The sequence below is a fragment of the Hyphomicrobium sp. genome, assembly GCF_035548195.1.
Lineage (GTDB): Bacteria > Pseudomonadota > Alphaproteobacteria > Rhizobiales > Hyphomicrobiaceae > Hyphomicrobium_B.
The window spans coordinates 172,125-228,359 of sequence record NZ_DASZTY010000007.1 but is presented as its reverse complement, the minus strand read 5'-3'; the positions used below and the strand labels follow the sequence as shown (position 1 = coordinate 228,359).

At 59.5% G+C, this 56,235-nt stretch carries 58 protein-coding genes and 1 pseudogene (2 of these 59 running past the window's edge); 30 read left to right on the top strand and 29 right to left on the bottom strand.

The features are described 5' to 3' along the window. Positions 1-913, top strand: partial view of a ribose-phosphate pyrophosphokinase gene (locus VHB22_RS02275; protein WP_325455329.1) — the 3' portion only. The gene continues 23 nt to the left of window position 1, outside the view; 913 of the gene's 936 nt are visible here — the last part of the coding sequence; its start codon lies off the left edge, out of view; it ends in the stop codon at positions 911-913. A 2-nt stretch (positions 914-915) separates the two neighbouring features. On the opposite strand, the gene VHB22_RS02270 is transcribed toward VHB22_RS02275, so the two are convergent. Next, entirely contained in the window at positions 916-1,329 is a 414-nt protein-coding gene (locus tag VHB22_RS02270; protein WP_325455328.1) for a Fur family transcriptional regulator, read from the bottom strand. A 283-nt stretch (positions 1,330-1,612) separates the two neighbouring features. On the opposite strand from VHB22_RS02270, the gene VHB22_RS02265 reads away from it, so the two are divergent. The 5 genes and pseudogenes from VHB22_RS02265 (at position 1,613) to VHB22_RS02245 (ending at position 5,424) form a co-directional block, all read left to right on the top strand. Further along, the gene (locus VHB22_RS02265; protein WP_325455327.1) at positions 1,613-2,347 is read left to right on the top strand and encodes a 50S ribosomal protein L25/general stress protein Ctc; all 735 of its coding nucleotides are present in this window, start codon (positions 1,613-1,615) and stop codon (positions 2,345-2,347) included. A gap of 115 nt (positions 2,348-2,462) precedes the next feature. Continuing rightward, positions 2,463-3,011: pseudogene (gene pth, locus VHB22_RS02260) on the top strand (aminoacyl-tRNA hydrolase); the annotation flags it as partial. Between the two features lie 238 nt (positions 3,012-3,249). Beyond that, a complete protein-coding gene (locus VHB22_RS02255; RefSeq protein ID WP_325455325.1) occupies positions 3,250-3,984 on the top strand; it encodes a hypothetical protein in 735 nt (244 codons plus the stop codon). Between the two features lie 94 nt (positions 3,985-4,078). Next, positions 4,079-5,176, top strand: a complete 1,098-nt coding sequence (gene ychF / locus VHB22_RS02250) for a redox-regulated ATPase YchF (protein WP_325455324.1) — start codon at positions 4,079-4,081, stop codon at positions 5,174-5,176. Positions 5,177-5,187: 11 nt separating this feature from the next. Continuing rightward, complete coding sequence (locus VHB22_RS02245; protein WP_325455323.1) at positions 5,188-5,424, top strand: DUF3297 family protein; 237 nt, start codon at positions 5,188-5,190, stop codon at positions 5,422-5,424. Here VHB22_RS02245 and VHB22_RS02240 read toward each other — a convergent pair. From VHB22_RS02240 to VHB22_RS02210, 7 genes are all read right to left on the bottom strand, one after another. After that, positions 5,421-5,723 (bottom strand): plasmid stabilization protein, encoded by a 303-nt coding sequence (locus tag VHB22_RS02240; RefSeq protein ID WP_325455322.1) that lies wholly within the window; start codon positions 5,721-5,723, stop codon positions 5,421-5,423. The genes VHB22_RS02245 and VHB22_RS02240 overlap by 4 nt on opposite strands. Before the next feature lie 221 nt (positions 5,724-5,944). After that, positions 5,945-7,453, bottom strand: a complete 1,509-nt coding sequence (locus VHB22_RS02235) for a catalase (protein ID WP_325455321.1) — start codon at positions 7,451-7,453, stop codon at positions 5,945-5,947. 150 nt (positions 7,454-7,603) lie between these two features. Further along, a complete protein-coding gene (locus tag VHB22_RS02230; protein WP_325455320.1) occupies positions 7,604-8,269 on the bottom strand; it encodes a class II aldolase/adducin family protein in 666 nt (221 codons plus the stop codon). Beyond that, positions 8,266-9,366, bottom strand: a complete 1,101-nt coding sequence (mtnA, locus tag VHB22_RS02225) for an S-methyl-5-thioribose-1-phosphate isomerase (protein WP_325455319.1) — start codon at positions 9,364-9,366, stop codon at positions 8,266-8,268. The genes VHB22_RS02230 and mtnA overlap by 4 nt, the downstream gene beginning before the upstream one ends. Next, the gene (locus VHB22_RS02220; protein WP_325455318.1) at positions 9,356-10,072 is read right to left on the bottom strand and encodes an alpha/beta hydrolase; all 717 of its coding nucleotides are present in this window, start codon (positions 10,070-10,072) and stop codon (positions 9,356-9,358) included. Before VHB22_RS02220 ends, mtnA begins: the two co-directional genes overlap by 11 nt. A 2-nt stretch (positions 10,073-10,074) precedes the next feature. After that, complete coding sequence (locus VHB22_RS02215; protein WP_325455317.1) at positions 10,075-10,296, bottom strand: hypothetical protein; 222 nt, start codon at positions 10,294-10,296, stop codon at positions 10,075-10,077. Between the two features lie 8 nt (positions 10,297-10,304). Beyond that, positions 10,305-10,886, bottom strand: coding sequence for an adenine phosphoribosyltransferase (locus VHB22_RS02210; protein WP_325455355.1), 582 nt, complete (start codon positions 10,884-10,886; stop codon positions 10,305-10,307). Positions 10,887-10,965: 79 nt separating this feature from the next. On the opposite strand from VHB22_RS02210, the gene VHB22_RS02205 reads away from it, so the two are divergent. After that, positions 10,966-11,400: a hypothetical protein gene (locus VHB22_RS02205; RefSeq protein WP_325455316.1), complete on the top strand. Its 435-nt coding sequence runs from the start codon at positions 10,966-10,968 to the stop codon at positions 11,398-11,400. 679 nt (positions 11,401-12,079) lie between these two features. Here VHB22_RS02205 and VHB22_RS02200 read toward each other — a convergent pair. From VHB22_RS02200 to petA, 4 genes are all read right to left on the bottom strand, one after another. Then, positions 12,080-12,952, bottom strand: coding sequence for an S-methyl-5'-thioadenosine phosphorylase (locus tag VHB22_RS02200; protein WP_325455315.1), 873 nt, complete (start codon positions 12,950-12,952; stop codon positions 12,080-12,082). Between the two features lie 94 nt (positions 12,953-13,046). After that, a complete protein-coding gene (locus tag VHB22_RS02195) occupies positions 13,047-13,907 on the bottom strand; it encodes a cytochrome c1 (protein ID WP_325455314.1) in 861 nt (286 codons plus the stop codon). Positions 13,908-13,921: 14 nt separating this feature from the next. Continuing rightward, positions 13,922-15,238, bottom strand: a complete 1,317-nt coding sequence (locus VHB22_RS02190; protein WP_325455313.1) for a cytochrome b — start codon at positions 15,236-15,238, stop codon at positions 13,922-13,924. A 14-nt stretch (positions 15,239-15,252) separates the two neighbouring features. Next, the gene (gene petA, locus VHB22_RS02185; RefSeq protein ID WP_325455312.1) at positions 15,253-15,825 is read right to left on the bottom strand and encodes a ubiquinol-cytochrome c reductase iron-sulfur subunit; all 573 of its coding nucleotides are present in this window, start codon (positions 15,823-15,825) and stop codon (positions 15,253-15,255) included. A gap of 246 nt (positions 15,826-16,071) precedes the next feature. Here petA and VHB22_RS02180 point away from each other — a divergent pair, with 246 nt between their 5' ends. Together VHB22_RS02180 and VHB22_RS02175 are read left to right on the top strand one after the other, a co-directional pair. After that, positions 16,072-16,563 (top strand): tRNA (cytidine(34)-2'-O)-methyltransferase, encoded by a 492-nt coding sequence (locus tag VHB22_RS02180; protein ID WP_325455311.1) that lies wholly within the window; start codon positions 16,072-16,074, stop codon positions 16,561-16,563. Between the two features lie 81 nt (positions 16,564-16,644). Beyond that, positions 16,645-17,271: a PEMT/PEM2 methyltransferase family protein gene (locus VHB22_RS02175; RefSeq protein WP_325455310.1), complete on the top strand. Its 627-nt coding sequence runs from the start codon at positions 16,645-16,647 to the stop codon at positions 17,269-17,271. A gap of 29 nt (positions 17,272-17,300) precedes the next feature. Here the strand turns inward: VHB22_RS02175 and VHB22_RS02170 are convergent, their stop codons facing one another. Beyond that, a complete protein-coding gene (locus VHB22_RS02170; RefSeq protein WP_325455309.1) occupies positions 17,301-19,178 on the bottom strand; it encodes an ABC transporter ATP-binding protein in 1,878 nt (625 codons plus the stop codon). A 142-nt stretch (positions 19,179-19,320) separates the two neighbouring features. Between VHB22_RS02170 and hemF the strand changes: the two genes are divergently transcribed. The 3 genes from hemF (at position 19,321) to VHB22_RS02155 (ending at position 22,810) form a co-directional block, all read left to right on the top strand. Then, on the top strand, positions 19,321-20,229 hold the full coding sequence (gene hemF, locus VHB22_RS02165) for an oxygen-dependent coproporphyrinogen oxidase (RefSeq protein WP_325455308.1): 909 nt from the start codon (positions 19,321-19,323) through the stop codon (positions 20,227-20,229). A 198-nt stretch (positions 20,230-20,427) separates the two neighbouring features. Further along, on the top strand, positions 20,428-21,585 hold the full coding sequence (locus tag VHB22_RS02160; RefSeq protein WP_325455307.1) for a DUF2235 domain-containing protein: 1,158 nt from the start codon (positions 20,428-20,430) through the stop codon (positions 21,583-21,585). Positions 21,586-21,739: 154 nt separating this feature from the next. Beyond that, the gene (locus VHB22_RS02155) at positions 21,740-22,810 is read left to right on the top strand and encodes an alkene reductase (protein ID WP_325455306.1); all 1,071 of its coding nucleotides are present in this window, start codon (positions 21,740-21,742) and stop codon (positions 22,808-22,810) included. A 19-nt stretch (positions 22,811-22,829) separates the two neighbouring features. Here VHB22_RS02155 and VHB22_RS02150 read toward each other — a convergent pair whose 3' ends face one another. Continuing rightward, the gene (locus tag VHB22_RS02150; protein WP_325455305.1) at positions 22,830-24,047 is read right to left on the bottom strand and encodes a hypothetical protein; all 1,218 of its coding nucleotides are present in this window, start codon (positions 24,045-24,047) and stop codon (positions 22,830-22,832) included. A 135-nt stretch (positions 24,048-24,182) separates the two neighbouring features. Here VHB22_RS02150 and VHB22_RS02145 point away from each other — a divergent pair, with 135 nt between their 5' ends. The 7 genes from VHB22_RS02145 to VHB22_RS02115 all read left to right on the top strand — a co-directional run bounded on the left by VHB22_RS02145 (position 24,183) and on the right by VHB22_RS02115 (position 29,668). Then, on the top strand, positions 24,183-24,839 hold the full coding sequence (locus tag VHB22_RS02145) for a CoA pyrophosphatase (RefSeq protein WP_325455304.1): 657 nt from the start codon (positions 24,183-24,185) through the stop codon (positions 24,837-24,839). Next, a complete protein-coding gene (locus tag VHB22_RS02140; RefSeq protein ID WP_325455303.1) occupies positions 24,836-25,132 on the top strand; it encodes a DUF6111 family protein in 297 nt (98 codons plus the stop codon). Before VHB22_RS02145 ends, VHB22_RS02140 begins: the two co-directional genes overlap by 4 nt. Positions 25,133-25,136: 4 nt before the next feature. Then, entirely contained in the window at positions 25,137-26,393 is a 1,257-nt protein-coding gene (locus VHB22_RS02135) for a CCA tRNA nucleotidyltransferase (RefSeq protein ID WP_325455302.1), read from the top strand. A 93-nt stretch (positions 26,394-26,486) separates the two neighbouring features. Further along, the gene (locus VHB22_RS02130; protein WP_325455301.1) at positions 26,487-26,720 is read left to right on the top strand and encodes a hypothetical protein; all 234 of its coding nucleotides are present in this window, start codon (positions 26,487-26,489) and stop codon (positions 26,718-26,720) included. Between the two features lie 179 nt (positions 26,721-26,899). Beyond that, the gene (locus tag VHB22_RS02125) at positions 26,900-27,712 is read left to right on the top strand and encodes a UDP-2,3-diacylglucosamine diphosphatase (protein ID WP_325455300.1); all 813 of its coding nucleotides are present in this window, start codon (positions 26,900-26,902) and stop codon (positions 27,710-27,712) included. 47 nt (positions 27,713-27,759) lie between these two features. Next, complete coding sequence (locus VHB22_RS02120) at positions 27,760-29,004, top strand: DUF3419 family protein (RefSeq protein ID WP_325455299.1); 1,245 nt, start codon at positions 27,760-27,762, stop codon at positions 29,002-29,004. A gap of 10 nt (positions 29,005-29,014) precedes the next feature. Further along, positions 29,015-29,668, top strand: a complete 654-nt coding sequence (locus tag VHB22_RS02115; RefSeq protein WP_325455298.1) for a class I SAM-dependent methyltransferase — start codon at positions 29,015-29,017, stop codon at positions 29,666-29,668. Between the two features lie 49 nt (positions 29,669-29,717). Here the strand turns inward: VHB22_RS02115 and VHB22_RS02110 are convergent, their stop codons facing one another. Continuing rightward, complete coding sequence (locus VHB22_RS02110; RefSeq protein ID WP_325455297.1) at positions 29,718-29,900, bottom strand: hypothetical protein; 183 nt, start codon at positions 29,898-29,900, stop codon at positions 29,718-29,720. Between the two features lie 171 nt (positions 29,901-30,071). Then, complete coding sequence (locus tag VHB22_RS02105) at positions 30,072-30,800, bottom strand: hypothetical protein (RefSeq protein WP_325455296.1); 729 nt, start codon at positions 30,798-30,800, stop codon at positions 30,072-30,074. 317 nt (positions 30,801-31,117) lie between these two features. On the opposite strand from VHB22_RS02105, the gene VHB22_RS02100 reads away from it, so the two are divergent. Continuing rightward, on the top strand, positions 31,118-31,567 hold the full coding sequence (locus VHB22_RS02100) for a DUF7282 domain-containing protein (protein ID WP_325455295.1): 450 nt from the start codon (positions 31,118-31,120) through the stop codon (positions 31,565-31,567). 84 nt (positions 31,568-31,651) lie between these two features. On the opposite strand, the gene groL is transcribed toward VHB22_RS02100, so the two are convergent. From groL to VHB22_RS02085, 3 genes are all read right to left on the bottom strand, one after another. After that, a complete protein-coding gene (gene groL / locus VHB22_RS02095) occupies positions 31,652-33,295 on the bottom strand; it encodes a chaperonin GroEL (protein ID WP_325455294.1) in 1,644 nt (547 codons plus the stop codon). A 45-nt stretch (positions 33,296-33,340) separates the two neighbouring features. Then, entirely contained in the window at positions 33,341-33,655 is a 315-nt protein-coding gene (gene groES / locus VHB22_RS02090; RefSeq protein ID WP_325455293.1) for a co-chaperone GroES, read from the bottom strand. A gap of 367 nt (positions 33,656-34,022) precedes the next feature. Further along, the gene (locus VHB22_RS02085) at positions 34,023-34,352 is read right to left on the bottom strand and encodes an H-NS histone family protein (RefSeq protein WP_325455292.1); all 330 of its coding nucleotides are present in this window, start codon (positions 34,350-34,352) and stop codon (positions 34,023-34,025) included. On the opposite strand from VHB22_RS02085, the gene VHB22_RS02080 reads away from it, so the two are divergent. The 4 genes from VHB22_RS02080 to VHB22_RS02065 all read left to right on the top strand — a co-directional run bounded on the left by VHB22_RS02080 (position 34,330) and on the right by VHB22_RS02065 (position 38,961). After that, on the top strand, positions 34,330-34,740 hold the full coding sequence (locus tag VHB22_RS02080; RefSeq protein WP_325455291.1) for a hypothetical protein: 411 nt from the start codon (positions 34,330-34,332) through the stop codon (positions 34,738-34,740). The genes VHB22_RS02085 and VHB22_RS02080 overlap by 23 nt on opposite strands. Positions 34,741-34,959: 219 nt before the next feature. After that, a complete protein-coding gene (locus VHB22_RS02075) occupies positions 34,960-35,550 on the top strand; it encodes a superoxide dismutase (protein WP_325455290.1) in 591 nt (196 codons plus the stop codon). 88 nt (positions 35,551-35,638) lie between these two features. Further along, on the top strand, positions 35,639-37,468 hold the full coding sequence (locus tag VHB22_RS02070) for a cyclic nucleotide-binding and patatin-like phospholipase domain-containing protein (RefSeq protein ID WP_325455289.1): 1,830 nt from the start codon (positions 35,639-35,641) through the stop codon (positions 37,466-37,468). A 140-nt stretch (positions 37,469-37,608) separates the two neighbouring features. Then, positions 37,609-38,961: a patatin-like phospholipase family protein gene (locus VHB22_RS02065; RefSeq protein ID WP_325455288.1), complete on the top strand. Its 1,353-nt coding sequence runs from the start codon at positions 37,609-37,611 to the stop codon at positions 38,959-38,961. A 12-nt stretch (positions 38,962-38,973) separates the two neighbouring features. Here VHB22_RS02065 and VHB22_RS02060 read toward each other — a convergent pair whose 3' ends face one another. Beyond that, a complete protein-coding gene (locus VHB22_RS02060) occupies positions 38,974-39,270 on the bottom strand; it encodes a DUF4236 domain-containing protein (RefSeq protein WP_325455287.1) in 297 nt (98 codons plus the stop codon). A 124-nt stretch (positions 39,271-39,394) separates the two neighbouring features. Then, complete coding sequence (locus VHB22_RS02055) at positions 39,395-40,831, bottom strand: helicase HerA-like domain-containing protein (protein ID WP_325455286.1); 1,437 nt, start codon at positions 40,829-40,831, stop codon at positions 39,395-39,397. A 247-nt stretch (positions 40,832-41,078) separates the two neighbouring features. Here VHB22_RS02055 and VHB22_RS02050 point away from each other — a divergent pair, with 247 nt between their 5' ends. Further along, positions 41,079-42,953, top strand: a complete 1,875-nt coding sequence (locus VHB22_RS02050; protein ID WP_325455285.1) for a methylmalonyl-CoA mutase family protein — start codon at positions 41,079-41,081, stop codon at positions 42,951-42,953. A gap of 161 nt (positions 42,954-43,114) precedes the next feature. Beyond that, positions 43,115-44,392 carry a chloride channel protein gene (locus tag VHB22_RS02045; protein WP_325455284.1) on the top strand — a complete coding sequence of 426 codons (1,278 nt, stop codon included), beginning with the start codon at positions 43,115-43,117 and terminating at the stop codon, positions 44,390-44,392. Here VHB22_RS02045 and VHB22_RS02040 read toward each other — a convergent pair. The 3 genes from VHB22_RS02040 to VHB22_RS02030 all read right to left on the bottom strand — a co-directional run bounded on the left by VHB22_RS02040 (position 44,382) and on the right by VHB22_RS02030 (position 46,226). Then, on the bottom strand, positions 44,382-45,041 hold the full coding sequence (locus VHB22_RS02040; RefSeq protein WP_325455283.1) for a hypothetical protein: 660 nt from the start codon (positions 45,039-45,041) through the stop codon (positions 44,382-44,384). The genes VHB22_RS02045 and VHB22_RS02040 overlap by 11 nt on opposite strands. 310 nt (positions 45,042-45,351) lie before the next feature. Further along, entirely contained in the window at positions 45,352-45,555 is a 204-nt protein-coding gene (locus tag VHB22_RS02035) for a hypothetical protein (protein WP_325455282.1), read from the bottom strand. Between the two features lie 386 nt (positions 45,556-45,941). Continuing rightward, positions 45,942-46,226, bottom strand: a complete 285-nt coding sequence (locus VHB22_RS02030; protein WP_325455281.1) for a hypothetical protein — start codon at positions 46,224-46,226, stop codon at positions 45,942-45,944. Positions 46,227-46,786: 560 nt separating this feature from the next. On the opposite strand from VHB22_RS02030, the gene scpA reads away from it, so the two are divergent. Together scpA and VHB22_RS02020 are read left to right on the top strand one after the other, a co-directional pair. Beyond that, positions 46,787-48,961: a methylmalonyl-CoA mutase gene (gene scpA / locus VHB22_RS02025; RefSeq protein WP_325455280.1), complete on the top strand. Its 2,175-nt coding sequence runs from the start codon at positions 46,787-46,789 to the stop codon at positions 48,959-48,961. 35 nt (positions 48,962-48,996) lie between these two features. Continuing rightward, complete coding sequence (locus VHB22_RS02020; protein ID WP_325455279.1) at positions 48,997-49,203, top strand: hypothetical protein; 207 nt, start codon at positions 48,997-48,999, stop codon at positions 49,201-49,203. Positions 49,204-49,379: 176 nt separating this feature from the next. On the opposite strand, the gene VHB22_RS02015 is transcribed toward VHB22_RS02020, so the two are convergent. Next, positions 49,380-49,694 (bottom strand): hypothetical protein, encoded by a 315-nt coding sequence (locus VHB22_RS02015; RefSeq protein ID WP_325455278.1) that lies wholly within the window; start codon positions 49,692-49,694, stop codon positions 49,380-49,382. A gap of 158 nt (positions 49,695-49,852) precedes the next feature. Continuing rightward, on the bottom strand, positions 49,853-50,281 hold the full coding sequence (locus VHB22_RS02010) for a hypothetical protein (protein WP_325455277.1): 429 nt from the start codon (positions 50,279-50,281) through the stop codon (positions 49,853-49,855). Between the two features lie 314 nt (positions 50,282-50,595). On the opposite strand from VHB22_RS02010, the gene pip reads away from it, so the two are divergent. Both pip and VHB22_RS02000 read left to right on the top strand, forming a co-directional pair. Then, positions 50,596-51,540: a prolyl aminopeptidase gene (gene pip / locus VHB22_RS02005; RefSeq protein ID WP_325455276.1), complete on the top strand. Its 945-nt coding sequence runs from the start codon at positions 50,596-50,598 to the stop codon at positions 51,538-51,540. Between the two features lie 268 nt (positions 51,541-51,808). Continuing rightward, positions 51,809-53,617, top strand: a complete 1,809-nt coding sequence (locus VHB22_RS02000; RefSeq protein ID WP_325455275.1) for a DEAD/DEAH box helicase — start codon at positions 51,809-51,811, stop codon at positions 53,615-53,617. A gap of 93 nt (positions 53,618-53,710) precedes the next feature. Here VHB22_RS02000 and VHB22_RS01995 read toward each other — a convergent pair whose 3' ends face one another. The 3 genes from VHB22_RS01995 to VHB22_RS01985 all read right to left on the bottom strand — a co-directional run. After that, the gene (locus tag VHB22_RS01995) at positions 53,711-54,388 is read right to left on the bottom strand and encodes a Spy/CpxP family protein refolding chaperone (RefSeq protein ID WP_325455274.1); all 678 of its coding nucleotides are present in this window, start codon (positions 54,386-54,388) and stop codon (positions 53,711-53,713) included. A gap of 205 nt (positions 54,389-54,593) precedes the next feature. Next, the gene (locus VHB22_RS01990; protein WP_325455273.1) at positions 54,594-55,046 is read right to left on the bottom strand and encodes a hypothetical protein; all 453 of its coding nucleotides are present in this window, start codon (positions 55,044-55,046) and stop codon (positions 54,594-54,596) included. A 100-nt stretch (positions 55,047-55,146) separates the two neighbouring features. Further along, positions 55,147-56,235 carry the 3' portion of an alpha/beta hydrolase gene (locus tag VHB22_RS01985; protein WP_325455272.1) on the bottom strand. It continues 174 nt past the right edge of the window, so 1,089 of the gene's 1,263 nt are visible here — the last part of the coding sequence; its start codon lies off the right edge, out of view; the stop codon is at positions 55,147-55,149.

The window sequence follows — 56,235 nt, the reverse complement described above, 5'->3', positions numbered from 1 at the left end:
CAACCGGCCTCTCGCCGATGCGATCTGCGCGCACCTGAGACTGCCCATGACCAAGGGCCAGGTGAAGCGCTTTGCAGATATGGAAATCTTTGTCGAGATTCAGGAGAATGTCCGCGGCCAGGACGTTTTCGTAATCCAATCGACGTCGTTTCCGGCCAACGACAATATGATGGAGTTGCTGATCCTGCTCGATGCGCTGAAGCGCTCGTCGGCGCGGCGGATCACGGCCGTCATTCCCTATTTCGGCTATGCGCGGCAGGATCGGAAGCCGGGGCCTCGCACACCGATCTCGGCGAAGCTCGTCGCCAACCTCATCGAGCGTGCCGGCGCACAGCGCGTGCTAACACTCGATCTCCACGCCGGACAAATTCAGGGCTTCTTCGACATTCCGACCGATAATCTCTTCGCAGCGCCAGTCATGACGCGGGACATCGAAGATAATTTCGGACATACCGACGATATCGTGGTTGTGTCACCGGACGTCGGCGGCGTGGTTCGCGCGCGAGCGCTCGCCAAACGCATCGGTGCTCCAATCGCTATTTGCGACAAGCGGCGCGAACGGCCCGGTGAAAGCGAAGTGATGAACGTCATCGGCGACGTCGACGGCAAACGCTGCATTCTGATCGACGATATCGTCGATTCCGGCGGCACGCTCGTGAACGCGGCCGAAGCGCTTTTGAAAAACGGCGCGACGGAGGTTTCCGCCTACATTTCGCATGCCGTCCTATCGGGCGGCGCGGTCAGCCGCATCCAGAATTCGCGGCTGAAGTCGCTTGTCATTACCGACTCAATTTTACCGACGGAAGCAGTCAAGGCGGCCAAGAATATCCGCGTCATCTCGATCGCTCCGCTCATCGGCGAAGCGATCCTGCGCACAAGCCGCGAAGAGAGCGTCTCCAGCCTGTTCTACTGATATTAGTCTGCGCCGCCGGATGCACAGGCTGCGCAGCGGCCGCGAAGCTCCATTGTCATCGAGCGCACCTTGAAGTCGTTTTTGCTCGCCCAATTTTGGAGGCCTTTGACGGCAGCCGGGCTGTCAAATTCCTTCACGGTGCCGCAGCCGTCACAGATCGCGAACACAGCTTTCCCATGATGGTGCGGATGGTCGCAGGCAACGAACGCATTGAGGCTTTCAAGGCGGTGCGCAAGACCGTCGTCGATCAGGCGCTGCAAAGCCCGGTAGACCGTCGGCGGCGCGCTGACACCTTTGCCGCGGACTTGCTCGATAAGTTCGTAGGCGCTGACCGGGCGGCCGACGCCGCGAAGCGCCTCGACGATAATTTTATCCTGATCGGCTGCGCTTCGGCGCTTGGTCGGCTTTCGGACCATAGTTTGAGGCATCTCCAGATCCCGCCCTCGGGCAATATGCGCGAATTGGTAAAGTCTTTACGTCTTTAATATGCTGATTTTCGGTGGAACTTTCCAGTCCGGCGGACATGCCCTGGGGTCTCGGATGGGTTAATCCAAAGCATTGCGCCGTGGGCCGAGCCCAGGTATACACCCGCCATCTCAAGAAGACATTCCTGAGACGCCGCACGGCACCCTTGGAGGCCGGTTCGCGGCTTTTGGCTCTTCCGATAGGCGGAGGAGCTTCAAACACGGAGACGATGCCATGTCTGAGCTGATCTCGCTCAAGGCTACGGCGCGCCCGCGTGCCGGCAAGGGGGCCGCACGCCAAGCTCGCCGCGACGGGAATGTGCCTGCTGTCATTTACGGCAACAGCGAAACGCCCGAAATGATCAATCTGGAATACAACGAGCTGTGGAAGCAGGTCCTGCGCGGCCACTTCACCTCGACCGCGATCGAACTCGATGTCGAAGGCAAGAAGCACATTGTGCTCGCCCGCGACGTTCAGGTCGATCCCGTCCGCGATACGCCGCTTCATGTCGACTTCCAGCGTGTCGGCAAAGATGGCGTTATCCGAGTTTCGATCCCTGTTCACTTCACCAACGAAGCGGCGTCCCCGGGTCTGAAGCGCGGCGGCGTGCTCAACATCGTACGCCACGATGTCGAAGTGTTCTGCCCTTACGATAAGATTCCGCGTTTCTTCGAGATCAGCCTGGAGGGCATGGAGATCGGTCGCTCGATCCACATTTCGGCGGTGACGATGCCGGAAGGCGTGACGCCCGTGATCAAAAACCGCGACTTCACGATCGCTACGATTGCCGGTGCGCTGAAAGGTGACGACGAAACCTCATCTGCAGCCGCAACGCCAGATGCAGCAGCGGCTCCTGCGGCCGATGCGAAGGGTGCCGCACCGGCGGCCGGCGCGAAAGCGGCTGCCGCACCAGCCGCTGGCGGTAAAGCTGCCGCCGCTCCCGCCGCGAAACCTGCTGCGAAGAAATAAGACGTCTTTGTTGGGCCCGGCGACTCCCCTTCGGGGAGCCGGCCGCCGGGCCTAGCTACAATCCCGCGCCTTCCGGCCGGCTTGCCGAAGGCAAGTCGGAAGGCGCAGTGAAAAAATGAAGCTCTTTGTCGGCCTCGGAAATCCCGGTGAGAAATACGCCGCGAACCGACATAACATCGGCTTCATGGCGCTTGACCGCATTGCCGAACGCCACGGGTTCGGGCCCTGGCGCAGGAAATTCCAGGGCCTTGTCTCGGAAGGCACGATCGGAACAGACCGCGTTCTGCTGCTGAAGCCCGAAACTTACATGAACGAAAGCGGCCGCTCGGTCGGCGACGCACAGCGTTTTCTCAAAATTCCGCTTTCGGATGTCTATGTTTTCCACGACGAACTCGATCTCGCGCCGGGAAAGGTCAAGCTGAAAGCCGGGGGCGGCAACGCCGGCCATAATGGTCTGCGCTCGATCTCTGCGCATCTCGACAACGACTACAAGCGCGTGCGTCTCGGGATCGGCCATCCGGGATCAAAAGACGCCGTGGTCTATTATGTGCTGAACGACTTTGCGAAGTCGGAGCGTGGCTGGCTTTCCGAGCTGCTCGATGCCATCGCCGACGCCGTCCCCTACCTCGCCAAGGGCGATGACTCCCGCTTCCTCAGCGACGTGGCGCGGACGCTGTACGACGAGCCTCGTTCCAATGAGGACGGCCGCAAGGCAAAGGGACCGGTGGCCGAGCCATCAGCGCCGAAAAAGCCCGCGTCCACGTCACACCCTGCAAGCGAACGGGCATCCAAACGCCAGTCTGCCCTTGCCGAAAACTTGAAAAAGTGGCTCGGTGCGCGAAAATCGGGTGACAGCGACGCGTAAGCCGGCGCTTGGAGCTCAGTTGCGTTTGGGGGCGCCGATGTCGGAATATCAGCGAGAGGATCGGCAAAATTTTCTGGCGGCTCTTTTCGGTGGCCGTTCCGAAGTCGCGATCGGCGTCATCATCGTGTTATTCACGCTCGGCGTTTTCGGCGTCGTGGCGCGCGACGCTTACTTTTCCAATGCGAAAGATAAGAGCGGCGTCAAGCGCGTCATTGCCAAGCGTTGGAACCAGCGCACGCTTGTCTTCCCTATCGAAGGGGCGGACAAAGCGGGGCATCGCGCGCTTTTCGACGTCGTTGTGCTGACGAAGGATTATGGATGGGTGCGGGGCTCGACGACCGAGCTTGAGAAAGATGACCGCCGCCTCTCACCGCAGGAGATTCAACAAGAGGTGCTGGACCCTCAGCTCAGAAAAGGGCTCGGTACTGCGCGTGGATTGATCGCCGTCGGCTTGGCGAGTCAGGAGGGCGAGGTCGCGCGCGAAGAACAGCGGGGTGGCCTCAGGGCCGTCCGGATCGCGCGTTGGGTGCGGGACGCGATCGGCGACGAAATCCCGATGTGGACACTTAATCTCGGGCGTTACGTCGACTTGTGCGTCGAATGCGAGGATGTCGATACGAGCTGGCAGCGGCCTTTCATCGTCATTGCGGTCCGCAAAGCGGAGGGCGGAACACACATTTCCGAAGCGCTGGCGGATGCGATGTCCAACACGGTCAATCTGCCGAGCCCGGACCGCTATTCGACGTTTGCCTTCACCAAGTTTACGAAGTGAGCCATAGGGCCGCAGACCGGGGCGAATTCACTTCACAACCCTCCCCGTCTCGCTTAACCCACTCGCCAGCAAAACAATCGGAATTTCCCCGCCAATGGGCTTCAAATGCGGCATCGTCGGTTTGCCGAACGTCGGCAAGTCGACCCTCTTCAATGCGCTGACGCAGACGGCAGCGGCGGAGGCGGCCAATTATCCTTTCTGCACGATCGAGCCGAACGTCGGGGAGGTCGCGGTGCCGGATCCTCGACTTGATACGCTTGCCGGGATTGCGGGCAGCGGCGAGATCATTCCGACGCGTTTGACGTTCGTCGATATCGCGGGTCTGGTGCGCGGTGCATCGAAGGGCGAAGGGTTAGGCAACAAATTTCTCTCGCATATTCGCGAAGTGGATGCGGTCGCCTACGTGCTCCGCTGCTTCGTCGACGAGGATGTGACGCACGTCGAGAACCGCATCGATCCCCTCGCCGACGCGGACGTCGTCGAGACGGAACTGATGCTTGCCGATCTCGAAAGCCTCGAAAAGCGTATTTCGCAAATCGAGAAGAAAGCCAAGTCAGGCGATAAGGAAGCGAAGGCGCAGTTCGCGTTGATGGAGAAGCCTTTGCTTCTGCTGCGCGAGGGAAAGCCAGCACGGCTTGCCAAGATGACGACGGAAGAAATACCGGCTTTTCGCGCCTTGCAGCTGTTGACTTCGAAGCCGGTGGTCTACGTCTGCAACGTCGAAGAAAGTGCGGCTGCTCAGGGTAACCCGTACTCGCAGAAGGTCGAGGAGCGCGCCAAGGCCGAAGGTGCCGCCGTCGTCATTATCTCGGCAAAAATCGAGAGTGAATTCGCGGGATTGGCACCGGAAGACCGCGATGCATTCCTTGCTGAAATGGGTCTCGATGAGCCGGGGCTCAATCGTCTCATCCGTGCAGGCTATTCGCTCTTGGACCTCGTCACGTATTTCACCGTCGGGCCCAAGGAGGCCCGCGCGTGGACAATCACACGGGGTACCAAAGCTCCGCAAGCAGCGGGCGTGATCCACACCGATTTCGAAAAGGGCTTCATTCGCGCCGAGACGATCGCCTACGACGACTATGTTGCATGTAAAGGTGAGGCCGGTGCCAAGGAGGCGGGAAAAATGAGGCTCGAAGGCAAAGACTACGTCGTGCAGGACGGCGATGTCATGCACTTCCGGTTCGCGAACTAGGATTTAGACCGATGAGCGATACGCTTCCCGACCGCTTGTGCAACGATCCGCAAAGTCCGTACTTCGACGAAGAGCTTTTGAAGCGGGACATCGGTATTCGCTTTAATGGAGTCGAAAAGACCAATGTCGAGGAATATTGCGTCAGCGAAGGTTGGGTGCGGGTCGCTGCCGGGAATGCCAAAGACCGCCACGGGCGGCCGATGACGTTAAAGCTCAAAGGCAAGGTCGAACCTTACTTCCGCGGTTAATGACTGCGCCGCCTTCGCGTGGCTGCAGCTTTGCGGGCTGACGCGCTCCGTGCCGACGCTGAACGCGATGCGGAAGCTTTGCCGCCGATGCGGCCGCCCCGCTTCGATGCGATGTGCGTATCCTTCTTTCCGCGGCCGGAACCGCTCTTGTTGCCGCCGCCGCTTTCCTTGTTGACGGTCGCCCAGGCGCGGCGTTCGGCTTCTTTTTTTTTGACGCCGCGCTTTTCGTAGCCTTCCTCGATGTGCTCGGCCTTCCGTTTCTGCTTGGTCGTATAACTCGATTTATCGCCGCGGGGCATGGCTGCACCTCCTCAATACGTTGAGCGCCGTCCGAGCAACGCGCGATCCCCTCAGAAGTTGCGCGGCTCCGACCGTCAACCCGACGATTGCCACTCCGTGCGCGCCGTTTTGGGCCTGGGGCCCGGGTCCCGGCTCTGCGCTTTGGCTGGGATGACAAAGGAAAAGCGAAAAAGGCCCCGCGTTGCGCAGGGCCTTCGCATTCCAAACGTGAGATGACGATCTATTCTGCCGCTTCGGCGCCTTGCGGCATCTTCTGCTGTTGTGCTGTCTCGGCGGCCTTGCTGCGCGTCATGTGATCGAGCGCCGCGCGAACGCCAGCTTCGTAGTCCGGATGCACCTTTTTGAAGTGTCCAAGCTGGCGCTCAACGATGAAATCGGGAATGCCCCACATCGCCTCGGCAATATTATTAAACAGGCGTGCCTTCTGATCCTTGTTGAACAGATTGAAGAGCGCCGTCACCTGGCGGTAGTCGTCGTTGCCGTCGCGATGATTGTAACGCTCGGCATCGCCGGAGATTTTGAGCGGCGGCTCGGCGACCGATTTGTCCTCTGCGGCGCCATTGAAAGAGTTCGGCTCGTAATAGGCATCGACGTTCCCGGTTTCCTGAGGGAAAAACCGCATTTGCCCATCCTTATGATACGTGTGCACCGGACAGCGTGCGGCGTTCACCGGCAGATGCTCATAGTGCGTTCCGAGGCGATAGCGATGCGCATCGGCATAGGAGAAAACGCGCGCCTGCAGCATCTTGTCGGGCGAAAATCCGATGCCAGGAACGATATTCGACGGTGAGAAGGCCGCCTGCTCGATCTCGGCGAAATAGTTTTCCGGATTGCGGTTGAGTTCCAGCACGCCAATGTCGATCGGCGGATAGTCGGTATGCGGCCAGACCTTCGTAAGATCGAAGGGATTGTACCAATGCTTGTCGGCGTCCATCTCCGGCATGATCTGGACCTGAACCTTCCATCTTGGAAATTCGCCGCGCTCAATGGACGTGAACAAGTCTTCCTGGGTCGACTCCCGCGTGCGGCCAACGATCTCGGTCGCCTCGGCGTTGGTCCAGTGCTTATGCCCCTGCTGCGTCTTGAAGTGGAATTTGACCCAGAAGCGCTCGTTTTTGTCGTTGATGAGCGAAAAAGTGTGTGAGCCGTAGCCGTTCATGTGACGCACGGAGACCGGGAGGCCGCGATCCGACATCAGAATGGTGACCTGATGCAATGATTCCGGCGATAGCGACCAGAAATCCCACATTGCTGTGGGCGATCGCATATTGGTCTTAGGATGACGCTTCTGCGTATGAATGAAATCGGGGAACTTATAGGGATCGCGGACAAAGAACACCGGCGTATTGTTGCCGACGAGATCCCAGTTGCCTTCGCTCGTGTAGAATTTCAACGCGAAGCCGCGCACATCTCGTTCGGCATCTGCGGCGCCTAGCTCGCCAGCTACGGTGGAGAAGCGCGCCAGCATCTCGGTTTTGGTTCCTGGCTGCAGCACCTTGGCTTTGGTATATTTTGAAATGTCGCCGGTGACGGTCAGCGTTCCATACGCGCCCCAGCCTTTCGCGTGCACAGCGCGCTCGGGGATGCGCTCGCGGTTCTGATGCGCAAGCTTTTCGATAAGCTGGTAATCCTGCATCAGAAGAGGTCCGCGAGGACCAGCCGACAAGGAATTCTGATTATCGGCGATCGGCGCGCCGGCCGAAGTGGTGAGTCTTTTTCTGTCAGTCATCATGCTCGTCCTTTGAGAGGGGAAGCCGAGACGGACGTGACATCAGAATGGCTCTAAGAACCAATCCGTTTTCGCAGCGCAATCGATAAGAAGATCTTATCGCAATCAGGAATGCTGATTGCATCGATCAATAGGACGGGTACGTTGAATTCAACTCTCGGTATTGCGTCCATATGTTCTGAATTTTTTGAGCAATGACGACATCTCTCGGTCGTCCAGCAATTTCGCGGAGCCGAGCGTCAGTACCTTGTAGTATTGCTCCGCGAGGATTTCGATTTCGGCTGCAAGCTCCAGTGCGTGCTGCAGCGTCTTTCCGATTGCAATTTGGCCGTGATTGGCCATCAGGCATGCGTCGCGATCTCTAAGACCTTCCGCGACATGATGCGCCAACTCTGCGGTGCCAAATGTTGCGTAAGGCACGCATGGGATATTTTTTCCACCTGCGGCGGCAACCATGTAGTGAAAGGCCGGTATCGATTTGTGCGCGCACGCGAGGACTGTAGCGTGCATGGAATGCGTGTGGACGATGGCGTTTCGGTCAGGCCGCGCATGATAAGCTGCAAGATGAAAGTGCCACTCGGTCGACGGTATCTGCCGCGCGTCAAAAATATTCCCCTCACCTGAAACGAAGACGATATCGGCCGGCTTCGTCTCGTCGTAACGCTTGCCCGAGGGCGTGATCAGCATGCCATCCTCGAAGCGACAAGACACGTTTCCGGTGCGGCCCGGTGAGAGCCCTGACCGGCTCATTTCGCGCGCCGTTTCGATAACGGCTTCGCGAAGACGCTTTTCGCCTGGCTGCCTGGCTCTCGTCATGCGGCGGCACTTTTTCGTTCTGGATAAAGCGACAGAAGTCCTTCTCGGGACGCCTTGCAAATGCCGCGCTCCGTGATGAAACCCGTGACGAGGCGCGCGGGCGTGACATCGAAAGCCGGATTGCGCGCGGGCGTCCCTTCCGCCGTGACAGCGACGGAGGCAACCGTGCCGTCGAACAACCGGCCTTGTACGCGCAGAACTTCTTCGGCCGCACGTTCTTCGATTGGAATGTCGGCGCCGTCAGCGATGCTCCAGTCGATCGTCGAACTCGGCAGCGCAACGTAGAACGGCACGCCGTTGTCATGCGCGGCAAGTGCTTTCAGATACGTGCCGATCTTGTTTGCAACATCGCCCGATGCCGTCACACGGTCGGTACCGACAATGATCAAATCGATGTCGCCGTGCTGCATCAGATGACCGCCGGCGTTATCGGCGATGAGCGTATGAGGAACGCCGTGGTGCAGAAGCTCGAACGCAGTGAGAGCAGCGCCCTGGTTTCTGGGCCGTGTTTCATCGACCCAGACGTGCACCGAAATTCCGGCGTCGTTTGCTTGGTAGATCGGCGCGGTTGCCGTTCCCCAATCGACGCAAGCGAGCCAGCCCGCGTTGCAGTGCGTGAGGACATTGACCGGCTCGCCGTTCTTTTTCGCGGCCAGCTCCTTAATCAGGGCAAGACCGTTGACGCCGATACGGCGGCACATCTCGACATCATCGTTGGCAATTCGTGCGGCCCGATCATAGGCTGCTTGAGCGCGATCGTCCGGAGACAGGGGCCGAAGGGCTTCGCGAAGATCATTCAGTGCCCAGCGCAGATTGATAGCCGTTGGGCGTTGCGCCGCGAGGAAAGCCACTGCACGTTCGAGCGCGTCGTCGGACGGATCACTGCGCATCGCGAGCGCGACGCCATACGCCGCCGTGACGCCGATGAGTGGGGCACCGCGCACTTGCATTGTTTTGATGGCGCGCGCCGCATCTTCGACGGTCGTCAGCGTCAAGCGTTCGATTTTATGTGGCAACGCCGTCTGATCGATGATGCCGACTGACCAATCGTCGGGCTGAAGCCAAATCGTGCGCGACGGCACACCGTCAATCTTCATAGTGCGACTCCCGCAGGGCCGATGATTTGGCAAATGCGATAATCTCGGCCGCAGCGTCAGCGGCCCCAGTCTGCAATAGCATATGCGCCGCCGGAAAGACGATCATCCTGGCGCCGCCTTTCCGACAAATAGCTTTTTGCATTGCGGTTTTTGAAACCAGCCAATCGTCTCGACCGTGCAGTGCCAAGATCGGACAGGAAAGCTTCGCAAAGTCGTCCCGCACATCGACTTCCGCCACGGCCCTAAGGCGCGCGGCGCGCACGGGGCGAGACAGATTACGGACGATTTCATTGACCTTTTGCCGCAATTCTGGGTCACCGTATGGTCCCATCAAAATTGTGTCTCTTATTTTTGGGGGCGTCGTTTCCGGATCAACGCGAGACGCCCTGCGCAAAAGCCAGCCTGGCCATGGCGCTTTGAGAAATGTCGCCGCGAGCAGCAGTCCTCTGATTTGGCGGCCGAGCTGGCTCGCAACGCGAATGGCGACGGGGCCGGAAAACGACTCGCCCAGAAGATAAACCTCCCGCGTGCCGATGACGTTGCGCACGAGTTCGGCGTAGCCTGCGTATCCCAAGCTTGGGTCGTTCGGGTAGCGGACGATCCGGACAGTGAATTCCGCCCCAAGGTGCCCGGCCAAGCGTTCGAACAATTCGCCAGTACCGTCGAGGCCGGGCAGAAGCACGATTTCTTGCGCACCGGCCACCATCTTCAGAACTCCGGAGGTCCGGACATCGGAATATTCACCGTCGCATCCAGTCCGCAACTTTCACACTTCAAGACATACCACTCACGATAGGGACGCGCCGAACGGTCGATGATTGCAATTCCGGATGAGCGGCAGACGGGACAGGCGTGGGGTTCGTCCGGCTGCGTCCGCCACGCAGCGATGCATGCTAACGCATCCTTCAACCGTTCAGCGGGTAAATCCACGACTGCGCCTAATGCCCCCCGAAGGCGACGAGCGCATGGCCTTTGACGCCGAGGCTACCCAGCCGCTTCATGCCACCGAGGTCCGGTAAATCGACGATGAAGGTGGCGCCTGCGATCGTTCCTCCAGAGCGTTGAACGAGCTTGGCCGCGGCTTCCGCGGTCCCGCCAGTCGCGATCAGATCGTCTACGATGAGCACACGGCAGCCTTTGGGAATGGCATCTTCGTGGACCTCTATGACGTCGACGCCGTATTCGAGCGTGTACTCCTGACCGATCGTTTTCCAAGGCAGCTTGCCCTTCTTGCGGATAGGAATGAACCCGCATTCGAGCCGATCTGCTATAGCGCCTCCGAGGATGAAGCCGCGCGCCTCAATGCCGGCCACAGCGGCAATTTTTTTGTCCTCGAACGGCTTCGCCATGTGTTTGATCGCCGTTTTCAATCCCTTCGGATCGGCAAGGAGGGTCGTGATGTCCCGGAACATGATTCCGGGTTTCGGGTAGTCAGGGATCGTCCGGATGAGGTCTTCAAGGTCTTGCACGTTCTTCACTCCCGCCCAATTGACGGCGCAAAATAGCAATATCGCTCGCATGTAGGTAGGCGGGGGCGCCACCAATGTGCCGATTGGCCAAAGCCGTGGCGAAATAGTGTTTGCTTGAGGGAATGACGACATGGCCCCCACTGGCTCCATTGCGATAGGCGATAGCGATTTCGGCTCGTTCTCGGACGAGACCGACGACCTGCCGAGAACATTCCGGCGCGAAAAGGAGGCCCGTGCACGGGCGGCCCGCGAACGCGCCGCGCAGGAGCGAGCTGCGGCTCCCACTCTTTCCACGGACCCCGTCGATTGTGTTCGACCGCAGCCCAGAATTTATGACCGTGCGGGGGACGATCTGCGCGACAGCAGTTCCGCTTCCGTTTCCGCTACGGTACGTGCGTTCGAGGTTCCGTTCGTCCATTTGATGACGTTTTTTCTCAGAGCCGTTTTGGCGAGCATTCCGGCTCTTCTGCTGCTCGGCGGCATCCTATGGGTCATGGGCGCGGGATTGGAGTTGTTGTTCCCACAGCTTGTCAAAATGAAAATCCTGATTAGCTTCCCGAACTAGGAACGCACCGAAAACGATCCCAAACAAACGTCATCCCGGCGAAAGGTCGGGATCCAGCCAAGCCTCAACGAGTCGTAGTTTAGCCGGCTTGCCTGGGCCCCGACCTGCGTCGGGGTGACGGGCGAGGAAAGCGCTGACAGTTCACAGACTGCGCGGGGATGACGACGTTGAGACGGCGTGCTTCCACTTACGAGTGTCATCATCGGCTTCATGCCGAGATCCAAGCGATCAGGAAGCCCGATGCGCGATGGATCCTCGGGAGAAGCCCAAACAAACGTCATCCCGGCGAAAGGTCGGGATCCAGCCAAGCCTCAACGAGTCGTAGTTTAGCCGGCTTGCCTGGGGCCCGACCTGCGTCGGGGTGACGGGCGAGGAAAGCGCTGACAGTTCCCCGCCTGCGCGGGGATGACGACGTGAGACGGCGTGCTTCCACTTACGAGTGTCATCGTCGGCTTCATGCCGAGATCCAAGCGATCAGGAAGCCCGATGCGCGATGGATCCTCGGGACAAGCCCAAACAAACGTCATACCGGCGAAACGCCGGGATCCAGCCAAGCCTCAACGAGTCGTAGTTTAGCCGGCTTGCCTGGGCCCCGACCTGCGTCGGGGTGACGGGCGAGGAAAGCGCTGACAGTTCCCCGCCTGCGCGGGGATACAGAAAGATAGGCTGTTCCGAGACGTTAGCCCAGAATACGGCCAGCAACAGCGTCGAGCTTTTTCAGGAGTTCGGGATCGCGCGCTTCCGGATGCGTGATGATCGCCACTTCGAGCGCTTTGTCGGAGCCGATCGGACATGCCGGATGTTCTCGGGGAAAATCCCTGGCCAGCCGCGCGACGAGACGCTGCGCTTTCTCGGTATTGGCGCGCATGACTTCAATAATTGCGGCGACGTCCACGTCCTCATGTTCGTCGTGCCAGCAGTCGTAGTCGGTGACCATGGCGACGCTGGCGTAACAAATCTCCGCTTCGCGCGCGAGCTTAGCTTCCGGCATGTTGGTCATGCCGATCACATCGCAATCCCATGAGCGATAGAGATTGCTCTCAGCGCGCGTCGAGAATTGCGGACCTTCCATCGCGAGATACGTGCCGCCGCCGTGGACATCAATCTTCTCCGCTTTCGCGGCTTTTTCGAGCGCCTTGAAAAGCAACGGGCTGACGGGATCGCCCATCGCGACGTGCGCGACGCATCCCTTGCCGAAGAACGACTTTTTTCGCGCAAAGGTGCGATCGATGTACTGGTCCGGTAGTACGAAGTCGCCGGGCTTGTATTTCTTCTTAAGTGAGCCGCAGGCCGAGACGGAAACGAGATCGGTGACGCCCGCTCGCTTCAACGCATCGATATTGGCGCGATAATCGATATCGCCGGGCGCCAGTTTATGACCGCGGCCGTGGCGTGGCAGGAAGCGGACAGGAAGCCCATCGATATCAGCGAACAATATGTCATCGGACGGAGACCCCCACGGGCTTTCTATGTGCCGCCACTCCGCATGCGCCAACCCGGGCAGATTGTAAAAACCGCTACCCCCGACGATCCCAAGAACCGATTGCGTCATTGTCCCTGCTCCACGCCCGTTACCGAACGCCACTTAAAAGAAAAAAGGCCCCGCATGCGAGGCCTTTTGCAGAGCTCGTCTCTTCGATCCGCCATCAATGCTTGATCGCTGACCAGATGCGTCTCTTGCCGATGTAAAGAAGCACGGTCGTGACGAGTAAATAGAGCATCACCTGCCAGCCGATACGCTTGCGCTGATCGAGACTCGGATCGGCGGTCCAGGACAAAAATGCGGCGACGTCGTGAGCATAGTTTTGGACGGTGTCGGGCGTTCCGTCCTGATAGCTCACGGCTCCATCCGAAAGCGGTGGCGGCATGCTGATCTGATGTCCAGGGAAAGCGTGATTGTAATACTTGCCGTCGACAAGGTGGAATCCCGCCGGCGGATCGCTGAACCCGGTCATCAAGGCATAGATATAGTCCCCGCCGCCTTCCTGATAGCTGTTGAGAATATCACCCAGCATCAGGAACGGATGAATGTACCACGGCGGGTCGCGTTCCACGGCCCGAGCGCGTGCCATCAGAGACAGATCCGGCGGCAAAGCGCCGTTCTGAGATGCACGCGCTTCCTGGTCGTTCTTGTACGGACCGAGGATGGGGTCCGACAGTAATGCTGGGCGCTCGAACATCTTGCCCTGGTCGTTTGGACCGTCGGTGATCTTATTTGGCCAATCGTGCGCCAATGCCTTCACGGAAGCTTCGGGAAACTCCGGGCCGCCAGGCTGCACCAAATTGCGGAACGCAACGCGCTTCAGGCTATGACAGTTCGAGCAAATCTGCTGATAGACCTGAAATCCGCGCTGAAGCTGTGCCTTGTCGAACTGCCCGGTGAACCCGGAGAACGACCAGTGCTGACGCGCAATTTCTGCGTGACCCTCTGCGGCGGATGCGGCGGCTGGAACCAACGCCATGGCTGCGACGATGCCAGCGAGAGCGTAAGAGAAACGTTTGATCATCGGTCCGTCTCCTCTCAGCGCTTTTCGGGGGCTGCGGTCGCGCCCGTCGGCAGTACCGCGCCGCCGCCGAGCACCGAGTCTGTAATCGAGCGCGGCAGCTTCTTGGGCGTCTCGATCAACCCGACGACCGGCATAACGACGAGGAAGAAGAGGAAATAGCAGACGGTGAAGACCTGAGCCCAAGCCACGTAGACGCCTTCGGCGGGTCGTGAGCCGAGGTATCCGAGGGCGATGCACGTGAACACGAAGAACCAGAAGAACCATTTGAAGATCGGCCGGTACTTGGCTGAGCGCACCCGCGACGTATCGAGCCAGGGCGCAAAGGCGATGATGATCACGGCCGAAAACATCGCGACGACGCCGCACAGCTTTGCATATTGGCCGAGCGGAATGATCCACAGGAACGTGCTCGTGAAGGAGCGCAGGATCGCGTAAAACGGCAGGAAGTACCACTCCGGCACGATGTGCGGCGGCGTTACCAACGGGTTGGCTTCGATGTAGTTGTCGGCATGGCCGAGGTAGTCCGGTACAAAAAACACGAACCATGCATAAAGAATAAGGAAGGCGAACAAGCCGACAGCATCCTTCGAGGTTGCATAGGGATGCATCGGGACTGCATCGCTCGGCTCCTTGAGATCAAGGCCAGTCGGATTGTTCTGGCCTGCCGTGTGCAAAGCCCAGAGGTGCAGACCGACGACGCCCGCAAGCACGAACGGCAGGAGGTAGTGGAGCGCGAAGAAGCGGTTGAGCGTCGTCCCGGAGACCGAATAGCCACCCCATAACCATTCGACGATAGCGGTTCCGAGGCCGTTGATCACGGTATCGAGGGCGGAGAAGAGGTTCGTGATGACGGTAACGCCCCAGAAGCTCATCTGACCCCAAGGCAGGGAGTAACCCATGAACGCGGTCGCCATCATCAGAAGCATGATGAGGACGCCCAAAATCCAGAGCACCTCGCGCGGCGCTTTATACGAGCCGTAATAGAACCCCCGAAAGATATGGACGTAGACGGCGAAGAAGAACATCGACGCGCCGACGGAATGGAAGTTGCGGATCATCCAACCATAGTTCACGTCGCGACGGATGTGCTCGACCGAATTGAAGGCTTCCGCAGCGCTCGGCTGATAGTGCATCGCGAGCACGACGCCGGTCACGATCTGCCCAACGAGCAGGAACGTAAGGATGCCGCCGAAAGTCCAAAGGTAGTTGAGATTGCGCGGCGTCGGAAAGTCAACGAATTGGCCGTGTATCATGCGTGCGATCGGCAAACGCTCATCGAACCATTTGCCCCAGCGCGATGTCGGCACGTAGGTCGAGGTATGACCGCTCATTGTTCGCTAGCTCCCTAGCCGATTTTTATTTTTGTGTCGGATGTGAACGCGTAGGGCGGAACTTCCATGTTCCGAGGGGCTGGGCCTTTGCGAATGCGGCCAGCGGTATCGTACTGCGACCCGTGACAGGGACAGAACCAGCCGCCGAATTCGCCGCGTTCATCGCCGAGCGCCTGGCCTTTCGGAATACAGCCCAGATGGGTGCAGATGCCGATGATGATGATCCACTTCTCATGCCCCTTCGTCGTGCGATTGGCGTCGGTGGCGGGATCGTTTTCGGGCAGGTTCTCGTTTCGGGCGAGGCCGTCGGGGAGCGTCTTAACGTCGACGTTCACGGCCGATTCGATTTCGGCTTTCGTGCGATAGCGTACGAAAATCGGCTTGCCGCGCCACATCACGGTGATCGCCTGTCCTTCTTTGACAGGCGACAGATCGACGTCAACCGAGGCGAGAGCCTTGGTGCTCGCGTCCGGGTTCATCTGTTGGATAAATGGCCAAAGAAGTGATGCCGCGCCGACGGCGGCAAATGCGTTTCCCACGACCACCAGAAAATCCCGGCGGTTCGGCTCGACTGCGTCAGTGGTCACGGGTGCCTCCAGTTTGAAGCGCTTGGGAACCACCGGAGGCCGAGACGCGTTGCTCGTGAGACGGATATTACCCGCTCCACAGCCGCCTGCGTCCGCTCCCAGTTTTCTTCATCCCTTAGAATTGTTCTGACAGCGTTTGGTCGCGGCCTCAAGCATGGCTGCGTTAAAGTGCGAGGGGCAATTTGGCGCATAGCCCCAACGCTATGGTACCGGGCAGGTCAACGGATTTCAGGGATGTGTTTCGTCATGCGCCTCGCGCTTTATCAACCGGACATTGCACAGAATACAGGAACGATCTTGCGGCTCTGCGCCTGCCTCGGCGTCCCTGTCGATGTGATCGGCCCCACGGGATTCGACATGAGCGACCGTGCGCTGCGGCGGGCGGCCTTGGACTATATCGATCACGTCGCGTTGGTGCGGCACACAAGCTTCGGCGCATTTTGGGAGGCCCGAATCGCGGCCGCGGAACCGAACCGGCTGGTACTGCTCACTGCGCACGCTGAGACGCCGCATCATGGCTTCGCGTTCAAGACGGACGATATTCTGATGCTTGGGCGCGAGAGCGCTGGCGTTCCTGAGGCGGTGCATCAGCAGGCAGACGCGCGAATCACTGTCCCGATGCGGCCGGGACTGCGTTCGCTCAATGTTGCCGTGACGGCGGCAATTGCGTTGGGCGAGGCCCTGCGTCAGACGGGAGGTTTCCCGGCAACCGCCAAAGATATTACGTCACTGTCGTAGGTGTGACACCTAAGTGCGGCAGATGTCGAAGACCCTTTTGATGGTCTTCATCAACGCATGCCGTTCGAGACTTATCTAACAGTGGCCGGAGCCGTTTCTGCTTCGCTTCTCGTGGCCGGTCTGCTCGCGGGGATGGGGGCTCAGAATAAAGATGCATGGCGAATTTGGCCTGCGCCGCCTGCCGGCTCGATCAAGAGCTTTGGTTTCTGGACGCTTTTTCGCACACTGAATGTCGCGGTACTCGTGTTGGCAACCGAGCGCCTCGTCGGGCTGACAACCGCCGATTCGCTGACGTTCACCCGGCTGGGGTTGGCGCTCGTCGCCATCGTGGCGTTTGCGGCCTATCTCTATGCGCTTTGGGCGCTCGGTCGTAAGGCGACCTACTGCCAGGCGAGCGGTCTTACGACCGACGGTATCTACCGATGGTCGCGCAACCCGCAGTATGCTACGGCCATCCTCGCGTTCGGTGCGCTTGGACTTGCGGCCTGGTCGTGGGAGCCGACGGCGCTGGCGGCAGCGCTCATCGCCGTTTATACGTTGATGGCCATCGCGGAAGAGCCTTGGCTTCAGGCACGATATGGTCGCGCCTATCATGTCTATCGGGCCGAGGTACCGCGCTTTTTCAATCTTCGCCACGCGCGGCACGAGCTTGGCGCCCTGATCTCTCGCAAAGCTCCGCCGTTTGCGAACCGTCGGGAGGGAAAATAACTGCAACTGCGCGGACGATGCGCCCCGTGCTATTCCGCTGCTTCCTGCGCAAGAAAGCCACCCGATTGGCGCTGCCACAACTGGGAATAGAGTCCGCCGCGCTGCAAAAGTTCGACGTGGGTACCCTCTTCGACGATACGGCCTTCTTCCATGACGACGAGCCTGTCCATTGCCGCGATCGTCGAAAGGCGATGCGCGATTGCGATCACCGTCTTGCCACGCATGAGGCGTTCAAAGCTTGCCTGGATTTCCGATTCAACTTCCGAATCGAGCGCGCTCGTCGCCTCGTCGAGAATGAGGATCGGCGCATTCTTCAAAAGCACGCGCGCGATCGCGATCCGCTGGCGCTGGCCGCCCGACAGCTTCACGCCGCGTTCACCGACGTGCGCGCCATAGCCCTTGCGGCCTTTCAGATCCTCAAGATTGAGGATGAAGTCGTGCGCCTCGGCCTGTTTCGCAGCGGCGATCATCTCGGCCTCGGATGCATTCGGCCGGCCATAGAGGATGTTATCGCGTACGGATCGATGCAGCAGCGACGTATCCTGCGTGACCATACCGATTTCGGCGCGCAAGCTATCCTGCGTCACATGCGCAATGTCCTGGCCGTCGATCAGGATGCGACCGCCCTCCAGATCGTAGAAACGGAGCAGCAGGTTGACGAGCGTCGACTTGCCCGCACCCGAGCGACCGACGAGGCCAACCTTCTCGCCCGGCCGAACTGTAAGCGACAGATCTTCGATGACGCGCGGCGGCACATCCTCCGACGCGGCGCGCCCCGCGCCGTAGTGGAAGTGAATGTGATCAAACCGGATCTCGCCACGAGGAACGATCAACGGTTTCGCTTCTGACGTGTCCTGCAGGAGGTTCGGAAGCGAAATCGTCTCCATTCCTTCGTGCACGACACCGATGTTCTCGAACACGTCGGCAATCGTCCACATTACCCAACCGGACATTGTCACGATGCGGATGACGAGGCCGCTCACGACTGCGATATCGCCGACCGACACGTGGCCCTTGGTCCAAAGGACGATCGCTAATCCCGTCGTCGCGACGAGAAGGACGCCATTCAGAGAGTAGAGCACTAGCTCCATGCCGGTGATGAGCCGGAGGGACGCCTGCCACTTCTGCATTTGCTCGGTCAGCGCTTCGCGCGCATAGATGTCCTCACGCTCTGCGTGCGCAAAGAGCTTCACCGTCATGATGTTCGTATAGCTGTCGACAATACGGCCGACGAGCATGGAACGCGCCTCGGACGATTCAGTCGAGCGTTCCTTGATGCGCGGCACGAAATAGCGCAGCGCGAAGATATAGGCGGCGAGCCAGACGATAAGAGGGATCGTCAGGCGCCAGTCGGACGCCGCAAAAAGTAAGGCCGAGCCGACAAACTGCACCGATGCGTACCACAGCGCGTCGATCAACTGGACGATGCTTTCGCGGAGCGCCGTTCCTGTCTGCATAATCTTGTTGGCAACGCGGCCGGCGAAATCGTTTTGAAAGAAGCCAAGGCTCTGGCGCAGGACGTAACGATGGGTCTGCCAGCGGATGCTCGACGTCGTTCCCGCCGAGATCATCTGGTTCTTGATGAAGTCGTGCGCGGTCGAGACGGCCGGACGCAGGATCAGCGCAACAACGGCCATCATTGTAAGCGTTCCGGCATACGTCGAGACGAATGTCGACGGATCGCCATGCGTGCGCATTTTATCGACGATGGAACCCACAAAGCCCATCAATGCGACCTCGATCGTCGATCCAAGGCAGCCAGCAATCAACAGCAACACGAAAAATGGCCAGAGCGGCTTGATGAAAAACCAATAGAACGACCACAGCTGCTCCGGCGGGCGCGTCACGTCGCGCTCGGCGAAAGGCTTAATGCGGGTTTCTCCCCAATGGAGAAGACGGCGGAACATTATCGTTATCGCAAGCGTAAGCGGCGCCTAGTCGCAAGTGCGGGAAAATCCGACTGGCGACGGCGACCGGACATTGATCATGGATAGGAGTTAGGGCTAAGGGTCCTTTCAGTCAAAAACAAGGCCCAAAACCGAATAGCAGATGACCAAATCCGATTTGCCCCTCGATCAAAAAAAAGAACAGGCGCGCGCGTGGTTCGAGCGCCTTCGCGACGATATCGTCGCCGCTTTCGAGAAGCTCGAAGGGAGCCTGCCGGAAACGGCACCTCATGGTACCGATTTGGCCGCGCAGTTCGAAGCCAAGCCCTGGTCGCGAAAGGATCATACGGGCGCCGACGGCGGGGGCGGCGTCATGAGCATGATGCATGGTCGCGTGTTCGAAAAGGTCGGCGTCCATACGTCGACCGTGTACGGAGAATTCGCCCCTGAATTTCGCAAGCAAATTCCGGGAGCCGACGAGTCTCCGAATTTCTGGGCGTCCGGCATTTCGCTGATCGCGCATCCGCGCAATCCGAATGTGCCTGCGGTCCATATGAACACGCGAATGATCGCCACCAGCAAATGGTGGTTCGGCGGCGGTGCCGACCTTACGCCCGTGCTGGAAACGCGTCGAACGCAGTCGGACGCCGATACGCTCGCGTTCCACGCCGCCATGTACGGCGCATGCGCGGCGCATCCCATCGTCGATTATCAGAAGCTCAAAGCGTGGTGCGATGAATATTTCTTTCTGCCTCACCGAAATGAGCCGCGCGGGATCGGCGGCATCTTCTACGACTACCTGACGCCATCCGACGCCGATGGTGGCTGGGATGCCGCATTCGCCTTTACACAGGATGTCGGCAAGGCCTTCGCAAGCGTCTATCCGATGCTGGTGCGTGGGAATTATTCGATGCCGTATTCCGATGAGCAGCGCGAAGAACAGCTTGTTCGTCGCGGCCGCTACGTCGAATACAATTTGCTTTATGATCGCGGAACGATGTTCGGGCTCAAGACGGGCGGAAACGTCGAAAGCATCCTGTCGTCGATGCCGCCTGTGGTGAAGTGGCCATAATCGCCCTGGCATTGTGGCCATTTGGCCAGCCCGGCTGGCTGGCCTTCGCTTGCGTCCAACCACTCTGCTGGACCCTTTCTGCAGTATCCGTATAACGTCGGCCGCGGAACCGCTCACTTCAGCGCGCAGGCTGAATGATCGATATGTGCGCCCCGCTTGTGTTGCGTGCGCCGGTAACGGCCTTCTGGGGGAGGCAAAATGAAACGCCTCGTCTGTTCACTGGACGGTACATGGAACGACGACGGTCCGTTACCGCTGACCAACGTTGCCAAACTTCACAGCGCCATTCCTCCGAGAGATCGCAGAGGCGTGCGCCAACTCGTCCGCTATATCTCCGGCATTGCGACCGAGGAAGGACAGCGTTTCAATTTTCTTCGCGGCGCGTTCGGGTTCGATGTCGCGCGCCGGATCAAGCTCGGTTACGAGTTCCTTCGCGATGCCTACGATCCCGGAGACGAAATCTACCTCTTTGGGTTTTCGCGTGGCGCTTATGAAGCGCGCAGTCTCGCGAGCTTTGTAACGCTGTTCGGCATCGCGCGGCGCGACGCCGATTTTTCCGTCGATGAAGCCTGGGATCTCTACAGACAGTCGGATCACAAGCGCGATGTCGATACCCTGGCACGCCTCAGCGCAGCTTGCCATTATCCGGTTCGCATCCGCTGCGTCGGCGTCTGGGATACTGTCGGCAGCATCGGCAATCCCTATTCGGGTCCGGCGCGGCTCAGCCGAAAACTTGCGTTCCACGATATGCGGCTGCACGACACGATCGATGTCGTCCTGCACGCATTGGCGATCGACGAAACGCGCGGACCGTTCCGGCCGACGCTCTTCACGCTGCCGGAAGGCATTCGGCTTGCACCTCATCAACACGTCGAACAGGTCTGGTTTCCAGGCACGCACGCCGATGTCGGGGGCGGTTGGCCGAATACCCAGTTATCCGACATCTCGCTCCTATGGATGGCCCAGCGCATCATGGCGAAGACGGGATTGAAAATCGACATAGCCAAGCTCAGGCGCGGCGCCAATGCTGATGCTCTCGGGTTGCAGCATTTCTCCGCGACGGGCTGGATTTATGCCTTTTCGCGCCGGGTGCCGTACAGGCGCGTTGTTCAGGAGGACTTCGGTGCTACGTCAAAACGGCGGCGGCGATGGCGTACAGGCAGGCTCCCCGATGGGCTGGTTTCAATAAATGAACTGGTCCACGACAGCGTCTATGCGCGCCTTGGGCATACGGTGCGCGAATTGCGGGGCAATGCCGTGCGCGAATTCGTTTACGAGCCCGAAGCGATCTCTGCCGGCGTTGCTACCCCGGTCCAGGCTGCAGAAATCACCGAGATCGACGCGCGCGTGGCATAGCGTGGCGAGAACCGCACCTTTTTTGCAAATGCTTTCTTTCTTGGAGCGATGCATCGCCGCAGTTGCACAGCCGCCCCCACGTGCCACATGATGCTCACGCTGCGTACGGCGCGTGCATGCAGCCGCCTCTTTTAGACAGGCCAGGAATGCTTTCATGACATCTCTTTTCGATCCGCTTCAGGCGGGCGCTTTCACGCTCAAGAATCGCATTGTCCTTGCGCCTCTGACGCGCTGCCGAGCGAGTGCGGGGCGTGTGCCCAACGATTTGATGCGCGAATATTACGTACAGCGCGCGTCCGCGGGCTTGCTGTTGTCGGAAGCGACATCCGTTTCTGCGATGGGCGTGGGATACCCCGATACGCCGGGCATCTGGTCGGAGGAGCAGGTCGCGAGATGGAAGCGGATCACCGAAGCCGTGCACGCGGCAGGAGGTGCGATGCTCCTGCAGCTTTGGCACGTGGGACGTATCTCGCATCCGGATTATCTCGGCGGCGCGCTTCCCCTGGCGCCGAGCGCCATCGCAGCTAAAGGACATGTCAGCCTGCTGCGTCCGGTGCGCGATTACGTCGTGCCGCGGGCGCTGGAACTTAATGAGATTCCAGGCATTGTGGCGGAGTACCGCAAGGGAGCCGAGAACGCGAAGCGTGCTGGCTTCGATGGGGTCGAGGTTCACGGTGCCAACGGCTACCTGCTGGATCAGTTCCTGCAAGACAGCACGAACAAGCGGACCGATGCCTACGGCGGTGCAATCGAGAACCGGGCGCGACTCATGTTCGAAGTCGTCGATGCCTGTATCGAGGTCTGGGGCGCCAATCGCGTCGGCTTGCATTTGGCACCGCGCGGGGACGCTCAGTCGATGGGCGACAGCAATCCGAGGGCAACTTTTGGGTATGTCGCGCAGGAAGCCGGACGGCGCAAGCTCGCATTCCTGTGCACGCGCGAACGCGAGGGCCCCGATGCTATCAGCGCGGAACTCAAGAAGCTATTTGGCGGCGTGCTGATTGCGAATGAAGGGTTCACGAAGCAGACCGCGGAAGCCGTCATTTCTTCGGGCGCCGCTGACGCCGTCGCATTCGGCAAGCTGTTCATCGCCAATCCCGACCTGCCGGAACGATTCAAGCTCGGCGCGCCGCTCAATACACCGGATCCAAGCACGTTCTACGCGCAGGGACCAAAGGGCTATACCGATTATCCGCCGCTGGCGCGTACGGAAGCCATCGCTTAACGCCCCTAAGGATTGAAGCTTAGCGTTCCGAAGCGCTTCGGCGCTCGGAGATGCTGTCGAAAGCTTCGGCAAATTCCAGACACCCGGGATTGGTGATTGCCTGAGTCATCCGGCGGTCAATCTCAGCCCGCAGCTGAGCCGCGGTTAGCCCTTTGACCATCTTGTTTACGTAATAGGCGCGCCGCGAGAAGAAGTTGGTTGTCGGCGCGGACGAGCCCGGCTGCTCCATCATTTCCAGCCCGGTCATTGGGCCAGCGAGGTTCATAAGTTCAAGCTCGGCGCCTGTCAGGGAGGCGCGTCCCTGCTTTGCAGCAGTGTCCTTTAACGTCTTGAGTTTCATAGCTTGAAGCATCGGGCCTATGTCGCCATCGATGTTCAACACGTGAATTCCCATTCCCGCATCGGTTTTGGCGTAAGCTTGCTGAACGTGCCACTCGAACCGCAATCGCTTGACGTTGGCATACATGTGCCTAAGCGCGACCAGTTTGCGCCTCAAGGCCGCCGTTCGCGCCGGCGTATTGTTGGGGTTTCGTATCATGCGCTTAAGCTGCGCGATGAAGGTGGCGCCGCTTCTCGCAAGCTCGTTGACGGAATTGGCGTTGAGGAGCTGCGCGTAGCCGAGCGCACTTGAGATGGCCCGGCCCGTCTTCTTGGTGGGGTGAATTCCAGCTTGCATATCGTAAGTGCCCCGGCCGCCGGTTTCCAGGGCATAGACGCGAACGACCTGATCTTTGGACAATCCTAAGGCCCGCGCCTCCTTGGCATAGCGAAGCTTGAACTCGCGTTCGGTGAGACGCTCGGGAACGAAGTGATAGACACGCTTCGCAGCATCGAGATAATCGTCGATCGTCGCCAATTCCTTGCGCGGCTGCGGAGTTTCGTTCCGCTCCTGGGCGACGAAGCGATAGTATTTCTTTGCCAATGACGGCGAAAGCGACGGCCCCGTGTATCTTGGCGGGAAGCGCATCACGTAGTCGCTCTGGCTGAAGGGGATTTTCGCGGAGCGTTTTCGGCGGCGCACCTGTCGCTTGTTCTCGACAGCGTCCCAATAAGCGTCCGTCTGATCGTTGAATGTGCTCCGTGCTTCTTTCCATGCGCGAAACTGGTCGATTTCGGAATCGGAGAGAGAGGCCAAAAACTCGATGGTTGAAACAGCACGCGCAGGAGCTGCACCGCCCGCAAGCACAAATGCCCCGGCAATCGCGCAGAATGTTAAAATGCGGAGAAGCCCTGTCATACGGAGGTTGGCCACTTGGGTTCCAATTTTCCTGCCAGAGCGGCACGAGTTTGCGGTACCTTGAAGGTAACGTGATTCAGCTGGGTTCGGCCAGACTGCCGCGCCGCGCCCGGACTTATGGTTATGATTTCGAAAATGCCCCCTCTTTCCGCCACCAATGTGACGACAACCGCGCTCAATGCCGACACTTTTGAAAAACTTGCACGGGCGCGATTGCTCAGACGCCCATCCACCTTAGACGTACCCGGATCGCCCGGCGACGACGATCTCAATCCAGAATCCGACCCTCTTACGAAGCACTTGCGGCATGCAGCGGTTCTCGTTCCGGTCGTAGCGCGGGATCCGCTAAGCGTCATTCTGACGGAGCGAACGGAACATCTTCCTGCGCATGCCGGGCAAATCGCTTTTCCGGGCGGCAAGGTCGAAGCTTGCGACGACGGTCCGCTAGCTGCCGCAATGCGGGAAGCGCGTGAAGAAATCGCGCTCGACGGCGCGTTCATCGAGCCGCTGGGTTTTCTTCCGCCTTACCGGACAGGCACGGGGTTCATCATCACGCCGGCCGTGGCGCTCGTACGCACCGGCTTCGAGCTTCGACCGGAACCCTCGGAAGTCGCCGCTGTCTTCGAAGTGCCGTTTGCATTTCTGATGGATGAAGCCAATCACAAGATCGACAGCCGAGTTTGGCGGGGCGCCGAGCGGCGCTTCTATGCCATGCCCTATGGCGAGCGCTATATCTGGGGCGCGACCGCCGGAATCATCCGGACACTCTATCGGAGCCTGTTTCCTGAATGATCCGCATCGTCGTCGAAAACGTCTTCTTTTTTCTGCTGCCAACCCTTCTCTATATTGCATGGGTCGCGTTCCGGAGCGACGAGTGGGCGGGACTACCCGCAGTGATGCGCCAAGCGCCCCTGTTACGCCTCTTTATCGCCGGTGCGGCCTTAATGCTGACAACCCTGATTACATTTTCCTCGCGCACGTATAATGCGCCGCAGGACGTTTACGTCCCGCAATCCATGCATGACGGGAAGCTCGAACCAAGCCGATCGATCCACGCGACCGATCCGCAACCGGATAGCAAATAGATCAATGTCGGATACCGCGCAAAGAAGCCTTGGACCGAACGGCGATTGGCTCAATGCAGAACCCTTGCGCAAAGTCTTCGCGGCATTCGATGCAGCTCATGCTGACGTGCGCGCCGTCGGGGGCGCGGTACGCAATTCGCTGATGGGGCGCATGGTGACCGAGGTCGATCTCGCGACGCCCTTGGAACCTAGCGACGTCATCACTTTAGCAGAGAAGGCAGGGCTTAGCGCGCACCCGACCGGTATCGATCACGGGACCGTGACGCTCGTCGCCAATGGCACCGGCTTTGAAGTCACAACGCTTCGGCGCGACGTCGAAACCGACGGCCGCCATGCCGTGGTTGCCTTCGCGACATCGTGGGAAGAAGACGCCCGGCGGCGAGACTTCACGATCAATGCGCTCTACTGCGATGCTGACGGCGCAGTCTACGATCCGATCGGCGGACTTGCCGATTTACGGCGCCATCGCGTTCGATTCATCGGCGATGCCGAGGCACGCATTCGCGAAGATTATTTACGTATCCTGCGCTTTTTTCGATTTAGCGCCGAGTATGGCAGCGGCCGACTCGATGCGGACGGAGTAGCGGCCGCCGTTGCGATGAAAGACGGCCTTAAACGCATCGCGGCGGAGCGCATTGGCAGTGAGATGATGAAGCTGCTCGCGGCGCCCCACGCTGCCGAGGTTATCAAGGCCATGCATCAGACCGGCATCCTCGGGCTCGTGCTAACGGATCATTGCGATCCGGGTTGTCTGGCGCGGCTCGAAGCAATTGAAGCGGCGCTCGGCCAGCCACCGGACGCGTTGGCGGGACTTGCGGCGCTCGCTGTTTCCAATCCTATGCACGCTCGCGTGATTGCGGAGCGCTTACGGCTTTCGAATGCCGATACGGAAGCGCTTAGAATGGCCGCCGCCATTCATCGGAAGCTTGATCCCTCGCGCTCAGATGCCGAGGCCCGCACTGTTCTCTATGCCCTCGGAGAGACGGCCTTTCGGCGCGCTGTGCGCGTTGCCTGGGCGCGATCTGAGGCTCCCGTATCCGATGCCGCCTGGCGCCGGCGTGCGCTGCTGGCGGACCGTTGGAGCCCGCCTCGGATGCCCTTTGGGGGAAGCGACGTCATCGCGCTCGGGATCGCCGCCGGTCCGGCTGTGGGTAAAGTGTTGAAGGCTTTCGAAGCCTGGTGGATCGACAACGATTTTCCAAGAGATCGCGCGCTGCAGGAGCTGGAATTGAAAGCCCTTGTGCGAAAAGTCCTTGGTTAACGAACGGTTAAATTTTACTTCACGTTGACCATAAGTGTCTCTATGGTCCCGGCTCGGGGTTTTTCTTTGTACCGCGTCGAGGGGGATTCCCGGATGAACAATATACGTCGCGAACGCGCACGTTCGCTAAGATTCGTTCAGATCGTTTTCGCTACTCTCGCCCTTATAAGTCTCACCGCCGCACTTGCCGTTTCCACCCGCGGAACCGATCTCGGTCTGCCGGAGGGAGCGACGTATCCGATCTCGCTCGCCTTCCTGCTGGTCGGCGTGGTCGATACTGTGCTGCTCTATGCTTGGGAACACATCTTCGCCCGCATCGACTATTGAGCGGTCATGCCGGGATTTGAACGGCGGGTCGTGACCGCTTGCGGGTCGGCCTTGGGCCTCGTCCGCGTTTCTTAATCGCATGTGCGATGAAAGCGCCGCTTCAGGCCCTCCGTCATACGCCTGTAACATGAATCCGGTCCTTCCCTCCGTATGGAGAGATTGTTGACTGGGGGCCGACCGTGAGCGCCGCTGCCGTGACTGCGGAAAAGTCTTGCCGCGCCGTGTTCATTTCCGATGTCCACCTTGGAATGCGAAATTCGCAAGCGCTCGCACTTCTCGACTTTCTGAAATACGTCGAGTGCGATGTCCTCTATCTCGTCGGCGATATCGTCGATTTCTGGAAGATACGTCGCGGGCCTCACTGGCCGCAAAGCCACAACGACGTTTTACAAAAACTTCTGCGCAAGGCCCGTAAGGGCACTCGCGTCGTCTTCATTCCCGGTAATCACGATGACGGATTGCGCGACTATACGGGCATGAACTTCGGCGGTGTGGAGCTTCGCCGCGATGCCATCCATGAAGGGGCGAACGGGAAACGCTATCTCGTTCTGCACGGCGACGAATTCGATGTCGTCGTGCGCTACGCGCGCTGGCTCGCTTTCCTTGGCGACCGATCCTACGACGCGGCGCTCGCGCTCAACGTGCCTCTGAATTTCGCACGCCGCATGTTCGGACTCGGACACTGGTCGCTTTCGGCATTCTTGAAGCTGAAAGTCAAAAGCGCGGTCAATTACATCGGTGAGTTCGAAGATGCACTCGCGGGCGAAGCGCGACGGCACGACGCCCAAGGCCTCATCTGCGGACACATCCACCACGCGAATGAGCGCATGATCGACGGCATCCACTATCTGAATTGCGGCGATTGGGTCGAAAGCTGCACGGCTATCGTCGAGCACTTCGACGGCAGGTTCGAAATCGTCCGCTGGAAAGATCAGTTGGCGCGGCGCGCCTCGCAAGCAGCATCCGGACGTTGGCTGATCGAAGCGGCATGAAGCTTTGACGTGGAGCTGGATCGTCCAGCGGCGAACGGAGATTGCAGGTGAACGCAGCGGCAAAAGTTTTCGAGCCGGGAAATGTCGATCTTTTAAGCGAGGCGGTGCACCAAAACCGCGCGTTGAGCCTTTCGGGCGTACTTGAGCGAACCTTCACGTTCGCCTTCCGCTCGATGGTCTATCCGCAAATCTGGGAAGATCCGCGGGCGGACATGGAAGCGCTGGAACTTACGCCGCAAAGCCGGATCCTAACCATCGCGTCCGGCGGCTGCAACGTGATGAGCTATCTCACCGGCAATCCCGCGCGCATTTACGCCGTCGATCTCAACGAAACGCACATCGCGCTGCTGCGGCTGAAGCTTTGCGCCGCGCAGCATCTGCCGACTTATTCGACGTTCTTCCGCTTCTTTGGAGCGGCCGACGATCAGCGCAATGTGCATCTTTATCGCGATTTGGTAGCGCCGCATCTCGACGCCGAGACGCGCGCCTATTGGGAAGGCCGCGATTTCACGGGGCGACGCCGCATTTCGCGCTTCGCACGCAATTTCTATCGCTCCGGATTGCTCGGGCGCTTTATCGCGACGGGTCACATGGTGGCGCGTATGCTCGGTGCTGATCCGAAGCGGATTCTCGAAGCACGCACTCTTCAAGAGCAGCGCGAGATTTTTGCGCGGGAGCTTGCACCTGCGTTCGATCATCCTCTCTTGAAATGGCTGACGTCAAATCGAGCCTCACTATTCGGGCTCGGTATCCCACCCGTGCAGTACGACGCGCTGTCCAGCCACGGCGCGCGGCCGATGTCGACCGTCCTCAAGGAGCGTGCCGAACGTCTCGCCACAGCGTTCGACCTCAAGGACAATTATTTCGCCTGGCAAGCCTTCGGCCGATGCTACGCACCGCAGGGCGAGGGCCCCTGTCCGCCGTACCTCGAAAAAGCAAATTACCTTACCGTCAAGACGCGCACCAACCGGGTGACGGTCGTCCACGACAACATGATCCGCTTTCTGGCAGGCGAACCGGCCGAAAGCCTCGACCGTTACGTGCTCCTCGATGCGCAGGACTGGATGGACGATGGCGCGCTCAATACCCTTTGGCGCGAGATTACGCGGACGGCACGTCCAGATGCGCGCGTCATCTTCCGCACTGCGGGCGAGGAGAGCATCCTGCCCGGACGCGTTGCCGATGCGCTTCTCGGGCATTGGATCTACGACGCCGCGCGCTCGGCCGAAATTCACGCCAAGGACCGTTCGGCGATTTACGGCGGCTTCCATCTTTACATAAAAGCCCGCTGACGGAGCGCCCATGTCCGACTCGGCCGCCGGTGCGATGGACACAATCTACCGTCATCAGCGATTTATCTATGATCTGACGCGGTGGCATTATCTTCTCGGGCGCGACCGGCTGATCGCGGATCTTGCCCCTCCGCCCGGCGGAACGGTGCTTGAAATCGGATGCGGCACGGCACGCAATTTGATCTGCGCCGCACGCTGTTATCCGAATTCAAAATTTTTCGGAATAGATGTGTCGGAGGAAATGTTGAAGACGGCGCGGGCTTCGATCGCGCGCAGCCCGGTTCGAGATTCAATTCAAGTTGCACAAGCGGACGCGACGAACTTTTGTCCGCATGCCTTGTTCGATCTTCGCGCCGTAGACAGGATATTTATTTCATATGCCTTGTCGATGATCCCGCCGTGGAAAGCGATTATCGAAAGCGCGGCCGAGAAACTTTCCTCGAACGGGGCGCTTCATATCGTCGATTTCGGGACGATGGACCGAATGCCTTCCGTTGCGCGACATGCGATGCTGTGGTGGCTCGCGCGCTTCAGCGTAACGCCTAGGATCGAGCTTAAAGATGCAGTTTGCGCGATAGCGGAGCGGCACGGGTTGGGAGCATCGTTTCACGAAGGTCGATTCGGTTACGCCGCACATGCCCGGATCGGACATAAAAAGAGGTGAGCGTCATCCGCTCACCCGCGTCAGTCTTCGCGTTCGAGCGCTCGCGCACTCAGCTCACGTTCGGCCCGCGCATCTGCTGCAGCGCAGATTGAATTCTGCGCCAATCCTCGACAAGCTTTTTTTCGCCGCGCTGCTCTAACTCACGAACCATCTGCGCCGCTTCGGCCAAAGCTTTCGTGCCATGGGCATCGTAAAGCTTGCGCGCATGCGTTTGTATTTCGACTGCGTTCATAGCTCTGCCTCTTTGGCGGTTATCCAGGCACACTCCATTTAGGGCGCTGCTTCGCGATCCGAAGCCTTGGAAACAATATGTGATCGGTAATTAGAACGTTTCTGACAGTCGAAAGCCCCCGCAATCGGGGGCTTTCGATCTGCTTCTACCGGACGATTCAGGATGAATGGGTCAGGCTGTTGCGGTGGCCGTTGGCGGTGCGGCGGAGCCGTTGGCGACGATAGCCGCTTCAGGCACCTTCGTCTCTGCGGGTGACGCGGTTGGCGCTGCTGCGGGGGCAGGGTCGGCGGCTACAGCGGGTGTTTCCGCTGCTACCGCTTCAGTGGTGCTTTCCGTTGGAGTGGCGGCCTCGGGTGCGGCTCCATTGGCGGGTGCGGCTTCCGCTTGCTCTGCCGGTGCCACGCCTGCCGATGCCGGTTCCGCTGCGGCCTCCGCCGCTGGAGCCGGATCTGCCAAAGCTGCGGCAGGTTCGGCTTCGGCGGCTGCCGCTTCCGCTGGCTCGGCAGGAGCAGCTTCTGCTTCTGCTGCTGCGGCTTCGCCATCTGCCACAGCAGACTCAGCAGCAGCTTCTGCCGGTACTTCAGTCTCCACTGCGGGCTCTGCCGATGCTTCAGCCGCCGGGGCCGGCTCTTCGTCTGCCGGTGCAGCATCGGCGGCGTTTTCGTTCGCCGCCGGTGCTGCCTCCTCTGCTGCTTGCGCCGCCGCCTCAGCTTCGGCCGGTGCCTCCGCCGCGGCTCCCTCTGTTGCTTCGGCCACGGCCTCGATCGGAGCCAGAGCCGCCGCCAGTTCGCCTATCGCCCGTTCGACTGCCTTCATCGCCTTGTAGTCGGACGTAGCCTCAACGCGCGATTGAACGCCTTGATGTAACTCCTTGAGCTTGGACAGAATATCTTCCGACATCTATTCTTCCCCTTTTCTTGGATTTTTGAGAAAAAGTTGCCCCTTCATCAGCGCATGACTGTACATGCGGATGCTCGTCGCCAAATTTTTCAGTAATGCGCAAGAATAAATGTACAGGAATTATTACGCGTCGCGAACCGCTGCGGCAAACTGTCAACAGGTATAAAAATCGGATGCGGGGGAGTTCGCGCGCGACACGCCTGATGAAACCGTGAACGGGCGTGAAGAATCCGAACGGCGTAAACTTTGGAGCGCGGCACCACGTCTTTGAAGCGCTTCCATGAAAGCGCTCAACACCACCAAGCTCGGAGACATCCATGCCTCACATAGCTCAGCTCAAAACCGCCATCGTAGCCGCCTCGGTTGCGGCAGCTCTTTTGGCGAGCCTCCCCGCGAGCGCGATGACCAAGGACCCCGCGAGCAATCAGGTTCAGACACAGACACCTGCATCGGTGCTCGTCTTCAATCAGAAGGCCGGGGAGAATTCGGTCAAAGTCAGCTACGTCTATCTGCCCGACAATGGCTATGTCGCAATCTTCGCCGACGAAAACGGAAGGCGCTCGGACGCGGTGCTCGGCTTCACGCCCCTTGAAAAGGGCAACCACAATGAAGTTGCCGTCGAAATCAAAGAAAGCGCCCGTCCCGGCTCCGCCTTGTGGGCCACTCTTTATAAAGACGTCGATGGCGACAAAATACTCGACGTTCGCAAGGACTTAGCTCTGTGGCCGGATAGCGATCCGCTCGAGCATCAGTTTCTAATCGAATAACCACGCCAACAGCACAATGAAAAAGGCCGCCGCGGATAATTCCGCGACGGCCAGATTCTTTGCGAACTTGACAGCTTCAGGGACTTAGAAGTCCATGCCGCCCATTCCGCCCATGCCACCCGGAGGGGCATGCGCGTGGCCAGCGTCCTTCTTCGGCACGTCGGCGATCATCGCTTCGGTGGTGACGAGCAGGCCCGCGACCGACGCCGCGTCCTGAAGCGCAGCGCGCACGACCTTCGTCGGATCGATGACGCCCTGGCTGTAAAGATCGCCGTACTCGTGCGTTTGAGCGTTATAGCCGTACGCGTATTTCGAGTTCTCGATGATCTTGCCGACGATGACAGAGCCATCCTCACCAGCGTTGGCAAAGATCTGGCGCGCCGGCGCCTGAAGTGCCTTGCGCACGATCTGAATGCCGACCTTCTGATCTTCGTTATCCGACTTCAGAGCCTCAAGAGCCTTGCTGGCACGAAGCAGAGCGACGCCGCCGCCCGGAACGATGCCTTCTTCGACAGCTGCGCGCGTGGCGTGCAGAGCGTCGTCGACGCGATCCTTACGTTCCTTGACTTCGACTTCGCTGGCGCCACCGACCTTGATGACAGCCACGCCGCCTGCGAGCTTCGCGAGACGTTCCTGGAGCTTCTCGCGGTCGTAGTCGGAGGTCGTCTCCTCGATCTGCGCCTTGATCTGCTTCACGCGCGCTTCGATGTCGGCCTTCTTGCCGGAGCCGTCAACGATCGTGGTGTTCTCCTTGTCGATCGTCACCTTCTTGGCGCGGCCGAGCATATCGAGGGTCACAGTCTCAAGCTTGATGCCGAGGTCTTCCGAGATCACGGTGCCGCCGGTCAGGACTGCGATGTCCTCCAGCATGGCCTTACGGCGATCGCCGAAGCCCGGGGCCTTAACGGCAGCGACCTTGAGGCCACCGCGGAGCTTGTTAACGACGAGCGTCGCAAGCGCCTCGCCTTCGACGTCCTCAGCAATGATGAGCAGCGGTTTGCCCGACTGAACGACGGCTTCGAGAACCGGCAGCATCGCCTGCAGGCCCGAAAGCTTCTTCTCGTGGATGAGAATGTAAGGGCTCTCAAGCTCAGCGATCATCTTGTCGGCGTTGGTGATGAAGTACGGCGAGAGATAGCCGCGATCGAACTGCATGCCTTCGACGACATCGAGCTCGAAATCGAGTGTCTTCGATTCTTCGACGGTGATGACGCCTTCCGAACCGACCTTGTCCATCGCCTCGGCGATTTTCTTACCAACGATTTCGTCGCCGTTGGCGGAGATCGTTCCAACCTGCGCGATCTGGTCTTTCGCGACCTTCTTCGAATTTGTCTTGAGATCATCGACGACTGTCTGGACAGCGAGATCGATGCCGCGCTTCAGGTCCATCGGGTTAGCGCCGGCCGCAACCGACTTGGCGCCTTCGCGGACGATCGCCTGAGCGAGAACGGTCGCGGTCGTCGTACCGTCGCCAGCGAGATCGGCTGTCTTGGACGCGACCTCCTTGAGCATCTGCGCGCCCATGTTCTCGAACTTGTCCTCAAGCTCGATTTCCTTCGCGACCGTCACACCGTCCTTGGTGATGCGCGGCGCGCCGAACGACTTCTCGATGACGACATTGCGGCCCTTCGGACCAAGGGTCACCTTCACCGCGTTGGCAAGAATGTCGACACCGCGGAGCATGCGCTCGCGTGCGTCTTGTGAAAACTTGACGTCTTTAGCTGCCATTGCAAGCAACTCCTGAGTTTGGCTGGATAATTGGGGGGAACGACGTTAAGCGGCGGCCTTCTTTTTTGCCGGTGCTTCGAGGACGCCGAGGATGTCGCTTTCCTTCATGATCAGAAGATCCTCGCCATCGATTTTCACCTCGCTGCCCGACCATTTTCCGAACAGCACACGGTCGCCAACCTTGACGTCGAGAGCGTTGACCTTGCCCGACTCGTCGCGCGCGCCCGGGCCGACGGCGATGACTTCGCCCTGCTGAGGCTTCTCTTTAGCGGTGTCGGGGATGATGATCCCGCCCGCAGTCTTTGCTTCTTCCTCAATACGTTTCACGACCACGCGGTCGTGTAGAGGACGGAACGTCATGGGTCTAACCTCATGAATAGCTTTGATGATTTGTAATTCGTCGACATCACGGGTTGCGGCTACAGTCGGGTGATCAGTCCGGCAATTGAGTTGCCGACGCGCCCGGTTTTCCGCCCCGTTCTGCGCGCCGCTTATATGCTGTCGACTGTTAGCACTGTCAAGGAGCGAGTGCTAAAGAAGGCATGTGTTTTTATGTAAGGCGTGCCCGGGGGGAACCGGGACTGAAAAGAAGTCCGACGGGGCTTGTCTAGCCAATTGCTTTTCGCGACAAGCAGTTTCGGCGGCCTAGAGGCCGCCAAAACTTCGGTCGTCGCCGGATTGCAAGCGGTTCCCCAATCCCGTTTAGACAGAAAGAAAAGTGCGGGGATTAGATTTCGAAGTCCGAGAGCTTCGCACCTTTTTTTAGGCGCTCGACCAACCAATTCGGTTTGCGTCCCCGGCCCGTCCAAGTATCAGCTCTATTTTCGGGATTGGCGTATTTTGCAACGCCGACCGACTTCGACTTTCCAGGTCCACGGCCGCGTCCGCCCCCAAATAATTCGGCTACGGAAAAACCGTGCGTTTCGGCGAGATCTGCCACTTTCTTTTTCAACTCGGCGCGTTCGCGATCGCGTGCCGCAGCAATGGCTTTCTGCACCTTCGTCTCAAGATCGACAAGGTCCTTGAGAGACAGCTTGTCGACGTTGATCCCAGACACTTTTCTCACCTTCCGCATCACAAACAAAAACCCTCTGATAATTCCGCCGAAAACGGCAGAGATTGAATACGGCGCGCAGAAAATCCTGATATCTGAAGCAATGTCAATAAGAAGCAGGAACGGTCGTGAATTTAAGGCAAACGAAGAAATTGGGACGTATTCACCGCAATTGAGAATGCGCCCGATACATTTAAAACCATATTACATCATTCGGATTAAACCAACTGGCGATGCGAAATTTCCGATAGCCCTTACAATTGCGACTCAAAAAGTGAATTGGGCGCGGCCTATCGATGCAGCTTCCCCCGCCCAACCGGCGCTGCGGCCGGAGTGCAAGAAGAATCTCTCGCCTTCTTCGAGCAAAGTCATTCTGCCTGAAATGAATTAAAAACACCCGTAATTGTGATCCAAAAGATCATAATTGGATATCCGAATAAAAAGCAATTTCAACAGCTTTGTACTTACGCCCCCGCCCCGCTTTTACTAGCCATCGATCACGGAACGTCGACGTCGGGCGGCAGTTTCACCGGTTGCTTGTGTTACGGGACGTCAAAAGCTACTTTCCCGCCGCCCGATACTTCCACATCAACCGATGAGTAGCCTTCTCATGACCTTGAAACTCCCCGATCTTCCTTATGCTTACGATGCCTTGGCGCCGTTTATGTCGGCCGAAACGCTCGAGTTTCACCACGACAAGCATCACCTTGCTTACGTCGAGAATGGGAACAAGTTGCTCGCTGGCTCAAAGTACGAAGGCCAGTCGATCGAGGACATCTGCAAAAACGCCTACGCCGATAAGAATGCCGGCATCATCAATAACGTCGGACAACATTGGAACCATTTGCACTTCTGGCAATGGATGAAGAAAGGCGGCGGCGGCAAGAAGCTGCCCGGCAACGTTGAGAAGCTCGTCTCGGGTTATGGTGGCTACGACAAGGTACGGGCGGATTTCATTGAAGCCGGAAAGGGTCAATTCGGTTCGGGCTGGGCCTGGCTCGTCGTCAAGGATGGCAAGCTTGAGGTTCAAAAGACACCCAACGGCGAAAACCCGCTGATGCACGGCGCAAAACCGATCCTCGGCGTCGATGTCTGGGAGCACAGCTATTACATCGATTACCGCAACGCGCGGCCGAAATATCTTGAAGCCTGGTTCGACAATCTGGTGAACTGGGAGCACGTTGAGGCGATGGCCGGTTAGGCCCGTTCAACGTTTCATCTGACTGACGTCCATTTCCGGGGCGCTGCTATGGTATAAGGCTTCGCTGAAGTCTGCCATGCGGCGCCCCATGTCGTTCGAGCCGTACTCTCTCGCGCGCGTTGCAACTTTCCGGGATTTGACACCGGAAACTCTGCGATTGCTTGAAAGCCGACTGCAGCCGCTCCCCATCCAGCGCGGCACAAGACTCGTGCAGCAGGGCGACGAGGCAGATGCGCTCTATGTCGTCGTCTCGGGACGTTTCGCCGTCGAGATTAACGGGCGCGACGACCCGGTCGCGGAAATTTCACAAGGTTCAACGATCGGCGAGATCGCGTTCTTGGCAGGGGGCGCTCGAACCGCAACGGTTCGTGCGATCCGCGACTCCGTTGTCGCGCGATTGACGCGTGCTGATTTCGACGCGATCGCCAAAGCGTCTCCGGGCTTATGGATAGCCGTCACATCCACACTCGCGGAACGGCTCGCAATTGAGACTAGGCGCCGGGCCGAGATCGAACGCCACACGCATTTTGCTCGCACGCATCCGCGCCCGCGGACGATCGCCATCATCGGCGCGTGTGACGGGTCCATTTCACCTGCTTTTCTCAAAGACTTTCTGGAAGCCGCCGATGCTCAAGCCACCACGGCTGTGGTGTCCAGCGATAGCATTCAGGATGTGTGCGGCCATTTCGGTAGAGAAAGCGGCGGCCGCGATCTCACCGAAATCCTGAATGGCCTTGAAAGCCGCTTAGAAACAGTTGTTTTCATTGCCGACCGAGAGCGAACGGCGTGGAGCGAGAAAGCCATCCGGCAAGCCGATGAGCTTCTGATCGTCGCCGGCCCTTTAGATGATCCGGTCGGGGCTACCGTTACGCTCGGCGCGCTTGAACAGCTTGCGCTGTCGCTGCACCGTCCGGCTTCGCGCCGACTGGTCCTCGTCCATCGCCGCAAGGGCATTGCGCAAGGTACGCGTCACTGGCTCGCGGCACGCGAGCCGGCGATGCATCATCACGTCGCGATGGGCGATGCGGAAGACGCGGCGCGTCTTTGGCGTTTCATCAACGGCGCAGCTTTGGGTTTCGTTGCTTGCGGCGGCGGCGCTTACTGCGCAGCGCACATCGGCATCTATCGTGCGTTTTGCGAAGCAAATATCCATTTCGATCTCATCGGCGGGACTTCCGGCGGCGCCGCCATGGCCGCTGCGTTCGCACAAGATATAGACCCGTTTGAAATCGATGCGGGTGTCCATCGCATGTTCATCGAAGGCCGTGCGATGGCGCGCTATACTTTGCCGCGCTACGGTCTGCTCGATCACACACATTTCGATGCACATCTCGAAAAGGAGTATGGCGGTATCCGCATCGAAGATCTGTGGAAACCCTATTTCGCGGTTTCGGCGGATCTCTCGATCTACGAACCGGAAGTTCACCGCAGCGGTCGCCTCTGGCAAGCTATTCGCGCGAGCGCAGCTGTTCCAGGGTTGCTGCCGCCTTATTATACCGACGACGGACGCATGCTCGTCGACGGTTCCGTGATCGCAAACGTGCCGATCGAAGCGATGCACAGCCTGAAGAGCGGCCCGAATGTGGTGGTGAGTTTCGATGCGCCGGAGAGCCAGCGCTTTAGCGTCGATTACGCGACGCTGCCGAAGCGAAGCGAGTTGATCTGGCGGAGTTTCAATCCACTTTCGAAACAGTTGCTCCCTCAGGCTCCTTCGGCCGCGACGGTGCTCGTCCGCAGTCTGATGGCCAACCGTAGCCATTTCGAGCGCTATCTGACGCCCGACGACTGGCTTTTGCTCCCTCCGACGCCAGCCGACATGGGGGCTCTCGATTGGCGGCGACATTCCGAAATCATGGAGAACGCTTATCGCTATGCCCGCTCGGCTATTGCCGCACGGGAAAAAAGTGTTTTTCGGTGAACCTTCGATGACGCCGTGCCACGTGAGCGCCGCAATCCCCCACGGTTACAATTACTGCGAGCAATTGCGCGTTGTTCCGGCCTTGAACGTGCCTTAAAGCTTTTACGCTATGGGGAGACTTCTTTTTTCGGGGGTATTCAGTGTACGGGGCAAGGCTTTGTGTCAGCCTGCTGGTGGTGACCACGCTCGGCCTCGCGAGCTGTGCCGCCACGATCCCGCGTAATGGAATTTCCGACGCCAAGGTCGCGGCAGAAGCGGAAATTCCGGGCATGTACGGCGTCCGTTTCTGGGCGGACGATGTGCCCAAGAACCCCATCGCCGAAATCAAACGACGCACAGCGCACATGCCGCCGATCGCGCATTTTGCCAAACGCATCGACGGCCGCCCCGTCGTCGAGACGCTGGCGCTCTCGGGCGGCGGATCCGATGGTGCGTTCGGCGCCGGTGTTCTTGCGGGATGGACCGCACGCGGCGACCGACCTGAGTTCGAGGTCGTGACCGGTGTCAGTGCGGGCGCGATCATCGCGCCGTTTGCCTTTCTCGGTCCCTCGGAGGACGAGAAGCTGCACGTAATCTGGACGCAGTACAAGCAAAACGAAGTTATCACGACGCAACTGCTTCCTGCTTTGTTTGGTGGCCCGGCGCTTGCCGATACGACGCCACTGGCGGACCTCATTGCGCATTATGTCGATCGGGAATTTCTTGACAGGATCGCCGCGCAGTATCGCCGCGGGCGCATCCTCATGGTGCTGACAACCAATCTCGACGCCCAGCGTCCGGTTGTCTGGAACATGGGTGAAATCGCTCTCAATAAGTCGCCGCGCGCGATTGAGCTCTTCCGCAAGGTCATCCTTGCGTCCGCAGCCATTCCGGCCGCTTTCCCCCCCGTTAAGATCGAGGTCGAAGCGAACGGCAAGTTCTATGACGAATTGCACGTCGACGGCGGAACGACGCGCGAAGTCTTCGTGCTGCCTGCGGAAGCACCGCTAAAAGCGTTCGACGTGCTTTATCCAAAGCCGCCAATCCGCAAGTTCTTCATCATCAAAAACGGAAAAGCGTCGCCGGAGCAGAAGGTCGTGAAGCCAACGACTTTGCAAATTGCGTCACGCGCGATTTCGACTTTGATCAAGAGTCAGAATGACGGCGAGCTTTATCACATCTATCGCATTGCGCTCGACGCCGGTGCCGATTTCAACTTCATGTCGGTTCCCGCCTCGTTCAATTTCAAGACAAACCAAATCTACGATCCGAAATATCAGGCAGCGCTTTATGCGGAAGGCGTGCGTGAAGGCAGGAGAGGCATTTGGCTCAAGACGCCTCCGGGTCAAGCGGCTATTACGCTGCCATCAACTACGCAGCCGCCAAGGAGGAAGGCTCCCTCGGCAAACCCGGGGCCGAGGGCGAAATCGCCTTCGGCTAACGCCACCTCAAAGTCGAAGAAGGTTGCCGCGACCGGTAGTTGGGAAAGCAAAACGCAATCCATCCGCCCGTAGAGGCCGATCGAATTAGAACCAGCGCGGCTGCCACCAATGCAGGAGCGTGCGGACAGTATCCGGCGCAAAGAGGTAGGCGACACCCGCCAGTACGGCGAGCAGAACGAGAACGACGACCAACGCCACGCCGACGTGCGCCCTATAGCTGAGCCCGGTCCCCGGAATACCAAGCGTGACCATTGGGCCGTTCTTGCCGACGTTAACCGTCGCACCGTGCCCGCCGATGCTGGAGCTGACGCCCGTCTTGCTCAGATTGATGCGCACGCCAGGCAATATGCTGAACGTCTTGCGAAACCGGAAATAGCCCATTGTTTCTCTCCTCACCGGCAGCGCCGGAGCAGGCTCCAAGGAATCGGCGCTGGACATTTGTCTGCCCGCGAATCTCGGAAAAAGCTAATGGTTCCTGACGCAACTTTCAACGGAGTGCGGACAGTCAGCTTTTGCCGCGAAGAATGTTGGAAAAGGAAGAAAGGCGCTCTTTTATTCGGCCAACCGCCGTATTTCGCGATTGCAGGCGCTCGTAGGCAGATTCGCGATCGAGCGATTCGCCGTATTTCTCACGATTGGCCTTGTCCTTCTCGATTATGGCCTTGCGCTCGGGAGGCGTCAGCGGTCCGACACGGGACATCGGCGGACGAATGAGCGTCCGCTGCACCATCGATGGCTCGCCCTTGTTGTGGAGCAGAGAAACAAGCGCTTCACCAACTTTCAACTCCTGGAGGACGCGTTCGGTATCGATGTCAGGATTAGGGCGGAACGTTTGTGCGGCCGCGCGTATGGCCTTCTGCTCTTTCGGCGTGAAGGCGCGTAGCGCGTGCTGAATACGATTGCCGAGCTGTGCCGACACGCGGTCCGGCACATCGCCGGGACTTTGGGTGACGTAATAAACGCCGACGCCTTTCGAGCGAATGAGCCGCGTGACCCGCTCGACCTGCTCAAGCACGGCTTTCGGCGCGTCATTGAACAACAGATGCGCTTCGTCGAAAAGGAAGACGAGCTTCGGTTTCTCCGGATCGCCGACCTCAGGCAGGCGATCAAACAGCTCGGTCAATAACCACAACAGGAATGTTGCGTAGAGGCGCGGCGTATCCATCAGCTTTTCGGCGGCAAGCACGTTGACGATACCGCGGCCATCGGAGTCGACTTTCAGGAAGTCCATAATGTCGAGCGCGGGCTCTCCGAAAAATTTACCGGCGCCCTGCTCTTCCAGCACAAGCAAGCGGCGCTGAATAACGCCGACGGTCGACGTCGCAACATGACCGTATTTGCTCCTGAGGCTCGACGCGCGCTTGCCCATTTCATCGATGACGGAGCGCAAATCCTTCAGGTCGAGGATCGCCATGTTCTCGTCGCCCGCACGGCGCTCGTCCTCCGCCCAGCGGAAGGCGATGTTCAGCACGCCCTCCTGTGGCTCGGTCAGCTCCATCAAGCGCGACAGCAGTAGAGGTCCCATTTCCTGCACGGTGGCGCGAACGGGATGACCATCGACACCGAAGATATCCCAGAAGACGGTCGGGAAAGCCGTGTTGCCGTAGCGCTTCAAGCCGATCTCTTCGGCACGCTCGACGAGTTTCGGCGACGGATCGCCCTTGGCTGCAATTCCGGAGAGGTCGCCTTTGATGTCGGCAGCGAAAACCGGTACACCGGCAGCGGAAAATCCCTCCGCCAACACTTGCAGCGTTACCGTCTTGCCGGTACCAGTCGCACCGGTGACGAGACCATGACGATTGGCAAGGGCAAGCTCGATGCATTCGGGAACCAAGTCGCGGCCCGAACGGCTACAGCCGATAAGAATGAGTCCGTCTTGCACATAATCCCGCGGATCGGCGACGGAGTGTTCGGACCCTGAGGCGCCGGCCTTTGCAGTCATTTGATCTCCTAGCGATTTTCGAGCCCGATTCGGCACTTAGGCGAGCCATTTTGTGATGACATGGAGGACGCAGCGACGCAAACAGCCCAAGGTATTCACTCCCGAAACCTGCCTGTAAATTTAACGATCCTTCAACGCGCGGCAATTGGGCCACTCAAAGGCGGCGAATTCGGGCTCGCGCGGCGCCGCCGAGCAGGTATACCGGACCCTTTCCACACACGTCACGACGTTCCAGGAGCCTATTTGCATGACCCGTCCGCCGTCCGAAACGCCAGGATCGCGCTTAGCCGATGGCTTTCCGGCGCCGAAACTTGAACAGTGGCGCGCGCTGGTCGACAAGGCTCTCAAGGGTGCCGACTTCGAGAAGCGGCTCGTCAAACGCACAGCCGACGGGCTGAAGATCGAACCGCTCTACACGCGCAGCGATGCACTCTCCAGCGCGCTTGATGCCGTGCCCGGCGCAGCGCCGTTCACGCGCGGCGCCAAGCCGGTGCGCGCGGGCTGGGATATCCGGACGTTTCATATCGAAAGCGATCCGAAAGTTGCAAATGCCGCAATTCTGGAAGACCTCGAAGGCGGCGTGACATCGATTGCGCTCCAAGTCGGCTACGGATTGGCACCAACAAAGGAAGCTCTCGGGACGGCGCTCGACGGCGTGCTGCTCGATGTTTGTCCCATTATCCTCGTCTCGGGCGATCGCTTCTTCGATGCAGCCGCGGCACTGAACGCCGTCTGGGACGCTCGCGGCATCACCCCCGCCGATCGCCGGGGTTCCTTGGGCGCAGATCCACTCGGTACGCTGGCGATGAGCGGACGCCTGTCTGAGCCGCTCGACACGGCGCTTGCGCGCTCAGTCGCACTGATGAAGACGACCGAAGCGAGCCCGGGCGTCCAGGTCATGACAGCCGATGGCGTCATTGCGCACAATGCGGGCGCGAGCGAAGCACAAGAGCTTGCGGTGACGCTCTCGACTCTCGTCGCTTATCTGCGCGCTGCAGAGCACGGCGGCGTGTTGCCCGCGCAGGCATTGAAGAAGATCAACGTTTCTCTTGCTGCCGATATCGACGAATTCTCGACCATCGCGAAACTGCGCGCCGCGCGCCGTCTCATCTGGCGCGTCGCAGACGCGTCGGGCGCAGGAGACGCCGCGGCGGCCGTGACAATCAACTGCCCGACGTCGTACCGCATCATGGCGAAGCGCGATCCGTGGACGAACATTCTCCGCACGACCATCGCATGCACGGGCGCGGCGCTCGGTGGCGCCGACGCCATCGTCGTCCTGCCGTTTACGTTCGCGCTCGGTAAGCCCGATGCGTTTTCGCGCCGCGTCGCGCGCAACATTCAAATTGTTTGTCAGGAAGAAAGCCATCTCGGCCGCGTTACAGATCCGGCGGGTGGATCTTGGTATGTCGAGAATCTTACCGACGATATGGCCAAAAAGGCTTGGGAAGTATTCCAGGACATCGAGGCACGCGGCGGCATGTTCGCGGCGCTGAACTCGGGGTATATTCAGGAGATGATCGCGAAAACAGCACAAGCGCGCGCAAAAGATATCGCGACATTGCGGCAGGAACTGACGGGCGTGAGCGCTTTCCCTTTGCTTGGCGACGATGGCGTCCACGCCGAGTCTTGGCCTGCGCCCGTGGCCACGTCAACCAAAGCCGTAGTTGAAGTTGTTCCGCTCAAGCCACACCGCCTCGGCGAAGCGTTCGAAGCGCTTCGCGACGAAGCCGATGCGCATGGCGGGTTCAAAGTTTTCGCCGCCAGCATGGGCGAAATCGCCGACCACAACGTCCGGACGACTTGGGTCAAGAACTATCTCGCGGCCGGCGGCATCACGGCACTCGTTAGCGATGGGTACAAGACTCCCGAAGCTGCGGCTGAAGCGTTCAAGCGTTCGGGCGCCGCGGCCGCGTGCATCTGTTCGTCTGACGCGGTCAATGCGTCGCTCGCTCAACCGACGGCAGAGGCGCTGAAAGCGGCTGGTGCGAAGCTTGTGCTGATGGCCGGGCGTGCGGGCGAGCAAGAAGCAGCATTAAAGGCCGCCGGTGTAGACCAATTTTTGTTTGCAGGTGCAGACGCCGTGGCGACGCTCAGAGGGCTGCAAGAGCGTTTGCGTTAAATCGCGTTCGGCGTCGCGAACTACGAATAAGCGGGTGATAGATAACGATGCAGGGGCAGACTCCGGGCGTGGAGACATCGAATGCTAAAAAGAGAGCACGAATCCGCCGCCGCTTGCGACTACGCCGCTACCGTTACGTAAGTTTTTCGCGCTATGTCTGGATGCGTCGCGCAGTTTTTGTCGCGGGCGCGGTGCTCGTAGGCCTAACGGCCGTCGGTTTTGCGGAAATCGCCGACCAAGCGCAGACTTTTTATTACTCGATTTTGAAAGTCTCGCCCTGGCTGCCGTTGTTGCTGACGCCGGTCGGTTTCACATTGCTCGCGTTCGCGACGGCGCGCTGGTTTCCCGCGGCCGCGGGCAGCGGCATTCCGCAAGTGATCGCAGCGCGCAAGAGCTCGGATCGCGCGCACCGCCTATCGCTTCTCGGCTGGCAGACAACGGTCGCTAAAATCGTCATGACCGCCCTCGCTCTTGTCGTGGGCGCGTCCGTGGGCCGCGAAGGCCCGACTGTGCAAGTCGGCGCCTCTGTGATGTTTGCCGTCGCGAATTTCGCCGGTCTCGGGCGACAGAACGGGTTGGTGCTTGCGGGTTCGGCAGCAGGCATTGCGGCGGCATTCAATGCGCCGATTGCCGGTATTCTGTTCGCCATCGAGGAGCTTGCAAAGGCATTCGCCGGGCGCATCAACGACATCGTTATTGGCTCAGTCGTCATTTCAGGCGCCATCAGCTGGGCCATTCTTGGAAATTACGACTATTTCGGCGAGGTCACGGCAAGAATCGTCGAGGGCCGAGACTGGGCGGCGGTGCCGGCCTGCGCGATCTTCGGCGGCATTTTCGGTGGGCTGTTCAGCCTCGGCCTCGTGACGCTTTCGCGAAAGCCGCCGCCGTTTATCGCGATTGTGCGAAATCGGCCTCTCGTTTTCGCCGCGATCTGCGGGTTTATCGTTGCGATTTTGAGCATCGCGACGTCCGGATACGCTTCAGGCAACGGCTACATCGAAACCCGGGGTGCGCTGGTCTACGGGCAGGCTATTCCGTGGTGGTATGGATTTGCCAAGTTCATCACGACTCTGCTGTCTTCGGCGAGCGGCATTCCAGGCGGATTGTTCTCGCCGTCGCTGGCCGTCGGCGCCGGTATCGGCTCTATGCTGACGCCGATTTTCACATTCACCGATCCACGCGCGGTCATGTTGTTGATGACCGTCGGCTATTTTGCGGGCGTCGTGCAGGCTCCTCTCACGGCCGTCGTCATCGTGATGGAAATGACCAGCGATAAGAACATGGTCATTCCGCTGATGGCCACCGCGCTCTTCGCGGCAAGCATTTCACGGCTCATCAATCGCGAGCCGCTCTACCACGCCCTAGCGCGCGGATACTTTGCATCCGTTTTCCGGGTCCGTGGAACGCCGGATGTTCCCACGGCGCCCGCTAATTCGTAAGACGGCTGTCCTGCGTTAAAGTCCCGAAGCCAACGAGCCGTTCAAGATCGGCGCCGATGCCATTGTAGACAGGCCCCGATCTTTGCGCGGGCTCGGCGGATGCCACGCGATTTCGGGTCCGGCGAACGACGGTACGCTTTGCCGTCCGGTGACGGGAGAGTACGGTACGACGTGGGCCGCGCACATGCCTACGCACGACGGTGTTAGACGCTGTCGCTTTATGTGTTGTCGAGGGTGCGACGGACGACGCGGCTTTTTCCGGATCGGCGTCATCGGAATTTGAAATCGCCGCTACCTGCATACCGAGTTTCGGATCTTCCGGAGCATCGAGCAGGCTCGGAGCAATGGGGTCGTTTTGGACAACGGCCCGAAAAAGCGCATTTCCGGAGCCGGTGCGCGGACCGGCGAATTTCGCGCTCAAAGCTTCCGCAGCCGTACGCACTTCCGTTGAGATGCCATCGCGGCCTACAAAGTCCTCGTTGCGCGAGGCCAGAAGGAACTGGTCGTAGTTTACGATCGGAACGAAATCCGGAAGCTTGATGGCAACACGTGTCGGCGCGGTGCTGTTCGACGTCGCCCGAGATTTGAATTTTTGTCCGGCATGAATCGGCAGTGTCGCAGCAGCCACCGCAAGGAGAAGGACGCTCACAGAATTCAGTCTCAAAACGCATACCCCCGACGCGATACCAGTCCCTCGCTCTGATGCGGATCTCTGTCACGCATCGCAGTGAGCGGTGGAAAGAAACGGCGGGAGGATCGTTCTCTGCCCCCGTTCCCCGAGCGGAAAATTGCCGCTCAACAAGGCAAGAGAAAGGCTTCGTTTTTCTCGTGTCGACGACAAAGCGCGCATCGCATCCGCGTCTCGTCCGGGCCGAACCTTGCGCGCAAAAAAGGGCCAGCTCCCGGGGGTGGAAAGAGCTGGCCAAGGCACGGGGAGGAAGCAACGCGTGGGATGTTGGTTATTCGCGACCGGATATCGCCAATATCGCCATAGCGGCTAAGATCGGCCCGGAGGCCAATATAGAGAGTGCGGAAACAGCGTATTCGTTGCCGTCTGTAAGCGGCGCAAGAAGCGCTTGTGTGTCAGGCAGAGCCGCGAGCGCGACGGTGGCGGCCGTGGTGACTACAGCGGCGGCAGCAGAAGCGGCGATAACGCCTGACATGGTCTGATCTCCTCTTGTTTCGGACGTGCGGTCCGTTTGTCTTGAGAGGGAGAATGCGCCAGGGTTCACCGATGCGCTGTTCCGGTGGTTACACTTGTTGGTTGGCGCTGGCGACTCTCCTCCGGAGAGCCGGCCGCCAGCGCGGGCCTGAGGCAACGGTCTTTGCTAACTGACACTTGTTGGTTGGCGCTGGCGACTCCGCCACGCGGAGCCGGCCGCCAGCGCGGGCCTGGGGCGACGGTCTTTGCTAACTGACACTTGTTGGTTGGCGCTCGCGACTCTCCTCCTTCGGAGAGCCGGCCGCCAGCGCGGGCCTGGGGCAACGGTCTTTGCTAACTGACACTTGTCGGTTGGCGCTGGCGACTCCGCCACGCGGAGCCGGCCGCCTATTGGCTCGATTGTTTTAGCTTTTCGACCTTGGCGGCTAAATCCGGAATAACCGTCATCCTGTAAGTGTCGTGTTCACAGGTCAAAATCCAAACAGTCTCGTTCGGCTTCGACTGTTTTGCGTCATGCTTGGCGCCCTTTGGCTTATCGCACTTGTAGCCCTGGTCGCGGAGTTGTGACGCGAGCAAGTCTGCCGTCGGCTCATCCGCCGACTGACACATGGCCGGACCGATGCCCACAACCGACACAAAGCAGATGACAGCCAATTGCAATATTTTAGTCATGCCAGTCACGCTCCGAAGCAGATGCCCGCTGCCGATCATTTCAGGCGGATATAATCGCGATCATGGTAGTGCAAAGACGTAAACCGGTCGTTCCCGTCCGCTATCGAGGTAAACAGTCCGTAGCGAGATTGACGCCCGTGAGGGTATCCGCTTGTTTCCAACACTTGGCTGATGGTCCCGCTGCAGAACTTTGCTTTGCTTTGCGTTGCATAGCTTACTTCAGAGGTCGCCCCCGCGCGAAGCCAGATACTTGGGCGACCGTTGTGGCCAGCTCGGCAGCTGCCGCTTTGAATGATCGTCTCCCTTCTGCGAGGCCCAATTCCCGTTGCCATTCCGGACGCTGCAGACCAGCGATCCGGGCCCCGGGAACCAGCAAACAATTTCTGGGTCTTGGCTCTTCGGCTCGCTCCGGCCGAGACAACAACCAGGGCGAATTCAGAGGGATTGGCGCTAGGGTTAAGTCCCGGCTCACGAACGAATGTCGCACGGCGATTGTCGTCTCCGCCGGGTTCGCGTACCGTCGCGCCGAGCTTTAATCTTTGCTGGATTTACTGCCGACGATGACCACGATCCCGAATTTTGCCCATATTCCTCTCGACCCGGGTGCTGCCGAGAAATCCGGCCCGCGTCCGGCTGCGGCGGAGGCTCCAATTTGGGAAACGCCCGAGGGCATCCCGGTGAAGCCAGTGTTTACCGACGCCGATACTGCGGGGCTCGACTTCCTCGACTCTCTGCCCGGCATTCCGCCCTACCTGCGCGGCCCCTACCCCGCCATGTACGCGCTGCAGCCCTGGACCATCCGTCAGTATGCGGGCTTCTCGACGGCGGAGGATTCGAACGCCTTTTATCGCCGCAACATTGCTGCGGGCCAGAAGGGCCTTTCCATCGCCTTCGATCTCGCGACCCACCGGGGCTACGACTCCGATCATCCACGCGTCAAGGGCGACGTCGGCATGGCGGGCGTCGCGATCGATTCGATCTACGACATGCGCGTCCTATTCGATGGCATTCCACTGCAGGACATGACCGTCTCAATGACGATGAACGGTGCGGTGCTGCCCGTTCTCGCGCTCTTCATCGTTGCGGGCGAAGAACAAGGCGTGCCGCCGCAGAAGCTCGCCGGAACGATTCAGAACGACATTCTGAAAGAGTTCATGGTGCGCAATACCTACATCTATCCGCCCGGACCTTCGATGCGCATCGTGTCGGACATCTTCGCTTATACCAGCTCGAACATGCCGAAGTTCAACTCGATTTCGATTTCCGGCTATCACATGCAGGAAGCGGGCGCGACGGCCGACCTCGAACTCGGCTACACGATTGCCGACGGGATCGAGTATGCGCGTGCCGGTGTCGCCGCGGGCCTCGATATCGACGCTTTTGCGCCGCGCCTGTCGTTCTTCTGGGCGATCGGCATGAACTACTTTATGGAAATCGCCAAGATGCGCGCGGCGCGTCTTCTTTGGGCGAAGCTCATCAAGGAAGAGTTCAATCCGAAGGATCAGCGCTCGCTTTCGCTCAGGACGCATTCTCAAACCTCGGGCTGGTCGCTGACGGCGCAGGACATCTTCAACAATGCGACGCGGACATGCCTTGAGGCGATGGCCGCCACGCAAGGTCACACGCAGTCGCTGCACACCAACGGCCTCGATGAAGCCATTGCGCTGCCGACCGACTTTTCCGCACGCATCGCGCGCAATACGCAGCTTCTGCTGCAACAGGAAAGCGGCACCACGCGGACAATCGATCCGTGGGGCGGCAGCTATTATGTCGAACGGTTGACTTACGACCTGGCTCAGAAAGCGCTTTCGCACATCGAGGAAGTCGAGGAGCAAGGCGGCATGGCGAAGGCTATCGCGGCAGGTATTCCGAAGCTTCGGATCGAGGAAGCGGCCGCGCGGACGCAAGCCCGCATCGACTCGGGTCGGCAGACGATCACCGGCGTCAATAAATTTCAGATCAAAGGCGATAGGGAGATCAACTTCCTGAAGGTCGACAACAAGGCGGTGCGCGAAGCTCAGCTCGCCAAGCTCGAACGCCTGCGCGCCGAACGCAACGAGGCCGACGTCCAGGCGGCGCTCAATGCACTGACCGAAGGCGCTAAGGCCGACGCCAACCTGCTCGATCTCGCAGTCAAGGCGGCGCGACAGAAGGCAACCGTCGGCGAGATTTCCTACGCGCTGGAAAAGGTCTTTACCCGTCACAAGGCCGAGATTCGGGCCATCAGCGGCGTTTACAAAAAGGAAGCGGCGATGAATCCGAGCGTCGATCGGGTAAAAAAGCTTGTCGAACAATTTGACAAGAACGATGGGCGACGGCCGCGCATCCTGATCGCCAAGCTCGGCCAGGACGGTCACGATCGCGGTCAGAAGGTCATTGCGTCGGCGTTCGCGGACTTAGGCTTCGATGTCGATATCGGGCCTCTGTTCGCAACGGCGGAAGAAGCTGCACGGCAAGCGGTTGAAAACGACGTGCATGTCGTAGGCGTTTCGACGATGACTGCGGGCCATCTGACGCTGGTGCCGGAGCTCAAGGCCGCACTGGACAAGGAAGGGCGCGGCGACATCATGATCGTCGTCGGCGGCGTTATTCCGCCATCGGATTACGATGCTCTATTCGCGTCCGGCGCTAAGGCCGTGTTCGGTCCCGGAACCAACATTCCGGAAGCTGCCGCCGATCTCGTCGAGAAACTCAACGAGCAGTTGGGGTACGCGGATAAAGCGGCGGCGGAGTAAGCTGCCGTTTTTTCTTTTTGTGAGAGGTGCGGATCATGGCTTTCGAACAGTTGAAATTGGAGATTTCGTCGCTTTTCACGCAAATGCAGAACGAGCCCGAGGACAAGCACGAAATTTATCTCGCGCTCAGAGAGAAGCTCGGTCAATTGAAGGCAACGGGCATGCCTCTGCCGGAGGATCTCGTCAGGCTTGAGCACGAGCTTGAGGCGGAATTTTCGAGCGAGCAGCGGAAGAGGGAGTAACCGACACCGCGTGCGCGCGGATCGTCGAGACACTACCAACTGACCAATAGCACCGTCACCCCGACGTAGGTCGGGGTCCAGCCAAGTCGACCACTTGAAGACTCGCTGAGGTTTGCCTGGATCCCGGCCTGCGCCGGGATGACGGAAAAGAATAACAAGCGGGATACAGGCGCGACTTACCCGTGCGTCAGCGTCCATACGAGGCTGGTCAGCAGGCGTACCACCGCAGCCACGATAAGGCCGATCAGCAGAAGCAGCATCGACTTCGGGCCGAGTTCACCGAAAAGGCTGGCATACGCCGTGCTCGACGAACCCGCAAAGAAACTTTCGACCAGACCACCCATCGTCTCCAGCACGGCGCCCGCGAGCCGCACGAGCTTGCCGAAAAATTCGAAGCTGTAGACGTTGAGAGCGGTATAGACGAGGATCGTCAGCACGAGCTCGACGATCAGCAGAACGACCGTCGAAACGATTGCGCCTAGCACACGCATGATGGCCTCCGGAGAAACTCAGAAGGTCAGCGTTATCGCCAAACAACGGCGTCAATATGCTGCGGGATGCGGAGGGCCGTTCAACTGTGCCTGCCATGACCGCGAATGCGGCAATCGACGACACCTGTCAAAGTGCACTCGACGGAACGGCTTTCGACTTAAAGCTTCCGCAGACTGAAGAACGCGGTGCCCGCTTCGCCGGAGAGGCGCACGGTCTGGCGCCGCCCGGAAACGGTGATGCGGATCTTTCCACCCGTATTGTACTGCTGGTTGAAGAATGTACCGGAGTAGCTGCGCGCGCCGGTGCGATAGAGCGTTGCGGTCTGATCGACTTTCGCGGACGCCGTCGCGCATGTTGCAGTCATCGCGTAGCTCGTTGCGCCGGTCTTGGCGAAATGCGCACGGCAGCGCGCTCTTTCCTTCGAACCCGACGAGAACGCGATTGAGCCGCTGCCACTCCATGATCCGATGATCGAGCCGGATTCAGCGCGCGCGGAGCTGACGCTCGCTCCGCCGATACCGAAGGCAGCCATCAGAATGCCGGCGGCGGCGAGGTGCGAGATACGCGGGAGGACGCTTCCAACCATCATGAACTCCTGTGAACCCGGGCTTTTTCGAGGTGCGCATTATACCCTACCGAGTCTTGAGGCGCATCGGGAAGTAGGAACGAAATCGAAATTCGTCAATCGCTGCCGATCGGTGAACCATGAGTTTCCATGGTGCTGCGCATTGCTCGGAATAAGGTTTCCGGGAGCGGATGCGGCTCCAAATCGGACTCAGCTTAAGGCGTGCCACATCGCCGCCGTCCCTCTGCCAGGGACAATCTCATGACGATCGGCGCGGCCGGACTTGAGCCGCTGTTGCTTGCGTCTCGCAGCATTCCGTGCTCAGCACACTTCTCATGAAAACGCTTCCCGAAGCTTTCCGTCCCTTCGATGCCCGCATGCTCGATGTCGGCGACGGGCACTGGATTTACGTCGAGGAAGTGGGGCTCAAGGGCGGGCGGCCAATCGTGTTTCTGCACGGTGGCCCAGGCAGCGGCTCGCAGTTCGTGCATCGAACTTTGTTCGACCCGCAGAACGATCATGTCTTCCTGATCGACCAGCGCGGAGCCGGGCGAAGTCATCCCTATCTTGCGCTTGATGCCAACACCACCGGGCATCTCGTCGACGATCTCGAAATAGTGCGCGAGCACTTTGGAATATCTAAATGGCTGATTGTCGGCGGATCTTGGGGATCGACCCTTGCGCTTGCCTATGCGGAGGCGCATCCGGCGCGTGTCTCGGGATTGGTTCTGCGCGCGATTTTTCTCGGGACAGCCAAGGAAGTCGAACGAGCATTCATCGTGGCGCCGAAGACGTTCCGCCCTGAGCTTTATGCGGCTTTTCGCGACTGGCTGCCGACCGGGGAACGCTCCGATCCGCTCGCCGCGTATGTGGCGCGCCTTTGCGATCCGGATCCCAAAATTCACGCACCAGCAGCCCACATCTGGCATTCTTATGAGCGCGCGCTCTCCGAGATTGCGCCCAAAAGCGCGGGATTGCCGAAAGACGTTCCTGACGACGCGCGTTTGCCGCCGACGCCCCTCGTCGAAGCGCATTACATCCGCAATGACTTTTTTCTGGAATCCGATCAGCTATTGCTTAATGCGCCACGCCTAGCGGGTATTCCAGGACGGATTATCCAAGGCCGTTACGATCTCTTGTGTCCGCCGGAAACAGCGCATGCGCTAGCCGCGGCGTGGCCGGATGCCCGGCTGGAGATTATCGACGCGGCAGGACATGCGATGACCGAGCCGGGTGTCATGGACGCCATGCGAAGGGCTATCGCAGAGTGCCATTTTTAACGCTGCTCGGTCACCGCCGTCCGCGGCATCGTTACGTGGGGCACGGGATTACCTTGACTTGCACGGCGAACACACCGATACAGCGGCTATTGCTCTTCGATGGCGCTCGGGTTTTCGTGCCACTTCAAGCGGCTTTGCTGCCGCGCTCGACCCTGCATCCAGATCAATCCTTCAGACAAGGCCACACCCCGAAAGCGCCGGTGTGGGCCATGGGACGCAGCCCCGGCACACGATGCACGGGCCTCGAAGCCCTTGGGATAAACTTACTTTGACAGTACAGACTTTCGAGGCTTTCGGATTTGCCGAGCCTCTTTCGCGTGCCCTCTCGCAGTGCGGGTACACGACGCCTACGCCTATCCAGGTGCAGGCGTTGAAGCCGCAGCTCGATGGCCGCGATCTTCTCGGCATGGCGGAAACGGGTTCCGGCAAGACGGCAACGTTCGTCCTTCCGATCCTGCAGAAGATCGCCGCCGAGGCCATCGAGCCAGCACCGAAACAGGTGTCGGCGCTTATTCTCGCGCCGACGCGCGAACTCGCGATTCAGATCGACCAGGAAGTCGCGAGCCTCGGCCGCAACATGCGTATTCGCCGAGCGGTCGTGCTCGGCGGCGTCAGCAAGGGACCTCAGATCAACGCGCTGAAGCGCGGCGTGCACGTTCTCGTCGCGACGCCCGGTCGTCTGCTCGATCACGTCAACATGCGCACGTGTGATCTATCCCGCGTTCAGATGTTCGTTCTCGACGAAGCCGACCGCATGTTCGACATGGGCTTCATTCGCGATATCCGGAAAATCGTTTCGCTTATTCCGGCCGAGCGGCGGACGGCGCTGTTCTCGGCAACGATGCCGACCGAGATCAAGAAGTTCGCATATGAAATTCTAAAAGATCCGTATCGGGTCGATCTTTCTCCGAAGTCGGTCGTCGTTGACCGCATCGACCAGAAGGTGATGATTGTCCGCACGCCGGAGAAGCAGAGCCGGCTGCATACGATCCTGGGCGACGAAGCGTGCAAACGCGTGATTGTGTTCACGCGCACAAAGCGCGGCGCCGACCGCGTCGCCGATCGTCTCGGTATGGCGAACATCAGCGCCGCGGCATTCCACGGTAATAAAGCTCAGAATGCCCGCCAGCGTGCGCTCAACGACTTTACGATGGGACATATCCGTGTCCTCGTCGCGACTGATATCGCGGCGCGTGGCATCGACGTTTCCAACATCACGCATGTCGTCAATTTCGACATGCCGCTCGATCCGGAGACGTACGTGCACCGGGTCGGACGGACCGCGCGCAAGGGCAACAGTGGTATCGCGATTTCGCTTTGCGATCCATCGGAGCGGCAGGAAATTACAGCCATCGAACGTCTGATGAAGCAGAAGCTTGAGGTCATCGCCGACGTCGGCGGTGAAGCGCTGCCCATGCCGGAACGGCGTCCGCATCGACAGAACGTCAATGGCAGCAACGATCGCGGCCGCGACAGTAGGCGGCGCGATGAGCTTGGGCGACCCCACCAGGGGCGTCCTAACGGTCGCCAATGCGATCGCGGAGGTCTGCATCAACCGCTCGTCGATGCTCCACCCGAACGCGAGGCGCTTTTTGGCGTTGGCGCTCCGTCTGAGCGTCAGCCGGAAAGAAGGCAGCGTCCGGACCGAAACGGTTCGCACACCGGCCAGCGCGGCAACCATGCCGCAAAACCACATCGTGATGGTGCGCGGCCACGACATCCGCGTCCCGAAGGCGAGCATCACACGCGCGGACATCGCGGGAGCGATCGTCGCCCTGACGAGCGCGGATCAGGCGGGCATCGCCCGCACGAAGTCGGGGCGCGCGATGACATTCGCGTAAGCGGTGAGCGTCCGCAGCGCCGCCAGGATCATCAGCAGGGAGATCGACGGCAGACTGGCGGTCACCAAACCGGCAATCGCAATGCTTCATCCGAGCGACGTGGAGAACGCCCTCCGGAGAAGCGGCAACATGCACGGACCGAAGGTAAGCGTCCCTGGGATAACGCAAACACTCCGAAGTTCATGAAACGCGACGGCGACGGTCGTCGCCGCCAGGACCGCAGCCCCGCTTCGTAAGCCGAGGCAAGGCCGCCCTAACAAAAATGGCCGGGCATGATGCCCGGCCAAGTTATAAAAGCTGTCGCGAGGAAACGTTTCGACGGCTTTATCTCAACCTTTCTTGTCGGGCTCAGCAGGCGCCTCGGGACCGCCATGGTCTTCCGGCGCTTCGTTCTGCATGCCAGGACCATTCGGACGGCCGTGGCCACCGCGCCAACCGTGATGACCCCAACCATGATCACGACCTGGGCCGCCGCCCGGTCCCCATCCGCCGAAGGCCCAGTGCGGACGGTGATGATGACCGCCAAAGCCCGGCCGGAGCTGATGCATCAAGGGACGCAGGACATCTTTCTGTTCGTCGCTCAGCGAAGCGTAAAACGGCTTGAATGCGGTTGCGAACGACTTCATTTTTTCGGCGCGTTCGGAGAGACGTTGACTCATCCGGTCGTAGCGTTCTGCAAGGTCTGGACGCTTATGCTCGTGCTTTTCGCCCGCTGCCCTAGCGGCGCGGCGTTCCTGGCGCTTCTTGGCCCATTCCGCACGCTTTTCCTCACGCGCCTTGAAGTTATCGCGCACTGACGTTTCAACCGGCGCCCAAAGTTTCTCCTGATCGGGAGTGAGCTGAAGCGCGGTTTTCACCATTGCAATCCGTCCGTCCTCCAAACGCGAACGCGTTTCCGGCGTCATTCGCCAGCCCATACGATCAGTCGTTTTTGCGATGGCGACGGTGGCCGGTACGGCGACAACTGCAGCAAGCGCGAGCCACGTGCCACGTGAAAGACTATTCATATGTTTGATCTCCTTCGCTCGGCCGGGGAAGGCGTGGGGGAGTAAGTGTCGCCGGCCGTCGCAGATAACAACGGCGGCGCGCCGACGATCCGTCGCCAAAAGTGCGTGCGCGTCGGGGGCCGAGTTTTCGGCACGAGTGTTTGTTCTGTGGCTTTTCTGTGGCGCTACGTGCCCGCGACGCCCAGGCTTGATGCGCAATACATCGCTACTGCGTCGAGCGAAGGCTCCGCGCAATTGCACCGCTGGTGCCGTCGGATACGCCGTTTGCGGCCTGCTTATTGAGGACCGAAACCGATTTTTGTCGGCCCGGGTTGGCGTTTCTGTCGATCGGCTGGGCGTAGACGACGCGATCACGTCCACTGAAGCAGCCTGCGATACAGATGACGAGATCTTCATTCGGCCGGGCGGCAATCAACTGGCGAACGAGACTACTTTCTCCGCCGCTCGCCGTCTGAGCGTTCGAGCCATCGAGCGGCACCGTGTTTAGGTTCTGCATTGACGGCTGGCCGACGGCGACATCCGCCGCCGCGATTTGCGAGCCGCCGCTCTCGATGTTTTCGCGTTGGGAGTCTTCGGCAAAAACGGTCTTGAAAGGCATTAGCGCGACGAGCGCTACGGCGCAGACCGGAATCAGCGACTTCGCAAAAGCGCAACGCATGACGAAACTCAAATGCTGATGAACCAGAAACGAGTGTGCCGGAGGCGCGTAAAAGAAGTCTTACTCGAACGACGTTGCTCGCCGCGCGCAAGAAGAACGCTTACTTCGCAGCTTCGAAGCGCCAGTATGTGCCGGCGTCCGATTTCACCGTCAGGATGTCCTTGAGGCGTTTGTTGGGCGGCCTGATACCATATTCGACGAGCGCCTTCACATCATCGAGCAGCGCGGGATTTTCGGCGTAGCCCGAATGGTTCAATCCCAGTGCATCCGTTGAAACTGCGGTCACGTCGATTGTGTCCACTCCGGGAATTATCAGCGGCCCAGAGGCGGGAATGTCGCCCGCTCGGGGAACGCCGCCCCAGAAGCGTGCCGAATAGCTCAACGCGCGGTCATTCGATGCCGCGTAAAGCGTAACGCCTTTCGCGAAATCGGTGATTTGGCGCGCGATGATATTGAACTTGTCGCGATCGACGTCGGGAGCAGCAAGGATGACCTGGCTGATGACAACGCCTGGCGGCACATGCGGCTTCAATTGTTGCAGCACGCGCAGCAACAGCTCATTACCCATAGAATGCGCAATCAGGCTGATCGACTTCGCGCCGCTTTTCTGGATGACCATTTTCAGAAATTCGGTGAGCATCGGCTCTGCCTGCTCGACGCTGCCGTGATCATACGTATAGCTCGCGATTTTGCCTCCGGAGGGCCAGCTATAGAGGAACGGCACGCCGTCGAAATGCAGGTCGTAGGCAATCTGCGCGGTGCGGTAGAGCGCATTGTCGAATGACGTATTGAACCCGTGTACAAAAACGAAGGCGTGATCTTTGAAGGTCGCTGACGTCGCGAGCCGAGCTTTTATCAGCGTCAACATCTGGTCTTCCGTCAGACTTTTGATCTCCTGAATGGTGAAGTGCTTCTCGGGGTCTTCTTTCTCCTCGTAGATCTTGACTTTGAAATACGGAATCTCGATCACGACAGGACGTTCGATATGCGGAACTTTATGGATCAATGGCACTGTGATTAGAGCGCGGCCAAGCTGCAGCTTATGCCCTCGCTCCTCGCCAAACTTCAGCCGGTCCGGATCGGGCTCCACGGCGCGATCTGTCCCATAAAAAACTGGGACGACGTCGTACATCTTGGCGGGGTCGGGCACCGGTTTAGCCGAAGCCGCAGCTTTCGCCTCAGCGGTTTC

Coding starts and splice junctions, on each gene's coding strand:
- VHB22_RS02135 (WP_325455302.1), top strand. CDS start 25,137: ATGTCGGATACCGCGCAAAGAAGCCTTGGACCGAACGGCGATTGGCTC.
- VHB22_RS02105 (WP_325455296.1), bottom strand. CDS start 30,800: ATGTCGGAAGATATTCTGTCCAAGCTCAAGGAGTTACATCAAGGCGTT.
- VHB22_RS02245 (WP_325455323.1), top strand. CDS start 5,188: ATGAGCGATACGCTTCCCGACCGCTTGTGCAACGATCCGCAAAGTCCG.
- VHB22_RS02230 (WP_325455320.1), bottom strand. CDS start 8,269: ATGACGAGAGCCAGGCAGCCAGGCGAAAAGCGTCTTCGCGAAGCCGTT.
- VHB22_RS02160 (WP_325455307.1), top strand. CDS start 20,428: ATGAAACGCCTCGTCTGTTCACTGGACGGTACATGGAACGACGACGGT.
- VHB22_RS02115 (WP_325455298.1), top strand. CDS start 29,015: ATGTCCGACTCGGCCGCCGGTGCGATGGACACAATCTACCGTCATCAG.
- VHB22_RS02220 (WP_325455318.1), bottom strand. CDS start 10,072: ATGGTGGCCGGTGCGCAAGAAATCGTGCTTCTGCCCGGCCTCGACGGT.
- mtnA (WP_325455319.1), bottom strand. CDS start 9,366: ATGAAGATTGACGGTGTGCCGTCGCGCACGATTTGGCTTCAGCCCGAC.
- groES (WP_325455293.1), bottom strand. CDS start 33,655: ATGACGTTCCGTCCTCTACACGACCGCGTGGTCGTGAAACGTATTGAG.
- VHB22_RS02190 (WP_325455313.1), bottom strand. CDS start 15,238: ATGAGCGGTCATACCTCGACCTACGTGCCGACATCGCGCTGGGGCAAA.
- VHB22_RS02200 (WP_325455315.1), bottom strand. CDS start 12,952: ATGACGCAATCGGTTCTTGGGATCGTCGGGGGTAGCGGTTTTTACAAT.
- VHB22_RS01990 (WP_325455273.1), bottom strand. CDS start 55,046: ATGCGTTGCGCTTTTGCGAAGTCGCTGATTCCGGTCTGCGCCGTAGCG.
- VHB22_RS02070 (WP_325455289.1), top strand. CDS start 35,639: ATGTCGTTCGAGCCGTACTCTCTCGCGCGCGTTGCAACTTTCCGGGAT.
- VHB22_RS02035 (WP_325455282.1), bottom strand. CDS start 45,555: ATGTCAGGCGTTATCGCCGCTTCTGCTGCCGCCGCTGTAGTCACCACG.
- VHB22_RS02195 (WP_325455314.1), bottom strand. CDS start 13,907: ATGATCAAACGTTTCTCTTACGCTCTCGCTGGCATCGTCGCAGCCATG.
- VHB22_RS02155 (WP_325455306.1), top strand. CDS start 21,740: ATGACATCTCTTTTCGATCCGCTTCAGGCGGGCGCTTTCACGCTCAAG.
- VHB22_RS02010 (WP_325455277.1), bottom strand. CDS start 50,281: ATGGTTGGAAGCGTCCTCCCGCGTATCTCGCACCTCGCCGCCGCCGGC.
- VHB22_RS02170 (WP_325455309.1), bottom strand. CDS start 19,178: ATGTTCCGCCGTCTTCTCCATTGGGGAGAAACCCGCATTAAGCCTTTC.
- VHB22_RS02020 (WP_325455279.1), top strand. CDS start 48,997: ATGGCTTTCGAACAGTTGAAATTGGAGATTTCGTCGCTTTTCACGCAA.
- ychF (WP_325455324.1), top strand. CDS start 4,079: ATGGGCTTCAAATGCGGCATCGTCGGTTTGCCGAACGTCGGCAAGTCG.
- VHB22_RS02205 (WP_325455316.1), top strand. CDS start 10,966: ATGGCCCCCACTGGCTCCATTGCGATAGGCGATAGCGATTTCGGCTCG.
- VHB22_RS02050 (WP_325455285.1), top strand. CDS start 41,079: ATGACCCGTCCGCCGTCCGAAACGCCAGGATCGCGCTTAGCCGATGGC.
- groL (WP_325455294.1), bottom strand. CDS start 33,295: ATGGCAGCTAAAGACGTCAAGTTTTCACAAGACGCACGCGAGCGCATG.
- VHB22_RS02015 (WP_325455278.1), bottom strand. CDS start 49,694: ATGCGTGTGCTAGGCGCAATCGTTTCGACGGTCGTTCTGCTGATCGTC.
- VHB22_RS02110 (WP_325455297.1), bottom strand. CDS start 29,900: ATGAACGCAGTCGAAATACAAACGCATGCGCGCAAGCTTTACGATGCC.
- VHB22_RS02255 (WP_325455325.1), top strand. CDS start 3,250: ATGTCGGAATATCAGCGAGAGGATCGGCAAAATTTTCTGGCGGCTCTT.
- pip (WP_325455276.1), top strand. CDS start 50,596: ATGAAAACGCTTCCCGAAGCTTTCCGTCCCTTCGATGCCCGCATGCTC.
- VHB22_RS02270 (WP_325455328.1), bottom strand. CDS start 1,329: ATGGTCCGAAAGCCGACCAAGCGCCGAAGCGCAGCCGATCAGGATAAA.
- VHB22_RS01995 (WP_325455274.1), bottom strand. CDS start 54,388: ATGAATAGTCTTTCACGTGGCACGTGGCTCGCGCTTGCTGCAGTTGTC.
- VHB22_RS02100 (WP_325455295.1), top strand. CDS start 31,118: ATGCCTCACATAGCTCAGCTCAAAACCGCCATCGTAGCCGCCTCGGTT.
- VHB22_RS02140 (WP_325455303.1), top strand. CDS start 24,836: ATGATCCGCATCGTCGTCGAAAACGTCTTCTTTTTTCTGCTGCCAACC.
- VHB22_RS02265 (WP_325455327.1), top strand. CDS start 1,613: ATGTCTGAGCTGATCTCGCTCAAGGCTACGGCGCGCCCGCGTGCCGGC.
- VHB22_RS02030 (WP_325455281.1), bottom strand. CDS start 46,226: ATGACTAAAATATTGCAATTGGCTGTCATCTGCTTTGTGTCGGTTGTG.
- VHB22_RS02240 (WP_325455322.1), bottom strand. CDS start 5,723: ATGCCCCGCGGCGATAAATCGAGTTATACGACCAAGCAGAAACGGAAG.
- VHB22_RS02045 (WP_325455284.1), top strand. CDS start 43,115: ATGCGTCGCGCAGTTTTTGTCGCGGGCGCGGTGCTCGTAGGCCTAACG.
- VHB22_RS02075 (WP_325455290.1), top strand. CDS start 34,960: ATGACCTTGAAACTCCCCGATCTTCCTTATGCTTACGATGCCTTGGCG.
- VHB22_RS02145 (WP_325455304.1), top strand. CDS start 24,183: ATGCCCCCTCTTTCCGCCACCAATGTGACGACAACCGCGCTCAATGCC.
- VHB22_RS02210 (WP_325455355.1), bottom strand. CDS start 10,886: ATGCGAGCGATATTGCTATTTTGCGCCGTCAATTGGGCGGGAGTGAAG.
- scpA (WP_325455280.1), top strand. CDS start 46,787: ATGACCACGATCCCGAATTTTGCCCATATTCCTCTCGACCCGGGTGCT.
- VHB22_RS02055 (WP_325455286.1), bottom strand. CDS start 40,831: ATGACTGCAAAGGCCGGCGCCTCAGGGTCCGAACACTCCGTCGCCGAT.
- hemF (WP_325455308.1), top strand. CDS start 19,321: ATGACCAAATCCGATTTGCCCCTCGATCAAAAAAAAGAACAGGCGCGC.
- VHB22_RS02235 (WP_325455321.1), bottom strand. CDS start 7,453: ATGACTGACAGAAAAAGACTCACCACTTCGGCCGGCGCGCCGATCGCC.
- VHB22_RS02060 (WP_325455287.1), bottom strand. CDS start 39,270: ATGGGCTATTTCCGGTTTCGCAAGACGTTCAGCATATTGCCTGGCGTG.
- VHB22_RS02130 (WP_325455301.1), top strand. CDS start 26,487: ATGAACAATATACGTCGCGAACGCGCACGTTCGCTAAGATTCGTTCAG.
- VHB22_RS02180 (WP_325455311.1), top strand. CDS start 16,072: ATGCGCCTCGCGCTTTATCAACCGGACATTGCACAGAATACAGGAACG.
- VHB22_RS02150 (WP_325455305.1), bottom strand. CDS start 24,047: ATGACAGGGCTTCTCCGCATTTTAACATTCTGCGCGATTGCCGGGGCA.